Below are 57,671 nucleotides of genomic sequence, written 5' to 3'. Positions count from 1 at the left end.
GAACCGACGATCATGCTGACGGCCCCTGCGGAGGTCTCGCGCAAGGCTTTGCGGGCCGGAGGAATGATGCCCAAGGACATCGACCTCTGGGAACTCAACGAGGCCTTCGCCAGCGTAGTTATGCGCTTCCAGCGCGACATGGACATTCCCGACGACCGGATCAACGTGAACGGCGGCGCGATCGCCATGGGACATCCGCTCGGCGCCACCGGCGCGATGATCCTCGGCACCGTGCTCGACGAATTGGAACGCCGCGACGCCGAAACCGGCCTCATCACGCTGTGCGCGGCCAATGGTCTTGGGACCGCCGCTATCATCGAGCGCGTCTGAACGCTGCTCCATTCCTAGAAAAAGATCGGGACACACCCATGAAGACAATGCGACTGGAGAAGGCCGAAGACGGCTTCGCGATCCTGACTCTCGATGCCGAAGGTCCGATGAACGTCGTCAACGACGGCTTCATTGCGGACATGACGCAGGCCACCAGGCAGATCGCGCAGGACGACGCCATCAAGGGCGTTATCCTGACCTCGGGCAAGAAGTCGTTCATGGCCGGCGCGGATCTCAAGCAGCTGGTCAATGGCTTCGATACGCTCACACCGCTCGAGGCCTATGCGTTCTCGAAGCGGGCGACCGACATGCACCGCGCGATCGAGCAGTCGGGTAAGCCGTGGGTTGCAGTGATCAATGGTTTGGCGCTGGGCGGAGGTTTCGAACTTGCGCTGGCCTGCCATCATCGCATCCTCGTCGATGATGCAAAGGCCACTGTCGGCCTCCCCGAAGTTACTGTCGGTCTCCTTCCCGGATCTGGAGGCACGGTTCGGCTCGGTATCATCGCCGGCATGAAAACGGCGCTCGACCTGCTTCTGACCGGCCGCGCCGTCGCGCCTGCCGAAGCGCTCAAACTGGGCATCGTGGATCAGGTGGTTCCCGAAGCGGAACTTCTCGATACCGCCCGGACGTGGCTGGCGAGCGGGCCCGACTCTGTCAAGCCGTGGGACGTCAAGGGCTGGGTTCCGCCTCAGAAGAAAGGGCTCACGGTACCGGAAGATTCCGCCGCGTACATGATGGCGACGGGAGGCCTTGCGAAGAGCGGCTATAATCAGCCGGCTCCGCTCGCAATTCTCAATTCGCTGTTTCAGGCATTGCAGTTGCCGTTCGACAAGGCGCTCGCAGTAGAGGGCAAATACTTTGCTAAGCTGCTAACCGATCCGGTCGCCCGCAACATCATTCGCACGACCTTCATCTCGAAGCTGGCAGCAGAAAAGGGCGCTCGCCGCCCCGCAGGCTATCCCAGGTTCGAAGCGCGAAAGGTCGGCGTGCTGGGCGCGGGGATGATGGGTGCAGGAATTGCCTACGTTGCGGCCAATGCCGGCATCGACGTCGTCTTGATCGACCGCGATGTGCCGACGGCGCAAAAGGGCAAGGACTATTCAGCCAAGGTACTCGGCAAGCTGGTCGAAAAAGGCAAGGTGACGCGGGACAAGGCCGATGCGGTTCTTGCCCGCATTGTCCCGACCGACGATTTCGGCATGCTCCAGGGCTGCGATCTGATCGTCGAGGCCGTGTTCGAGGATACCGCGATCAAGGCGGAGACCACGAAGAAGGCAGAGGCAGTGCTGCCGCCCGAAGCCATTTTTGCTTCTAACACCTCGACCCTTCCGATTTCGCAGTTGGCGCTGGCTTCGAGAAGCCCGGATCAGTTCATCGGTCTGCATTTCTTCTCGCCGGTCGATCGCATGGGTCTGGTCGAGGTCATCATGGGCAAGCAGACCAGCAAGGAAACGCTGGCCAAGGGTCTCGATTTCATCGCGCAGCTCCGCAAGACGCCGATTGTCGTCAATGACAGCCGCGGCTTTTATACCAGCCGCGTGTTCCAGATGCTGATCCACGAAGGTGCGGCCATGCTGGCGGAAGGCGTGCCACCGGCAGTGATCGAGAATGCCGCCAAGGCAGTTGGCATGCCGGTCGGTCCGCTCGCGCTGCTGGACGAACTCACGCTGGATCTGCCGCTCAAGATCGTCGACCAGGCGATCGTGGAAGAGGGCGAGGCCTATACTCCGCCGGCCGGCGTTGCCGTTATGCGCAAGATGAAGGACGAAATCGGACGCTCCAGCCGCAAGACCGGAGGAGCCTTCTACGACTACCCTGAAGGCGGCAAGAAGCACTTGTGGAAGGGGCTCGCCGAGCACTTCCCTGTCAATGACAGTTGGGACATCGAGGAACTCAAGAAGCGCTTCCTATTTGCCCAGGCGATGGAGACTGCGCGCTGCCTGGAAGAGGGCGTGTTGGAAACACCGCAGGACGCTGATCTCGGCGCGATCTATGGGTGGGGTTTCCCGACGTGGACCGGCGGAACGATCAGCTACATCGATACGATCGGCATCGGCTCGTTCGTCGGGGACGCGGATATCCTTGCCCAGCGATATGGGCCCCGTTTCCTGCCTTCCGCGTGGCTGCGTGAGAAGGCATCGCGCGGCGAGAGCTTCTACGCTGCCGAAAGCGCCGACGAGACCAAGGAGCCCATGCCAGCATGAAGCGCCTGATCTTCGAGCCGGAGCACGAGCAGTTTCGCGACAGCGTCGTCAAGTTCATGAGCGCCAATGTCGGCGCCCATGCCGAACGCTTTCGCGAACAGGGCATCGTCGATCGCGATCTTTACCTCAAGGCAGGCGAGCAGGGATTGCTCTGCACCTGGGCCGAGGAACGGTACGGGGGTGCGGGAATCGACGATTTTCGTTTCGAGCAGATCATCATCGAGGAGAATATGCGCCACGGCGACATAGGCTTCTACATCAATCTCCATAACGATTTGGTCGCGCCCTACATCGCCAAGCTCGGCACGCAGGAGCAAAAGGAGCGCTGGATGCCCGGCATCGTCAGCGGCGAGACTATTCTTGCCGTGGCGATGACCGAGCCATCTACGGGCAGCGACCTTGCAGGAATGCGCACGAGCGCGGTCGAGCATGACGATCACTGGGTGCTCAACGGCGCCAAGACATACATTTCCAACGGCATTTTGGGCGATCTGGTTGTTGTCGCGGCACGGACCGATCCGGCCAGCCGCCATGGGCTTGGCCTGTTTGTGGTGGAGCGCGGCTTCGAAGGCTTCGAGCGCGGGCGCAAGCTCGCCAAGATGGGTATGAAGGCGCAGGATACCGCCGAGCTGTTCTTCAGCGATGTCAAAGTGCCCAAGCAAAACGTGCTGGGCGATCCGACGCAGGGCTTCAAGTATCTTGCGCGCTTCCTGGCACAGGAGCGCCTTGTGGCAGCGATCGGTTTCATGGCCACTGCCCAGACTGCCTTCGACCTTACGCTGGACTACGTGAAAGAGCGCAAGGCCTTCGGAAAGCCGATCGGCGCGTTTCAGAATACGCGCTTCAAGATGGCTTCCATGCGCGCGGAGCTCGATGCGATCCAGACGTACGTGGATCAGTGCGTGATCCTGCTCAACGCAGGCGAACTCACTGCCGAAGATGCCTCCGCTGCCAAGTTGCTCACGAGCGAACTGGAGGGCCGCGTGATGGACGAATGCGTCCAGCTCCACGGCGGGGCCGGGTACATGGACGAGTACCGGATCAGCCGGATGTACACCGATGCCCGTGTCAGCCGCATATTCGCCGGCACCAGCGAGATCATGCGCGAGATAATCGGGCGCGGGCTCGGGCTCGACGAGCGCAAGCTGACCTGACCGAAGGGAAACTCGCTATGCTGAACCTTGAGCGCATGCGCGGTTACCAGATCCCGACCGCGCAGGACGTTTGCGATGCGCGTTCCGCCATCCTCTACGCCCTGGGCGTGGGAGCGGGGCTCGCCGCCATCGATGAGAGCCGCTTCCTCTTTGAGCGTGACCTCACCGTTTTGCCGACCATGGCGCTTGTGCTTGGCACGCCGGGGTTCTGGCCGATGGCAGCGGAACTCGGGTGGGACTGGCCGCGAATTCTGCACGGCGAGCAGAGCTTGCGTCTTCATCGACCGCTGCAACTGGGCCAGGTCATTCATGGCCGGATCGAGATCGGAGAGGTCGCCGACAAGGGACCGGGCAAGCCCGCTCTCGTTCGGGCGAAGCGGATACTGACGACGCCGACAGACCAGCTGATTGCGGAGGCAGAGGAAATCTGGGTCCTACGGGGCGAAGGTGGTTTCGGGGGAGACCGATCTCTCGTTCCGCTTGCGGAAGGACAATGTCCCGATTTTCCGCCGGATGCAGTGCTTGACCTGCCTACGGCGGCTAACCAGGCGATGCTCTACCGGCTGACCGGCGACCGCAATCCGTTGCACATCGATGCCGGAACGGCGGCGGCGGCGGGGTTCGAGCGCCCGATCCTCCACGGACTGGCGACGATGGGCCTCGTTGGCCGCGCATTGATCCATTTGTGCTGCGGCGGAGACGCGTCGTTGCTGACGCGCATGCATGTCCGTTTCACCGCGCCTGTGTTCCCAGGCGAAACCATTCGGACCGAGATCTGGCGCGATGGAGATGCCATTCGCTTTCGCGCGTCTGCGAGAGAACGCGGCGTGGTGGTGATCGACGGGGGCAGTGCCTGCGTTCAAGGATTTGTGAAAGAACAGGAAGAGGTCACGTGAAAATACTGGATGGAAAGGTCGCGCTCGTTTCGGGATCGGGGCGGGGCATCGGCAAGGCGATCGCGCTCAAATTGGCTAGCGCGGGCGCAAATGTCGTGGTCAATGACCTTGACGAAGACGTGGCCCGCGCCACCGCGGCCGAGATCGAAGGACTTGGCGTTCGCGCCGTCGTTTGCGTCGGCGACGTTACTGACCCGACTTTTGGCGATACCTTCGTGTCCGCAGCAGTCGCGGCTTTCGGCACGATCGATATCATCATCAATAATGCCGGCTATGCCTGGGATTCGGTGCTTCAAAAGACCAGCGACGAACAGTGGATCGCGATGCTCGATGTACACCTGAGCGCGCCTTTCCGGATTCTCCGCGCCGCGCAGCCGATCATTTCGTCCGCAGCCAAGGCCGAGATCGAACAGTACGGGCGTGCCAAGCGACGGACAGTCGTAAACATTTCCTCGGTTTCGGGGCTTGGCGGAAACCCGGGGCAGGCCGGTTATGCTGCCGGCAAGGCAGGGATTGTCGGCCTCACCAAGACTGTGATGAAAGAGTGGGGGAGATACAACACCACGGTCAATGCCGTCGCCTTCGGCGCGATCATGACGCGGATGACGGCTGGCGAGGCTGGCAGTTCAACCATCGATATCAAGGGCAAGAAGATCAAGGCCGGGGTCAGCGACGAGATCCTTGAGGCCATGGAGAAAGGAATTCCCCTCGGGCGCGCAGGCACTCCGGAAGAAGCAGCAGGAGCCGTCTATCTCCTTTGCATGCCGGAGGCCGATTACATCACAGGTCAGGTCATAGTCGCGGGGGGCGGCTGGCAGCTCTGACCTGTGGAGCGAGGGAGGAACTATGTCCTCCCTCGCTCAAGTCTTTCCGCTGCCGGAGGAATGCGGCCCTCGGAGGATACGGCATCAGGGATGAGCCTGGCTGGACGCTCGTCCCTCTGCCGGCATCAAGATCACCCGCAGCCGACTACGCCGCCATCGACCGGAATTTGGGCGCCGGTGACATAGGCTCCTGCTCGCGAGCAAAGGAAGACGACAATTCCGGCGATGTCATCGGCGCGGCCCAGCCTGCGCAGCGGAATATGGCTGAGCAATTTCGGGTCGACTGCATCCTCGTCGCGCATGTGAGCGGTCATTTTGGTAGGGAAGAAGCCCGGTATCACGGCATTGACCGTGATGTTCCGGTCGGCAAGGTCGCCGGCGAGATCCCGCGTCATCATGTGGACCGCCGCCTTGCTGGCAGCGTAACTGTAGGCATTGAGCCGTTCGGCCTTCATGCCCGCCACCGAACCGATGTTGATGACCCGCGATGGATCATCGGCCGTGCCCGCCGCGACCAGTTCGGGAAGGAGTTCGCGCACAAGAGTGAAAGGCGTCTGGACATTGACTGCCATCACGCTTGGCCAGGCCTTGTCGGGAAAGGTATCGATAGGGCCGCCCCAGGTCTTGCCGGCGTTGTTGACCAGGATGTCGCATTGGCCCAGCGCGCTGCGATACAGTGCGGCAAGCTCCACCGCGGCTTCCGGAGTAGACAGGTCCGCGGCAAGCGGCAGGCATGGCCCGAGACCCGACATTTCCGCCGCGGCGGTCTCACACACATCGGCCTTGCGCGATGTGACTGCCACGCTAGCGCCTGCGCGCAGAAGACCTTCAGCGATCATCCGCCCCAACCCCTGTGCGCCGCCGGTGACGAGGGCTTTCTTGCCGTGCAGGCTGAACAGGTCGCTCACATCGTCACCACGACTTTGCCGAACTTGTGCTGGTCGCGAAGGTGAAGAAGAGCTTCCTTTGCCTTCGCCAGAGGGTAAGTAGCCTCGATGACCGGCTTGATCCGATGCTCGCCGGCGAACGCTAGCATTTCCCGGAAGTCCTGCGGATCGCCGACCTGACTGCCGACGATGCTGGCGCTCTTGAGGAAAATATCCGTCGCATTGAACTTGACCTCGTTCCCGGCGGTCGACCCGTAGATGACTATGCGCGCACCCGGGTTGATGGCGCGGACATAGTTGGCAAAGCTGGGTGACGGTGCACCATCCAGGACTACGTCAATCCCGCCGGTCAGCTTGCCAACCTGCTTTCGCCAATCCGGGTCGGTATAGAGCAGGCCGCCCTTGGCACCCATCTCGATCGCCCGGTCGAGGACTTCCTGACTCTCACCGGTCACATAGACGTTCGCGCCCTTGGCGACGGCGAATGCGAGGCCGAACGTGGCGACTCCGCCGCCGACCCCGCTGATCAGCACAGTTTCTCCGGCCTGAAGCCGGCCCTTGAACATCAGCGCCCGCCACGATGTCAGCGCTGTGAGCGGCATTGCGCCGGCTTCCTCAAAGCTCATGAAGGAAGGTTTGGGAGCCAGGTTCTCGGCAGGGATACAGATGTATTCGGCGATCGTCCCGGCAAATGGCATGCCCAGCAAACCGAAGTCGGCAGCGGGCGCATGGCGATTGGGGCCCCAATTGCGGGCCGGATAGAGAACGACTTCTGAGCCCACATCCACGCCGCTAACGTTGGTGCCGACCTTATCGACAATGCCTGCGCCGTCGCAACCCAGCGTTACCGGCACCACCATGCCGGGATATTGTCCATGAGAAATGAACAGTTCTCGGTGGTTGATCGAGGCGGCTTTGAGTGCGACTCGCACTTCACCGGGACCGGGTTCCGGCGTTTCGACGTCGGCAACGCGGGTGGATTCAGGTCCCTCGGCGTTTTCGAGATACAGGGCCTTCATGGTCAACCTTTCCTAGCTTTTGGCCCCGGCAGCTTCGGGCGGCCTGCTTGTTTCGGGCGTAAAGACGGCAATTTACGAAAATTCCCGGCCATCCGGAGCAGGACAATATCTCCGGCTCGCGAGGACCTATCTGCGGATAGGAAAAAGGATTGCGTTTAGGATTTCACACGTCAGAATATATTTCGGATCAAAAAACAAATTGCCACAAGGCATGTCCAGGAGAGAGCCATGAAAGTCATTCCGACGAGCGCTTTGCCGCATCGGATAACGCCGACATTGATTGAGCGCGCTGCCATGAAAGACCTGACGGCCAAGGTCCGCGATTCCCGATTGACGATGGTGTCAGCGCCCGCTGGAAGCGGAAAGACCACCTCGATGCTCTACTGGGCGGACCTGCTACGCGCGCAAGGCCACCCGCTCCTCTGGGTGGCGACACGTGCGGGGATCTTCAACAAGGCATCTTTCCTCTCTGCCCTCAAGGCAGCAGGCGTTGCGGCCGGCCTTCCTTGGGAGCAACTTTCCCTGGATGGCGACGATGCGCCCTGGCTCGAAGCGTTGTCGGTAACGATCGACCCGCGGCCCGTCCTTGTCATCGACGATGCCCATCTGCTCGATCAAGCCGCTCTCGATTTTATCGCACAGCTATCGGCGACAGCTCGGGATGCCCTGTGCATGATCGTTTCTGCCCGCGGCGCGATTGGGCTTCCGCTGGCGCGTATGCGCGCATTGGGTTTCCTCAATGAAGTGGGAAATGCCGATCTCTCACTCACGATCGCGGAAGCGGCTCAGCTGGTAACCCAGAGCATCGGAACGCCTATCGACTCCAAGGATCTTCAGGATATCGTGCGGGACACGCAAGGTTGGGTATCCGGCGTTGTGATCGCTTGCGACTTGTACCGCCGCGGCAAACAGGGGGCCGGCAGTCCCAGGTTGACGGGCTTGCGCCCGGAATTTGCAGAATACTTCCATGAAGAGGTGCTCAGCCGTCAGCCGGAGGACGTTCGCCGCTTCCTTGTCGATACGTCGATCCTGGATGAACTGACCCCTTCTGCCTGCGCGGCGGTCACCGGCGACGAAGATTCTCGCGCGATGCTTGACCACGTGTTCCGCCAGGGGCTCTTCCTGAACGCGATCGATCAGGAACACAGTCGATACGCGTATCACCGCCTGTTTCGTGAGATGGTCCTTGGACGCCTGATGGACAGGGCGCCCGCACGGGCGGGCCTGATGCATTGCCGTGCCAGCGACTACTTCGCCGCCAACGATCAGGCAGTCCTGGCCATCGAGCATGCCCGACTGAGCGGCGATCAAGCATTTCTGGCCCGCCAGCTCGACCAATTGGCGGAACAGCTGACCTATACCGGCTATCTCTATCGCATCGACGAGTTGGGCTCCGCCTTGCCCTGGGCGGAACTGGCCCAGCACCCTTATCTGTTGTTGGCTCTGGCATGGCGGCGCATTCGCCAATTGTCTTTCACCGCCGCCCAGCGCTTTATCGACGCAGCGCGCGCTATCCTCGAGACCAAGGTCTCCGAAGGAAGGGTCGCTGCGCACGATGCGGATCAGATCGATCTGATGATCCGTCATCGCCTGGTCATGCTGGCCGCCGCGCGCGACGACATGGTTAAGGTTGAAGCGGACGCGGAGCCGCTTTTGGTCGAGATGGCCGAAAGCCATGCCTATCTCAGCTGTACGTTGCTTGCCCAGCTCATGTCGGCGCGGCGCGAACTCTACCACTTTCAGGACATGCTCAAGCTGGAAGCGGAAACGCGGCGGGCGCTTTCCCGACCGGGTTCGGATTTTGCCTCGATCGCGCTCAAGGCCTCCGTTGCCCCGACATTGATGGCACAAGGCAAGACGCCCCTAGCCCAGCGCTTCCTCGAAGAAGCATTTACGCTTGCGAAAGGGTTACATGGCGAGGGCTCGGGGCTGGCTGCCTTGCCAGCACTCCCCCTCGCGGAGCTTCTTTACGACGCCGGCGATTTGGATCGTGCGGCTGACTTGGTTGAACGGCACTTGCCCGTCGTGCGACAGTGGGGGTTCGCCGACCAGATGGCATCCGGTTACCTCGTCGATGCTCGCCTTCGCGCGGCGCGCGGCGACCTTCCCGGCGCGCTTGTCACTCTCAATGACGCGCATCTCGTTGCGATAGAATGCGGTCTTGATCGCATGCGCGCCTTCATTGTTGCCGAAGAGGTTCGTCTGCTCGTCAAGGCGGGCCAAATCGAGGAGGCCGAGCGGCACTTCCTGGCCGGCGATCCGCAGATCGACGGCGAGCCCATACCGACGCTGCGGCCGACGCGTCGTAACGAGTGCAATGCGATCGCCTGGTTGCGCATCGAAATGCAGCATCACCGATTGACCCGGGCGCGCAAGGTGGCCCATCGCTGGCTGGAGTTCGTAAAGCGCGCCGGGGCCATTCGCTCGGCCGTAACCTTCGAATTGCTCCTTGCCGAAATCGCGGTGCTTCAGGGCAACCGCTCCGAGGCTCGCCGCGCTGTGCGCGCGGCGGTGGAGATGGCGGAACCTGCCGGCTGGGTGCGCACGTTTATCGACGAGGGCGAAGTCATTTCGGCTCTTCTTACGGAGGCCTATTCCCACGGCCCCGAACTCGAAACTCCTGCCGACCGGTTTGCGGTCCACTTGGTCTCCCTGATGCGAAATGGCCCGCAGATCGAGACTGACGAGGACGAGGACGACGATTTCGGGCTGACCGGTCGCCTTGCCAACCGGGAGGTGGACATTCTTACCATGGTGAGCGGCGGTCTGCGCAACCGGGAAATCGGCGATCGGCTGGGACTGACCGAGGGAACGGTCAAGTGGTACATGCAGCAGATCTACGACAAGCTCGGTGTTCGCCGTCGCCCTCAGGCGGTTCTGCGCGCCCGCCAACTCGGAATCCTTCCCTGACGAGCCACCTCACTGCCTATCGAAGGATAGATTGCGGGCGGCGAGCCGGCTGCCATCGAGCGGCTGCGGGAAAGGAAACATCATGGCCAAACGAAAAGTCATCATCAGTTGCGCAATCACCGGAGCGATCCACACACCCTCGATGTCACCCCATCTTCCGGTGACAGCTGACGAGATCGCGGAATCTGCGATTGGCGCGGCCGAAGCGGGCGCAGCCATCATCCACCTTCACGCCCGCAACCCCACTGACGGCCGGCCCGACCAGGATCCCAAGCTTTTCGAACCGTTCCTCAAGGTCATCCGCCAGCGCAGCGATGCTGTGCTGAACCTGACGACCGGGGGACACCCCTCGATGACCGTGCAGGAGCGCATCCGTCCTGCCCAGACTTTCGCGCCGGAAGTCGCCAGTCTCAACATGGGCACGATGGGTTTTGGATTGTTCCCGATGCTGGACCGCTTCAAGGAATTCAAACACGCCTGGGAGCCGGCGGCGCTGGAAGCATCGCGGGACTTGGTATTCAAGAATACCTACGCGGATATCGAGCATCTGCTCGGCACGCTTTCGCCTCTTGGCACGCGTTTCGAGTTCGAGTGCTACGACACCAGTCACCTCTATAACCTGAAGTACTTCCTGGATCGGGGCCTGGTGAAGGCACCGCTCTTCATACAGACATGCTTCGGCATTCTGGGCGGGATCGGCAGCCATCCCGATGATATCATGCACATGAAACGCACAGCAGATCGGCTGTTCGGCGATCAGTATCAGTGGTCGGTGCTCGGCGCGGGTGCCCGCCAGATGAGTGTCGTCGCGATGGCTGCGTCCATGGGAGGAAACGTGCGCGTCGGACTGGAAGATTCTTTGTGGGGCGGCCCCGGGCGTCTGGCAGAGACCAACGCCGAGCAGGTGCGCAATGCGCGCCAGATCATCGAGGGCATGGGGCTGGAAGTGGCAAGTCCGGACGAAGCTCGTGCCATTCTCGACCTGAAGGGCGCGGACCGGACAAACATCTGATGCCGGAACGGTCAGGGCCGCTGGTCGGCGTGCGTATCATCGAGATCGATGCGATCGGCCCGGTGCCGCTGGCAGCGATGCTGCTGGCGGACATGGGGGCGGACATCGTTCGGGTCGCGCGGCCTCCCTCCGCTGGATCCGGTGACTGGGAGGACGTGGGCGGTGATATCCTTCATCGCAGCCGAACCGTCACTTATCTCGATCTCAAAAACGAGAGGGATCGCAGCAGTCTGCTCGACCTGATCGAGCATGCAGACGGCCTGATCGAAGGCTATCGGCCAGGAGTGATGGAGCGGCTGGGTGTCGGTCCGGATGTCTGTCTTGCCCGTAATCCCAGCCTGGTGTTCGGGAGAATGACCGGCTGGGGGCAGGGCGGGCCCATGGCCATGCGCGCGGGACATGACATCAACTATCTCGCCATCACAGGGGCGCTGCATGCCATGGGCAAGACCGGCGAGCCGCCGCCAGTCCCTCTCAATCTCGTCGGTGATTACGGCGGCGGCGCTATGTTCCTCATATTCGGAATTTTGAGCGCCTTGCTGTCGGCACGGCGGACGGGGACGGGCCAAGTGGTTGATGCCTGCATCACGGACGGCGTCGCGTCGCTCATGAGCCTGTTCTACGCTTGGCAGCCGAAGGGCCTTTGGCATGATGCACCCGCATCCAATCTTCTTGACGGCGGTGCGCCGTTTTATCGATGCTACGCCTGTGCCGACGGCAAATTCGTGGCCGTGGGCTGTCTGGAACCCAAGTTCTTTGCGCAAATGCTCGAAGGTCTGGGCCTTGCAGGACGCGGTTACAATCAACATGAGCGGGCGGGGTGGCCTGGGATGGAGGCCGATTTCGAAGCGGTCTTCCGGACGCGTACGCGCGACGAATGGGGCGAGACCTTTGCGTCGACCGATGCCTGCGTGACGCCGGTCCTAAGCATGGCCGAGGCTCCGGCGAGCCCTCACAACAACGCCCGAAATACATTCGTCACCCTGGCCGGTGTAACGCAGCCAGCGCCATCGCCCCGTCTCACGGGGACTGTCCCGGCAATCACCGCCGGGACTTATGCCACCATCGCGGACCTCATCCGGGCTTGGGCGTAGCCGCGTTATTGAAACTCGCAGTGACCAAACGCCTCGCAGGTGGCGGTGCTGCGTATCGGCGGAGCCCGGGCTGGCCAGTTCATAAAACTGAACAGTTTTGCCCTCTTTTGTATCATTTCCTCTCCGAAGATAGGTGGTGAAAGACCGTGAATTGCGGCCATTCAGAGTGCTTTGAAAAGCCTGCGAAGAGACAGGCGGCGGGAGAGAGTGTTGATGAAATCGCGTTTGCTGAGACTTGCGCTGTTGTCGGCAGGAACGACCTTGGCCGTCCCGGCGTGGGCGCAGGATGAGAACGCTTCTGCCCCTCAGATGGAAAGCGCGGCGACGGGTGACATTATTGTCACCGCTCGCCGGCGCGAGGAGCGACTGCAGGATGTTTCCGTCTCCATTTCAGCGTTTTCCGCTGAAGCGCTCGAGCGCAGCACGGTCCAGACAGTGAGCGATGTGAGGACAATTACGCCAGGGTTCACGTTCTCGGCTGAAGGCGGTAAGGACAACGTGGCGCTGACGCTTCGCGGCATTGGCCAGCTCCCACTGGGTGAAGTAACCCCGGGCGTCGTGATCTACGTAAACGATACGCCGCTCCCCGCTGTGGGATCGAACGTACCGACTTACGATATAAGCAGCATTCAGGTTCTGAAAGGACCCCAAGGCACGCTGTTCGGGCGCAATACGCTCGGCGGTGCGGTAGTGATCGGCACGCAAAAGCCGACATACCGTTTCGAGGGCTTTGGCGAAGGCACATACGGCCGCTTCGACTATCGGGAGCTGCAAGGCGCGATCAACATCCCCATCGTCGAGGACAAGGTCGCGTTTCGCGCCGCGGGTCAGATTCGCCGTCAGGACCCGCGAACTATCGCATTTGACGAGGGCCCCGGGTTCGACAATATCCATCAGGACGCCTTCCGGCTTTCGCTGCTGATTGAACCCTTCGATGGGTTCACCAGCACCACCGTATATGAGTATTTCAAAGGCGACGAGCTGGCTGGCGGGCTCTATCTTTTGCGTCAGAATTTTCCTTTCGCGGCGCTGGGCCTCGCGGCCCTCGATCCTCAAGTCGAAGCCGCGTTGGCAACCCAGGCTTCCAATCGGCGCGGATCGTTTGACGGGGGAATCGACGGAGGTGCCTCGTATCGCAAGGCGACTGCGATCACCAACGACACGTCTTACAGTTTCGGCGACCTGACGGTTCGGAACATCTTTGGTTATCGGAAGAACTACAGTTACCAGCTGATCAATACGGGCGGCCTGCCGATACTCCAGATTCCCACCGGCCTGTCCGCCCCGCTGCCGGCATCGGTGCCATTCACGCTGTTTACGGCGTCGTCGGTAATCGACCGCCAATATCTCACCAACGAGACACAGCTGCTCGGCAACTTCGGCGCGTTCAATTTTATAGCGGGCGTCTTCTACAACAACGACAAGCCCCACGGGCCCACCGGATCGCAGTTCACCGCGTTCTCGGTGGGCGGGGTTCCCGCTCCTGCGGTCACGTCCCATGTCCGTAACCGAAACTGGGCTGTTTATGGGCAGATCGGGTACGAAATAACCGACAAGCTGAAATTGAACCTGGGGGGACGCTACAGCTGGGACAAGGTTTCAGCGTGCGGCGGCACTATCGGGACCAGCTATGTGGACGAAGCGACCTGCCTGGAAACCGCGAACACCGGGGCAATTGATGGCGTGGGCACAGTTTCGAACAAGGGGCAGGAGCCCAGTTGGACGGTCGGCCTCGACTACAAGGCGACGCCCGATTGGCTGCTCTATATCGTATCGCGTCGCGGCTATCGTGGTGCCAACGTCAACACGCCGAAATTCGAAACCGTCTATACGACTGGTGGAACCGATCCTGCTTGTGTCGCAACCGGAGGTGTTTGCCCCGATCTCCGGCCATTCCAGAAGACCAACGAAGAGACGATTACCGATCTCGAAGTCGGTTCCAAGTATGACTATCGCGTGGGAACCGCGCGGGGCCACCTCAATATTGCAGCTTACTATAGCAAATACAAGAATGCCCTGCAGTTCCTGAATACGCAGACGACCGTTCCCAACGGAACGCCGGATTCTCCTTCGAATGGTTCGCTCGCGGTCAATGCGGCGAACTTGCGGATCTGGGGCGTCGAACTCGAGGCCTCGATAAGCCCGGCACGCAGTGTAACCGTCGGCTTTAACGCGGCCTATACGAACGTGACGGTCGAAAGCCTTACCCTTCCCGCTGATTTGCCGCCGACGATCGTGCTCGGAAAGGATCAGATTAACAAGTATTCACCGAGCTTTTCCGGTACGGCCAGCTTCAACTGGATCCTCCCGGTACGGCCCGCGAATGGCGAAGTCAGCTTCAATGCCGACGTATTCATGACCGCCGATTACGGTGGCCAGAACGGCGAGAAGCTGCCCGGCTACGAATTGGCGAATGCGCGCCTGGACTGGCGGGGAATTGCGGATACCGGGATCGATCTCGGAATCTTTGTGAAGAACGTTTTCAACGAAAAGTATTTCTCGGCCGCGAGCGTGCTTCTCCCGTCCTTCCCGACGAGTTCCGTTTATGCCGGCGACCCCAGGATTTGGGGCGTGTCGGCAAAGTACACGTTCTAGAGCGGCCGGAGCGACCGGTATGAAAATCGGCCTCGAACTATCACGGAGAATGTTGTGATGCTCGACCAACTGCACCTGAGCCACGATGATGCAAATTGCATTTACAGCGCTCTCAGTACGACTTCCCTCAAAGAAATGATGGCCACGGCAGAGGCGATGACACTCGCCGCCCATGGTCCGCGCATGACATATTCGCGCAAGGTCTTCATCCCGCTGACCAAGCTGTGCCGCGACGTGTGCCACTATTGCACTTTCGCCACCACGCCCGGTCGGATCGACAAAGCCTACCTGGCGGCGGAGGATGTACTGGCGATAGCGCGCGCCGGTGTGGCGGCAGGATGCCGCGAGGCGCTTTTCACGCTCGGGGATCGACCTGAACTTCGCTACGGAGCAGCACGCGACGCCTTGGCCAGATTGGGGCACGAAACGACCCTTTCCTATCTCGGCGAAATGGCAGCGCTCGTCTTGAACGAAACCGGGCTGCTTCCGCACCTCAATCCGGGGCTGATGGGTGCTGCCGACTATGCCTCACTGCGTCCGCATGCGGCCTCGATGGGCCTGATGCTTGAAAGTAGCTCGCAGCGCCTGTGCGAGAGAGGAGGGCCGCACTTTGGATCGCCCGACAAGGAGCCGGCGCGGCGGCTTGAGTCGATTGCTCAGGCAGGGCTTGCCAAGGTTCCTTTCACTACCGGCCTGCTGATCGGCATCGGCGAAACGCGCCGCGAGCAGGTTGATGCACTTGTCGCCATCCGCGACCTGCATCGCCAATACGGGCACATACAGGAAGTCATAATCCAGAACTTCCGCGCCAAGCCCGGCACGCAGATGGTCGATTTCCCGGAGCCGGCATTGGATGACCATCTCTGGGCCATCGCGGCTGCTCGTATCGTCCTCGGCCCCGAGATGACGATCCAGGCTCCGCCAAATCTTCAGGAGAGCCATAATCTCGCTCCGCTGGTCCGTGCTGGCGTCAATGACTGGGGAGGAGTTTCCCCGGTGACGCCTGACCATGTCAATCCGGAAGCTCCTTGGCCGCACCTCGACATGCTCGAACGCGCCACCAATGCCGCCGGGCGCACATTGCACCAGCGCCTTGCGATCGGCCCCCGCTATGCAACGGCCGCAAGGCAATGGGCCGCGCCGCCTGTCGCGGCAACTGTTCTTCGGGCAATCGATGCTCGCGGACTGCCAAAAATCGACGATTGGGCTGCGGGCCGAGGCGATGCTGCGCCGCAGCAGATCTCGGCGGGCGGGTTTGCCGTATCCCCGCGCGTATCGTCGATACTTGACAGCGTGAAAGCCGGCCACGTGCCGGACGAAGCCGATATCGTGTCGATGTTCGATGCGGAAGGAGCCGACTTTACAGCGATCCTGAACTTCGCCGATCACCTTCGCAGGGACGTAGTAGGCGAAACGCTGACTTTTGCGGTCAACCGAAACATCAACTACACCAATATCTGCCTCTACAAATGCGGCTTCTGCGCGTTTTCCAAAGGTAGTACCAAGGCCATGCGCGGGCCGGCATATCGGCTCGATTTCGCCGAGATTGGCCGCCGGTCCGCCGAAGCCTGGGATCGCGGGGCCACCGAAGTCTGCCTGCAAGGCGGTATCCACCCCGATTACGACGGTAATACCTATCTGGATGTACTTCGCGCAGTGCGTCAGGCGGCGCCGGATATCCATATCCATGCTTTCTCCCCGCTTGAGGTGACGCATGGCGCGAGAACGTTGGGGCTGCCACTCGAAGACTTTCTGGCGCGGCTGAAAGCAGCCGGGTTGTCGACGCTGCCCGGCACGGCCGCCGAAATCCTCGATCCCGAAATCCGCGACATCATCTGCCCGGACAAGGTTACAGCGGATGAGTGGATCGAGGTCATGCGTGTCGCCCATGGCGTTGGACTGCGTAGCACCGCCACGATCATGTTCGGCCACGTCGAGGGATATCGTCACTGGGCACGTCATCTCCTGTCGATCCGATTGCTTCAGGACGAGACAGGTGGGTTTACCGAATTCGTCCCGCTGCCTTTCGTCCATATGGAAGCGCCGATCTGGCAAAAAGGCCTGGCACGGTCGGGTCCGAGCTACCGCGAGGCGGTGCTGATGCATGCCGTCGCCCGTATCGTGCTGCATCCCGTGATCGCCAATATCCAGGTCTCGTGGGTCAAGATGGGGCCTGAGGGCGCAGCGGCGATCCTGCAGGCAGGTGCAAACGACATGGGCGGCACCCTGATGGACGAGTCGATCACCCGTGCCGCCGGCGGCGTCAACGGGCAGGAATTTGGGCCGACGCAAATGCGGGCGCTCGCCGCTTCCGTCAACCGGCCCGTGCGCCAGCGCACCACCTTGTATGAAGATCCGCCGGTTCGTCACGGCCATTGCATGGAGACGTTATGATCGATCTTTCCTTTCCGTTGCGCGACAAGGTGGCTCTCGTCACCGGAGGCGGCAGCGGCATCGGGCGCGCTACCGCCCGCATGTTCGCCCAGCGCGGCGCCATGGTCGCCGTCGCCGGCCTCGACGAGGCGCCGCTGCTTCTGGTTGCCGAGGAAATTGTCGCCGCTGGCGGGCAGGCATTGCCGATTGTCATGGACGTGACGAGCGAAGACGCGATCGCAGGGGGCGTTGCGCGCCTCGCGGATCGCTTCGGCAGGCTGGATATTCTTCACAGTAATGCGGCGCAGACCGGCGAACTGCAGGAGGATGGCCTCATCGATGCAATGGACGCGGACTTTTGGGACCGCACGTTCTCGATCAACCTGCGCGGATCCATGCTTTGCGCCAAGCACGCCATTCCGCTCTTGCTGACGAGCGGGGGGGGCACGATCATTTTCACCGGCTCCGGCAAGGGTCTCGCCGGCGATCTTGATTACCCGGCATACGGCACGTCAAAGGCGGCCTTGCTGGGACTTTCGCGCTACATCGCGACCCAGTACGGGAAGCAGGGCATTCGCTCCAATGTCGTTGTCGTGGGCTTAGCCATGACCGAGGCGCTTGACAGGAACATGCCCGAGGCGGCGCAGAAGCTGATGACCGAGCACAATCTGGTCGACCACCTCGGCAGGCCCGAGGACATTGCCGAGGTCGTCGCATTTCTAGCTTCCGAGCAATCCCGCTACATCACGGGAGCAGCGATCGTCGCTGACGGCGGCTTCACTTCGCACTCGGCCGTCTATGCGGACATGCTGCGCTTTGCAGCGATGGATACCGGAGCCAAGGCATGACGCAACCTTCTATTGCCGTCGTTGGCGGCACGGGAAACCTTGGTGCGGCTATTGCCTGGCGGCTTGCCCGAGCAGGTTATGAGGTCGTAATCGGATCGCGAAATGCCCAAAGTGCGCAGGACGCGGCATCGGGGTTGGGGCACGGACTTCGCGGCGCGAGTAACGTCGACGCGGTGGCAGGAGCCGATATCGTGATCGTCACGGTTCCCTTCGCCGCGCAGCAAGCGACGCTTGCTGATATTGCGCCGCATGTCGCAGGAAAGCTGGTGGTGGATACTACCGTTCCCCTAGTTCCTCCCAAGGTCATGCGCGTGCAACTGCCCGACGAGGGATCGGCAGCCATGAGAGCGCAAGCGGCTCTTGGCCCCAGTGCCGTGGTCGTGTCGGCGTTCCATAACGTCGCTGCCCACAAGCTCGCTCAGGACGTCGATGTCGGCTGCGATGTCCTCGTATTCGGAGACGACAAGGAAGCGCGCGGACGGATTGTGGACCTTGCCGATGCCATGGGGCTTCGGGGTCTTCACGGCGGCGCGCTTGTCAATTCCGCCGCAGCCGAGGCGCTGACCTCCATCCTCATTTTCATGAACAAGACGTACCGTGTCGACGGCGCCGGCATTCGGATCACGGGCGAGCTTATCCCGCCAGATCAGCAATAGGCAGCGGCGATGATCGAAATAGTCGAACTGAGCGGCATCGGCGAAATCGCGCCCGGCGACGACCTCGCTGGGATACTTGGAGATGCCCTCCAACGGTGTGGATCGCCGCTGCGCGATGGGGATGTACTCGTGGTAACCCAGAAGATTGTCTCGAAGGCCGAGGGACGGCAGGTCGATCTTGAGCAAGTCGAACCGGGTGAGCCGGCCCGCGAACTGTCCCAATTGACGCGCAAGGATCCGCGCATGGTTCAACTGGTGCTCGACGAATCGAGTGAGATTGTGCGAGCGGTTCCCGAAGTGCTGATCACCCGGCACAAATTGGGTCACGTCATGGCCAACGCGGGGATCGATCGTTCCAACATCGGTCCATCACTGGGCGCTCGTGCACTGCTGCTCCCCCTGGACCCTGACGCAACAGCGGCGAATTTGCATAGCGCGCTTGGAGTGCCGGTAGTGATCTCGGACAGCTTTGGAAGGCCCTGGCGCCTTGGCGTGGTCTGTGTTGCCATCGGCGCAGCGGGCCTGCCGGCTCTCCACGATCGCCGCGGCGAACTCGATCGCGACGATCGCCCTCTGGAAGTCACTCAGGTGGCGCTGGCCGACATGATAGCCAGCGCGGCAGGGTTGGTGACGGGTGAAGGGGCAGAAGGCATACCGGCCGTTCTCGTCCGCGGATGCCGCCTTGAGGGGATGCCGCGCAAAGCCGCCGAACTGGTACGCCCGAGGCGCGAAGACCTGTTTGCATGAACGGGGCGCCTGCGCGCGCCTTCGTATTTGCAATTAGCTCCGCCGCAGGACTTGCACGATGAGAAACTGGATCGCTGTGGTTCCCTGGAAACAGGGGAGGGAAACGAAGTCGCGACTGGCCCCGAGCCTGAGTGCGAGAAAGCGGCAGGCGTTGGCCTGCACGATGGCGGCGCACGTCGTGGGCTGCCTTTCCGGGATCGAGGCAATCGAATCGACTTTCGTCCTGGCGCCTGCCAGCGTGGAAGGTTGGCCGGTGCAATGGCTGCGCGACAGCGGCTTTGGTCTCAACGGCGAACTGAACAGGATCCGCGAACATTTCGGCAGCCGACCGCTCCTTGTTATCCATGCCGACCTGCCTGCGTTGGTCGGTGAAGACGTGGAGGCCCTGCTTGCCGCGGCGCTGGCGACGGGACGCGCATTCGCCCCCGACCGGCATGGCAAAGGCACCAATGCAATCGCTCTTGGGGACTCGGGCTCGTTCACCTTCGCATTCGGTCCTGGCAGTCTAGCACATCACCGGGGGCAGTCGCCCGGTGCCGCCATAGTCGAAAGGGCTGGCCTGGGTTTCGATCTCGATACTCCGGCCGATCTCGAACACGCAGTTTCCCGACGCCTGATCAGGCAAGCCGCATGAGCATTCGCCGCTCGCGCCCCTTCCTAAGGAAAGGTGCGAGCACGCCGCCGCGCTTCACTATCCGCCCGACATCGTGAGAGGACAGCAGATGAAACTGAACGTCAGTGTGCCCAACAGCATGCACGTGGCTGCGATGACCCAGCCCTGGGAGCATGCCCTGACGGGCGACGATATTGGGCATGCGCTGAAAATTGCGGACGATCTCGGCTTCAACAAGTGCATGCTGGGCGAGCATTTCATAATTCCCCGTGAGCACATCGAACTGTCAGGCGACCATTACGTTCATGGAACAGTGGCTCTCGCATTCCTTGCCGGTCGAACCTCCAGGATGAAAGTCAGCTCTTCGGTCACGATCCTGCCCCTCCAAAACCCGATCGTCCAGGCCAAGGCATGGTCTACGCTCGACTGGTTGAGCGGTGGGCGGGCGACCGCGCTGTTCGGCGTGGGATGGCTCAAGGAAGAGTTCGACATGCTGGGAGTGGATTTCCATAACCGGGGACGAATGGCCGACGAGTACGTGGCTGCGATCATCGAGCTGTGGACCGCTGACAATCCGGAATTCGACGGCGAGTTCGTGAAATTCAGCAATGTCGGGTTCGCACCGAAGCCGGTCCAAAAGCCGGGCCTGCCGATCTGGTTCGGCGGCGACGCGGAAGCTGTTCTCAAGCGCGTGGCAAAGTTTGGCGACGGTTGGTCTCCGTTCAGGACACCGCCCGAAAAATTCCCGGAGTGCCTGGATTTCATCCGGTCCCAGCCCGAATATGACGGGCGCCCCATCGACTTGTTCTTCGCGCTCGAAATGCTCAATGTCGGTGCGCATCACGAAATCATGGACGACCCGCGCGCGCCAGGAACTCGCGACGCGCAGAAGATCATCGACCAGATCGGATGGCTTCGCGACCTGGGTGTCAACGAGACGATCGTCCCTCTGCCGCCAGGGATTGGTGGAATGGATGAATACGTCGAGCGGCTGCAGTGGGTCGCGCAAGAGATCATGCCGAAAATCTGAACTGGGCCGTCGGAACGACGGGTTTGGTGAGCGCCGTTCCATCCAAATCGAAAAACGGGAGGTAGCAATGACCCAGTATGATGTGGTCGTGGTGGGTTCGGGCGCGGCAGGCATGACTGCCGCGCTTCGCGCGGCGGCGGCGGGGAAGTCGGTGATCGTTCTCGAGAAGGCATCGCATTTTGGGGGAACGACCTCGATCTCGGGCGGCGGTATCTGGGTTCCGGTAAGCCCGCAGGCGCGGGCCGCCGGGGTCGACGACAGCAAGGACAGGGCGCGGCAATACGTCCTGGATGTCATAGGTCCCTCGGCCGAGCCGGCGCTCATTGATGCCTACCTCGATGCAGGGCCCCGGATGGTGGAGTGGCTGGAAAAAAACAGCCGGGTCGAATTCCTGCTCTCGCCGCCGAGCAGCGATTGGTATCCCGAAGTTGACGGCGCAGCCGATCACGGTCGTTTGCTCGCCCCTAAGGAGTACGATGGCAAGAAGCTGGGGGAACACTTCGCGCAGCTGAGGCCCGCGCGGGAAGAGTTCAACGCGCCAGGAGGCTTCATGATCGACCTGTTCGATCTGCCGTATCTTGCGCAAATGCCCTCGGCAAAATCGCTCGTGCACTTCGGCAAGCTGGCTGCCAAATTCGGGTTCGACAAGCTTCGCCGCTATCCTCGCGGCACGCGTCTCACGATGGGAAATGCACTGGCGGCCCGTCTCCTTCGCTCCGCGCTCGACGCGGGGATTACGCTGCGCACCAATGCGCCGGTCGATCATTTGCTGGTGCAGTCCGGCCGGGTGACCGGCGTTCGGGTAGGTGGCGAAGAGATCGGTGCAAGGCTGGGCGTCCTGCTGGCATCGGGTGGATTTTCCGCCAGCGAGCAGCTTCGCAAGGCTTATATCCCTTTTGCCGAAAACCATGTCTCGATCCTCCCCTACGAAAACACGGGCGACGGCATGAACATGGGATTGGAGGCAGGCGGCGCGCTTGCCGAGGAAAATCTGGTCAACGCGGTATGGGCGGTGGTCTCCAAGCTCACGCGGCCCGACGGATACGTGGCACGCTATGCCCATCTCATCGATATGTCGAAGCCCGGATGCATAGCGGTCAACGCCAAGGGCGAGCGCTTCGGTAATGAAGCATCTGTGCATTTCGTTGAAGCGATGCACCGTGACGGAGCTGTTCCGGCCCACATCATCTGCGATGCCGATTTCATCAAGAAGTACGGCATGGGCATGGTCTATCCCGGCGGCGGCGGTCTCAAGAAGCTTATCGCAGCAGGCTATGTGACCGAGGGGCGCAGTCTTCGCGAACTCGCAGAGAAAATCGGCGTAGAACCGGACGGCCTTGTCGCCAGCGTGGCCAAGATCAACCGCTATGCGGAGATCGGGCATGACGCCGACTTCGGAAAGGGAGAGACACAGATCGACATCGAGATCGGCGATCCCCGGAACAAGCCCAATCCCTGCCTGGGGCGCGTCGAGCGGGCTCCATTCTATGCGATCAAGATCTACCCCGGCGATGGCTCGACGACCGTGGGCCTCAAGGTCGACGCGCAGTTTCGCGTGGTAGGGGGAGACGGCACACCTGTTCCCGGTCTTTATGCTGCCGGGTTGGATGCCAATTCGATCTGGCGAGGCAAATCGCCTGCGCATGGGTGCAACGTAGGTCCTGCCATGGTCACCGGCTTTATTGCGGGCAATTCGATGGCGCAGGCCCTGACACTCGCAAACTAGCTCTCAAGTCACATACACGGCGCTTCTCGTCCCGGCGGGAAGCGCCCTGTGCTGTGCATTGCCGGAGGGCAGCGGCAATAAGGCTGCCGAGGCGGCCCCCGCGACGCATCGGTTGATTGACCATAATCGCCGCCATCAGGGGCGGAGCGCGCAGCAAGGAACGTGACGAAGGTCGACGGCTAGCGCGCTACGCGGCAACGCCGGTTCATTCGGTACAGAATTTGGGCCGCATCGCCGCACCGTGAACGCTCCCCAGCCTCGTGCCGTCGGACGCGTCCCAATACCCACGCCAGAACCAGACCCGCCCATCGAAGTCGAGATCGAACACCGCCGCGACGAGCGTTGTTGCGAGCCGTCAATCCCAAAGCCGGCGCGCTGTGCCTAACCATTCCGTAGAGACGGGGCCGGCGTCGTGATTTCCCGGACCACGCAGTAACACTCATCGTACAGCTCACTTCGTCGCGCCAGCTCTCGGCAGATCGGATCGGCACCCTGGCGCAGCGGGGCGACTGGAAGGGCCGATTGATAGTTGGCCCTCGGTGGCAAGCGCCACGCGCAATTGGCTTAGGTCGAGATGGGAACCATGGATGAGCGCCAAAACCTGCAAAAAGCCGTATCCCAGGTCTCCGTCGAAGGTCGGGGTGGTCCCTCTCTTCGGGCAGGTTGCGCTTCGGTTGCGCCTGCGATGCTCGGTATCCCGGATGCAGCGTAAAATCGGTCCGCAAAGCCGGCAAGCTCCCTCGGCCCAGGTTCGAGGGCCTTCGCCGGGACGGACGACGCTGTAACACAAGAACACATCAGGAGAGTTCGATGGACCCACAAGCCCAACCGCAATACCGCAATGCGACGGTCGATCCTGATTGTGTGCCTCGTCCTTATCCCACCCGAACTGGTCATCTGCCGACCTCGATGGAGGGGATCGATGCCGCGTGGTTGGGATCGATTATGGCCCACAAGTATCCCGGCGTCGCGGCACGCAGCATGGAAACGGTCCAGCTGCTGAACAGCCACACGACCAAGTGGCGCGTCAAAGTGGATTGGAACGAAGCGGGGCTTGCCGCCGGGCTCCCCGCGAACCTGTGCCTGAAGGCCAACTGGTCGGGCAGCTTCGACAATGTCGATATCCATGCCGTCGAGGCCCGGTTCTATCATTTCCTCGCCAAGGAAATGAAGGTTCCCACCGCGCAGTGCTATTACGCCGACTGGGACGACGATGGCAGCGCTCACGGCCTGCTCGTGCTGGAAGACCTCAATGATCGCGGTGGACACTTTGGTCACAGTACGCAGCACTCCGGCATCGACATGATCGCCTCCAACCTCGAGGGACTGGCTGGTCTTCACGCCAGTCTCTGGGGAAGCGAAAAAATCTCCAAGGCCAATGCCCCGTGGCTGCAGACGCAGATGGATACTCCGGTCGACAGCGACCAGGTCCGCATCATGTGGCAGTGGATCGACGACAATCTGAAGGATCCGAATTTCCGCGCGATCGCGCCAAAGCACTATCTTGACGATCCGCGCCGCGTCGAGCGCGCATTCGACCGGCTGGGCGAACTTGAGCGTGCCTATGACGCGCCCTATTGCATCGCACTGGGTGATTGCCACCAGGGGAACACCTATATCCTGCCTGGCGGGGAAAGGCTTTGGTTGGATTGGCAACTGGTGCGACGTGGACGTCCGTGGCGTGATCTTACTTATTTCCTAGTCGGATCGCTGACCATCGAAGAGCGGCGCGCCCATCACAAGGATCTGCTCGAGCAGTATCTGTCTTACCTGACCGCGACGGGCGTTCCCGGAATTCCCAGTTTCGAGGAGGTCTGGGAGCAGACGCGCTTGTGGGTGATGTACGGAATTCAGGCGTGGGTCGCCAACCACGACTCCTGGGGGCAGAACGGGTTGCCTATGAACGAGCGGTTCTTCGTCGCGGGCGAGGAACTGGGGACCTGGAAGATACTGCTGGGAGAGTGAGGATGGGACTGGTTCAGGGAAAAATCGCCGTCGTCACGGGATCGGGATCCAACATCGGGGAAGCATGCGCTCGCAAGCTCGCCTGCGAGGGCGCTAAAGTGGTTCTGGCAGACATTAATCTGGCGGGAGCAGAGCGCGTGGCGAAGAGCATCCGCGCCGCCGGTGGGGAGGCGATGGCATGTCCGCTCGATCTTGCAGAAGAGGCGAGTATCGCTGCATTGGTCTACGCAGTGATCACGGCTCATGGCCGGATTGATGTCCTGCACAACAATGCCGCCAACACCGCCGTCAACCAAATGGCCGCTGACGGTGCTCTGGTCGATATGGACGCAGCGGTTTGGGATGCAGCGTTTCGTATCAACACGCGCGGCACGATGCTGATGATCAAACACGTCGCTCCCCACATGATCGCCGCGGGCGGTGGGTCGATCATCAATACAAGCACGGGCGTTTCGATCCTCGGGGATGTCTTCAACCCGGCCTATTCTTCCTCGAAAGGAGCGGTGAACAGTCTTACGCGCAACACTGCCGCCCAGTTGGGCCGCCAGAACATCCGCTGCAACGCAGTGATGCCCGGTTTGGTTCTTACACCGCAGGCGCGCGAGATGATGCCTGCGGAACAACTGCGCATGATACAGCGGCATGTCCTGTTGCCACGAGAAAGCGTGCCTGACGATATCGCCGGGGCCGTGCTGTTCCTTGCCTCGGATCTTTCGGCATTCGTCACGGGCCAAGTCTTCTCGGTCGATGGCGGTATTTGCCACCACACTCCATATTTCGGCGATGTCATGGATATGCAAGCGGCCGCACACTAATGAAAACGGAGCGGTCAGTCGCAGACTGAACGCTCCGCACAAGATTACCTGATCGGCTCCGCGGATAACGCGGAGCCGAATTGATTTCAGAATTGGACCTTGGCAACGACCCCGTAAGTGCGCGGATCGCCTACAGCTACCGAATTGACCGGGAAGCTCTTGAGCAGGACATCCGCAGCCGCGAAATATCGCTCCTTGGTCAGATTGCGGACGAAGAAGCTGAGATCGACGCCAGTATGAGCGATGTTCTCCCAGTCCAGGCGCATGTTGACGAGATTGTAGCCTGGCAGCTTTTCACCATATTGACCACCGAAGTCCGCAGTCATGAACAGGTCACCGCTCAGCACCAGATCACCGTCCGCCGGACGGACAGGTAAAGTCCAGTTCGCGCTGAAAGTGCCGGAAAAGGTCGGCGCGTATTTGTTTACGTCGGAAGAGGTGAAGGAAATTCCTTCCACGTCGGGCAGCGTGAGCTTGTCTACCCTCATGTGCGTATAAGCGCCGTTGAAGGAGACCGTCAGGTTTCTGCTGGGGCTGACGGCGGCATCCAGTTCCACGCCATAGATCGACAGGTCTGCGGCGTTCACGCCGAACGAACCGTTGGTGGGACTGTCCGGGGCGGAAGCGGGAATCAATGTTTGCGCGTTCAGAAATTGCAACGCGTTTTTATACTTGCTGTAATAGGCTGCTGTGTTGATGTGACCGTGGGCACCGGCGATGTTGAACGTCCATTTCTCGCCGATCTCGATATCGGTAAGCGTCTCTTTCCCGGTTTTCTGGAATGGCCGCAAATCAACGCATTGACCGGAGCCGGATCCGCAGGCGGGGTCGGTTCCCCCGGTCGTAAAGCGCGTTTCGAACAGCGGCGTGTTTACATTGACACCGCGGTAGCCGCGACGGCTTACCACATAGAGCAGGAGGTCAGGCGCGGCCTTCCAATCCGCACCAATCGTCCAACTGGGCGCGGAGCCGCGATTGGATACCACGCCGATGCCGTCGGGAAGATCGAGCTCTGCAAGCGACCGGCAGGTCGAATCCTCGGCATAGGAAGTTCCGATGGCACCGCCGCAAGCCGACACACGGTCCCAGCTGTAGCGCAGGCCGGCGTTGAGCGTGACGGCGTCCGTCACCTTGTAGGAGATCTGTCCGAACGCAGCGTAGTTGGTGTTCCTGACATTGGCGGTGACGACTGCGGCAGGTGTTCCGGGCGTGGTGAATGCGGAGAATGTCGAACCGGAGGGACCATCGGGTGTGTCATGGCTATAGAAGCCGCCGACAATGAAATTGAATCGATCGAAGCTGCCAAGGAACTGCACTTCGTCGGTCAGATACTGGCGCTGAATCAGCGCAGCCGCATGGAATACCGTGAAGGGAACATCCACCGGACTGCCCAGTGCGGCGCCCGGCAGGTACATTGGGCCGAGAGCAGAAGTGTTGATCAATTGGTCGCTGCGATTCTTGCGATAACCGAAAATGTTTCGCAGCGTGAATTGGCCGAAACTTGCGGATGTGTCGTTCGAAATGCCCCAGTTGCGACGATTGGCACGGCCGGATCCCGAATCGTCCGTGAAAGCACCGTAGAAATTCTGCTTCTGCAACGCGAGATACTGCGCCGTCTGAGCATCAAGGGAACCGCCGATCAGTGCACCTGCAGCCGCGCCGACGGATGGGGCGAACAGGTCCGTAAAGCTGAAGTTCTGGCGAAGCAGATAATACCCTGAGGCAGATTCTCTGGCTTTGAAGTAGTCGAAAATGGTCGTGCTCTTCAGCCAATCGGCGGGCGTGAAGAGTAACGAGGCTCGTGCGCTGTCCTGATGGACGTCATTGAACCCATCGCCGCCGTTGATCGAATATGTCATCGGATCGCGCCGTCTGATCTGTCCTGCAACGCGGATGGCCAGAACGTCCGCGATGACCGGGACATTGAGGGCGCCTTGAACTTCGCGATAGTCGTAATTGCCGTACGTCCCCTGCAGGTAACCGCCAAAGTCCTGGCCAGGTGATTGCGGGGATATCAGAACTGCACCGCCAAGGGTGTTGCGGCCGAACAAAGTGCCCTGCGGGCCCTTGAGGACCTGGATGTTGCCGATATCGAACGTCGGCACGTTCGAGCCGAGCGAGGCAAGGGGCACGTTCGCGAAATAGGTAACTACACCGGGCGTGACTTCGCCAGTCGGTATCTGCCCGATCCCGCGAAGTGAAACCGAGGTGTTGTCCTTGCCGCCTTCCGAACTGAATGTGAGACCGGGCGAGATAGTCCGAATATCGGCAATCGTCTGGACGCTGCTACGCTCAAGGGCGGTATCGGAGAATGCTACGACCGATACAGGCACGTCCTGAAGCCGCTCCTCACGCCGCCGCGCCGTGACGACGATCTCGCCGGTCAGGGACGGGGCGGCGGAGGACTGCGCTTCAGCGGTCTGGTCGGGCGTGGGCGGGCCATCGGCGGCCCATGCCTGAACAGGAAGCACGCTCATTGCACAGAGCCCTGTCCCCGCTACGATGCGGACGAATTTAGTTTTCATGTATCGCCTCCCACTTGCGTCCGGCTTCTTGCGCCGCGCGTGATATTCCCCGCTGCTAAAGAACGGGCAGACGGCGGGAGCTATAGAGATCTATCTCGTTTCGATTCCTATCTTCGGAGGGGGCGAGGCCCAAATTGGTTTCGGTTTTTCTGGCGCAAGGATCTGCCTTCGAAACAAGCAGATTCTGGTCGGTGACGAACATTGAGCAGAACGTCGCTTTGCTGGCTTTCGATCAGTCTCGGCACTTCGCGCTTCACGGAATATCGGCATTATCCCACCTCGAGGTCATGCGCGGCGAGAATTCTTAGCCCTTTCTTTGACAACGCAGTTTGCAAATCCCCTGAAATCGAATAATGACGAAATTGTCATTATAGGAGTTAGGGATGCAAATCGGCACGTTTCACACTGGCAAATTGACTGTCGCCTGCGTCGAGAATCCTGTAAACGCCGCTCGCGCATTACGCCCTTTGCTCGCGGCAAATGCCGACAGATGCGAAAAGGAACGCCGCATCGTCGCGCCGGTGATGGAGGCTTTGCGCAACTCCGGCTTGTTTCACATTACTGCACCCCGACGCGCTGGAGGGCCGGGGCATAAACTGATCACCCATATTGAAACGGTGGCGGAACTCGCTCGTGCCTGCCCGGGCACCGGCTGGGCCTACGGTTTGCTGAGCGGAATAACCGGTACTGCTCTTGGATTAGGGCCGTCGATGACAGAGCTGCTTTTTCGTCATGGGGGTGAACTGTTCTGCAGCGCATCGGCGCCCAGCGGCAACGCGACGGGAGTACCCGGCGGTTACCTCGTCTCGGGACGGTGGGGATATGGTTCCGGATGCCTTCATGCCGATTGGGCACTGAACGGCATCATGCTTGATACAGGGGTTGGCGCGCAGCCAGCCATGGCATTCTTGGACCTTCATGATCCGGCATGTTCCATCGAGGACAACTGGCATGTTGCAGGTATGGCCGGCTCGGGGAGCAACATGATCGTTGCCGAAAACCTGTTCGTGCCGGAAGAGTTGATCCTGAAACCCAGTGATACACCTCCACCAGAAGTGCTCCTCGAGATGGAAGGTCTTGAGGCGCGGGACCGCTGGCCGATGGAGCCGTTGTTCCCGCTGGGCGTGTTGGCGCCGATGCTCGGCGCAGCAATGGCGATGCTGGAGCACGTAGTAGACGTGATGGACCGGCGGCCGGTCGTCGGCTGGACTTTTACCACTCAGACTGCCTCCGAAGCCCTGATCGGAATGACAGGACGCGCGGCAATGGAAATCGACTCGGCCTGGCTGCACGTCCGTCAAGCTGCCGCGATGCTGGACGAGGCGGCACAGCAACGGGTCTTGACTGGATACGACAAGGCGCGGATCCAGGCGGACTGTGGTTATGCCATGGAACTACTGCGTGGGGCAGGCGAGCGGCTGATGGACGTGGCCGGACCTGGTGCCTTCGCGTTGTCCAATCCCTTGCAGCGCTTCTGGCGCGACCTCAGCGTGGGCACGCGCCACAACGCGCTCAATAGCCATTTGTCCCTCGAGCTTTACGGGCGGGCAATCACGGGCCGTGCATCGAACATCCGCCTCATTCCCGACATCGGGCCGGTGCCTGTCCTTTCAAACGACCGATAACCCTTTCACCACAGGAGAGAAAACGATGCCCATTCCAACACCTCAGGCAATCGCGACCTTCCTCAAAGAGCAAGCCGAGATGTTCACCGCCGGGCGGCTCGACGATTTTTTGGCGGCGTTCAGGGCTATCGCGCCTGGAGGGTTCAGGGTGCAGGATCCAGCAACAGGTCCGATCCAGGAAGGGTGGGACAAGCTGGAGGCGCTATGCCGTGAATATGCGGGCTGGAAGCTTTTCGTGGAAGATGTGAAAGTCAGCGGCAACGAAGCCGTAATCTACGTCCGCAACGAAGGGGAATATCAGGGGCAAGCCATCACTGCATATAGCATCGAACAGTATGTGTTCAGCGATGATGGCAGCCTGCTTGCGCGCTATTTCCATCCCATGCAATAGGACAGCATGTCCTCGGTTGCCTCCCACCTTCAAGAGCCGGATCCGCGCAGCAAGGCAGCAGCGCTGCGGCGCGAGCGGATGCGGCAGAGGCTGATTGAGGCGGTACTTGAACTCTACCAGCCAGGCCAGGCCGCGCAGCATGTCCTCATCGACGACGTGATCAAGCTGGCGGAGGTCTCGCGTGGGAGTTTCTACAAGTATTTCGATTCCATCGATGCGGTAGTCGAGGAGTTGGCAGAGGCGATGACGGTGGGCATGATCGCCGATTATCGCCGCTTGTTCGAGGATATTTCTGATCCACTGGTGCGGGCCGTGGGCGGTGCGATGATGGTGATGCTGCGCGCGCTACACGATCCGCGGTGGGGAGGCTTTACCTGCCGCATCGACTTTGTGGATTATTTTGCGCGCGAGCGAGCGTTTGACCTCATGGTTCGCGATGCTCTGGAGGGTGCTAGGGATGGTGGTCAGATAATGTTCACATCGGCGGACGCCGCCGTAGACCTCATCGTGGGAATGACTGTCGAAGCTCGGCGGCGCCTCGTTCGCGGAATAAGCGATCCGCATGACTATATGGACGAGATGATCCGATGCACATTCTGCGGGCTGGCGGCAGCCCGCGACGTAGTGGCTCTCGCATGCGAGCAAGTACGGTTTCGCATCTCCCAGGAGGCAACCGAGTTGGACTGGTGGTCAAGTTCGATCGCACATGGGTGATCTGCCTTATTCGATCGCCGTCGGCCGTTGTTGAACGAGGCGTTGGCGAGCCGCACATCCATTCAGTATTTTCGCGTTGAGAGTACGCTTTGCGTCGCCAAAATCCGGTCGCTCCGTCGCCGCCAGCAAACCGCAATCGAGGCTTCATCGCACCAAAGCGGCCAATCTGATGGTCCGGATTCCGCAGCAGGCAGCGATGACAAGGTGGGCAGCGCACAAATCCGCTGCGTACCATGGCCCGGGGGCACCAATTTCGCGTTTCGCCTGCACGGGCATGCGCGGGGGCAATCTTAATCCCCGACGCCGGCCCGTGGCATTCTTTCTCGGCAAATGGTGCAATAGGCTACGCTGATCAGGCCGGCGCCGGAATTGCCGTGCCTGCTCGTGTCTTAGCGGCAGCGACCAATTGGAAGAGGCCTGAATTGTACTGGGTCAACTGTTCCAGCGTTAGATCGCGGTAAGGCGTCATCGGGCAAAGCGAATCGACCACCTCCCAGAAGGGTTCGATCTTCTCAAGTACCTCATCGACGGGTCCGCAGGTGACGAAGGCCTCCACCATCTCGTCGGAGACATTGCCGATCACTTTTGCAATGTCTCCATGTTCGCCGAGGCTCAGTTGGCAGGCCCGTGCCTGATCTCCAAAGCCGATCGCCTCGAAGAATGGCTCATATTCCTTGTAGCCGGAATAGGCGGCAACCGTAGCACGGCTGTCGTTGATCGCCTGCTGTTTGTCGTCGTTGACCGCAATCCAGGGCCACGCATTAATCTCGATATCCTGACGGCTGCGGCCGTGCTTTGCCAGTGTCTCATTTATGAAGGGCAATTTGCTCCTGGTGTAGGCCGCAGACCAAAGGGCGTGCACCATGAGCCCGTCGCCGATTTCGAGCGCCAGCGCGGTCATCTTGTCCTGGAGCGCCGCAATCCAGATCGGAATGCGCTCGCGAACCGGCGGCGGGGTCAGCATCATTTCCTCGAAATCGGCGGTGAAGTATTCGCCCTTGATCGGATCGAGGCCCTTGTGCGCATTGGCGATCACGTAACGGATGACGCCGACGCTCTCCCGCAGGTGCGTCAACAGCTTGCGTTCCGGCTCTCCGTACATGCCGGTCACGCAGCTCTTGATGCTGGAGCCAAGGCCCAGCACGAAGCGCCCTTCGGAGATTCGGTCAACTTCTATCGCCGCATAGGCCGTTTCGAGAGGACTGCGCGTGCCGACGATAGCCACGCCAGTGCCGACCTTGAGGCTACGGGTCAGTGCGGCAGTCGCCGTCATCGGAATGAACGGAGGGCCGTAAATCTGCAGAGAGAAGCAGCCTTCGAATCCGACCTGCTCCATTTGCTGGCCAATGCCGGCCATGATCGGGGCGGAAAGAGTGGGCATGACGCCCCACCAGCGGCGCTCCGCGCCGACGGCATTGACAAGCTCGGGCATGAGTACTCCGAAGATAAAAAAAGGGCGGACATTAATGTCCGCCCAAGGGGAGAGGTCAGGTCAGAACCGGAAGAGTTCCTTGCGAAGTCCGATGATCTCGCTGCAATCTGCGCTGACGTTGTCGCGATAGGCGAAATCGCCGTTGGCTTGCCGATCGGCCAACTCCATCATCGCCATGCGGTAACGCTGACCGGCCTGGTCGAACTTGCTGTGGAGGTCCTTGCGGTCAGTATGACGCATGTAGCGCGGGCTCTGCGGGGAGGTCATGTAGCTGTCCTGGCGCGAAACCTTGTAGCCAGCTTTAGGCATGACATGACGGAACATGAGCCCGGCATTGGTCGTGTTCATCACCATTTCCATGCGCGTGCGATCCCGCGTTTCGGGTGTACACGGATGGAAAAGAGGGACGTCGTCGCCTGGGCTGAACCGGCCATAGGCGATCGCGCAGTGCGAGCGGAGGTAGATGCGAATGACCTGGCGCACGTTTTGCGTGGGCTGCCTGATGCCGCTGAAAAACTTCATCACCGGCGCGACCGACTTGTTCACGCAGGTGCGAACCATGGTGACCGTTTCGCTGTCGTAGAAAGTTTCCACCGTCTCGCTGTCCGATCGCTCATCCCCCACGACATCGGCATGAAGGAAATCGGCGTGCGTAAGGTCGATTAGGTTTTCGAGGCTGATCGGTGCAGCGCTCTCAAAGCGTACCGTCGCGGTCATGTGCCGCGGAAGTCCGCCGTCCGGCGGCAGGAACGGCAGGCTCGGAAGGTGTACCGGATCTGCTGCGAGCGGATTGCCGAACCAGACCCACACGACGCCGTAGTGCTCCATCACCGGATAGCACCCGCGGGCGTCGGTATATTCGCTCTTGTCGCGCGCTATCCGCTCGTTCGGATGGAATTCACTGGCGATCACGGTGCCATTCTCGCGCCAGAGAAACACCGGATGGGAATAGACCGCACGTCGGACGGGCTTGGCCGTCACGGAATAATTGTGCGCGACTGGAAACCACGTATCGCGCATGACGATATTGTGCGGCACCCAGCGATTGATGGCATTCAGCGCAATCTGGCCGGTGCCGGTGCCGGTGCCGGAAGGGGGACTTCCGTCGTGTTCGGCGGAACGATCAGCGACTTCAAGCATCTCTAGTTTCTCCTTCAGGCCGCTTCGGTCTTGTCGCGCACGAGCGGTGTCTGTTCGAGCATTGCGCTGCGCAGGTCCTCGCCGTGCAGTGAGACGGTGGGTTTCGTGGCACGCAGCCTGGATCCGTCTACCGATGACAGTACCGAAAGCGGATTGATTCCCCGCAGAATTGCGCCGTGCAGGCCGGGTTGGCGCACACCCAGTGCAGATCTCCAACGCACAGCCGTGACGCCCCGCGCCGAGGGAACGGGACACAGCATCGCTCGCATTAGCTCGTTGAATTGATCGTCCCGCAGGATGAGCGTGGTTTGACCGGTCTGCGGGTGCGTTCGTGTCAGCAACGTCAGCGGAAAGTCCGACACAAAGTGCGATGGCCAGTGCGGCGTGCTCCATTGACAATTGCGCTCCATCACCAGCATGCCATCTTCTTCATGAAGTTCAGACATGAGATAAGGCGTGAAGCGGACTCCCCTGATCTTGAGGATCAGGCTGGGATCGTCATAGAGCGCATTGAGATACTCCTGATGGCTGCAACTCACGTTTGCAGTGCCGCAGTAGTTATACTTGTCCTCGGCTATTAGTGGAACTTTCGCCTTCGGGTCCAGGCACACACGTACAAAGCCGCCTTGTTCGAACACGCCGAACGCGTTGGCCTTGTAGACCGGCGGAAATTTCTGCTGGTCCTTCATGTTCGGGATTTCCTTCAGGCGCCCGGTCTCGCCGTCATAGCTCCATCCGTGATAGCCGCACTGAATCCAGCCATTGTCGCGGATGCAGCCGAGCGAGAGAGGAGCCCTGCGGTGCGGGCAGCGATCCTCGAGCGCACGCGCAATGCCCTGGTTATCCCGCCACAGCACGAGCGGCTGATCGCCAATATCGACCGACAGGGGCTTCTGGGAGGTCACTTCCTCGGAACGGGCTACCGCCCACCAGAGATCATTCTCGAGACTCATAACGTCTATCCACTCTCCCTTTTGATTAAATTGACGCGTGACAATTTATAAGTCAATGACTTTTGAATATGCCCTTCCAGATGCTCGATAGACCTCAGCGCGCCCGCGGCCGTCCTGCCCAGAATGCCGACCTGGCGCTGGATGAGGACAAGCTTCTGGGCCTTGCGTTCGCCACATTTGCAGAGCGCGGATACGAGGCCACGACCTTGCGCGACCTCTCGAAGCGGCTGGGCGTCAGCCACAATCTCCTGAATGTACGTTTCGGACGAAAGGAGGATCTGTGGGTCCGTGCGGTCGATTGGCGGATGGCCCAGGCCTCTCCCTTCGTTGAAATTGCTTTCGACGAGCAGGCTGACGCCGAAGTGCGTCTGCGGCATCTGGTGGAGCGGTTCTGTCTGTGGGCGGCGAGAAACGGTGACATAGTCGCGCTTACCAACGTCGAAGGTTGCCGCTCGACCTGGCGACTGGATCACATCGTCGAGCACTTCGTGCGGCCATTCCAGCGAAGGCTGGACGATCTTCTCGATGCGGTTAGGCGCCAGCGGCCCGTCCACGGCCTTTCGACGGCTGCCCTGATGGCCCTGCTTGTGCAGGGCGTTGGATACTATTTCTGCGCGGTCCCGATGCAGCAACGACTGGGCGCCGGGCATGAGGTCGACGCGGACCACGCCGACCAGCAGGCAGCCCATTTGGCCACTTTTCTGCTGGCGGCCTTGCTCCCGCCTGTCGCGTGAACAACGCGGCGGGAGCAAGTGCAAATCACTTGTAGGGGTCGACGGGCTGCGGCACGTCGATCACACCGATGTCCTTGAGCATCGAGAGAACGTCCGAAATGCTGAAGATGCTGACGATCTTTTCGTCCTTGAACTTGACGATCGAGAACCAGTTCACCTGGAACTCGTTGCCGGTCGGTTGCACGCCCATGTACGGGCCGCCTACGTGCTTGCAGTAGTGGGTCGCATAGATCCAGATCTCGTCGTCGCCCTTGCCTACCGCGTCGATGGTCTTGTAGGCGGCGGGGAAGAAGGTCTTGTACAGCGCAACCGGCGAGGTCTTCCACTGATCGTAAGTGCCAAGATCCGGCCGGTTGGGGTTTCCATACCGAAAGTCGGAATGGAAAAAGCGGTCCATGCCATCGAAGTCACCCGCGTTCAGGGTTTCCTGAAGGTCGGTCCAGTGCTTGACCATCTTCTTCTGGGCATCGGTGAGCAACGGGGAAGCGGACACGTCCAGTTGTTCGCGAATTGATTCTTTCCAGGCCACGTTTGTCCTCTCTCTCTTTCTCTGTTCAGTCTATTGGTATTATCAATCCTCGGGCGCGATAGTCACGGTAAGACCGGACAACGCATCCGTCATCATCAGCTGACACGACAGTCGTGACCTGTCGCCGCGGTGAGGCGACCCATCCAGCAAGTCGCTTTCATCCTCCGTCACCGGAGGCAGCGTCGTTGCAAACGAGGGATCGACGTAGACATGGCATGTCGCACAGGAGCAGCAGCCGCCGCAAAGAGCCAGAAGTTCGTCGAGGCCGGAATCGCGAATGGCTTCCATTACCGATGCATTCGCGGAAGCCGCGATCGTTTGCTGCGAGCCGTCACGGGTAATGACATTCAATTCAGGCATGGCATTCCTCTGCTGGAGTCTGGTCGATGCATGGCTGTTAGCGAGCGCGCCTCGGCTCACGACCTGCCGAAAGACAGGTCGCGGAAGGAAGTTACGTCACTTCAACCTCGACATCGAAGCGGTCGAAATAGAACCCGAACGGCCGGCGCAGCTCTTCCGCTGTGACAAGGAAATCTCGTTCCAGGTCGTAGACGATCTTTCCTTTCGATTGTTCGCCGTGCTCGGCGAGATAGCGATGGAGTTCAGCCAACGCTTCGTCCGTCAGCTCAACGCCTGCGATGCGATAAATCTCTCTCAGTATCCGGTCCGGGGCTTGCGTCCATTCATCGAAATAGACATCGATTGTCTGGTCCGCTGGCAGGACATCGCGGTCCCTGACGCAGGCACGCAGCAACCTCTGATACCGATCGGGCCAGTAGCCGAGCGGTTCCGCGATATCGACGGTCTTGCGCAGCATCCGGGCAGCGTAAGTGTACATCGTAAGCTGCGAGCGGATTGAGCCGACGGGATCGCGATGGGTCAGCACGAAAGTCGCATCCGGGAATGTCTTGTAGAGGGCCGGTAGCTGTTCCATGTGCTGCGGGCACTTGATGACCCACCGATTAGGGCCGTTAAGAAACGTCAGGATTTGCATGCATTTGCGCAAATAGGCGTAAGTTCCGGACTGATCGTGGCTGAGATAATAGTCCCGCCAGCGCGGCACGAGGGCAAGCCATTCTATGAGATAGGAGGAGAAATCGACTGCCTGCAGCTCGATGTCCTCGCTGATGTGGTCGGGCGAGAATTCGTGCATGATCGCCATGTAGGGCAGTATCGATTCCATTATGCGCCAACCTTGTTCGGCCTTTGTCCAGCGCGGGTTGGAATCTTGGGGTGTGGGCGTTTCATCGGGCGCTGCTACCGGCGCGATTGCCTCCCACCAAGGCAGGGAACGGAACCGGCGGTCTGCCGCAAGCAGCCCCAGCAAGTGCGTCGTACCGGACCTTGGAAGGCCGGCAACAATGATCGGCCTCTCGATCGGTATTTCGAGAATCTCGGGGTGTCGCTTCACGATATCCTCGACGCGCAGACGTGTTGCTGCATAGCGGATCATCATCTGGAACAGATTTGCCCGTGTCACGGCAGAGGCGTTTTCGTCCTCGTCGATGGACTGACACCAGACCGCCAGACGTTCCTGAAAGTCCTGGGCGCCGAAATCCGAAAGGCCCGTCTGCGCCATGGCGGCTGCCAGAATGACCTGCGGCTCGAACACAATATGCGCAGCGGCAGCTTCGGCGCCGGCGAGCACCTGCTTCTGGATTTCGTCGAGCACGGGGTGATGAAGGTCGGTGATATCTATAACGTTGGGGTGCGTTGCCCCCTTCTGAGCGGAATCGACCATGTCACTCTCCCTTGGCCTTTACCGCATTTAAGGAGATGGACCCTGTCCTAGGCAAGGTGATCGGGCATCGCAGCTCTGCCAAATCCTGCTTCATAACGCCAGTCGCCGTGCGCGGCGGATTTCGGGAAAGGGCGCCTGGGAGAGTTTGATGGACACTGTTTCACAAATCTACGACCTGCCAGCCACTCCGGAGATGGAGTGCAGGGTCGAAGGGCGCATCGAACTTCCTGGCGTGGTGATGGAACTCCATCGCTACCGTTTTTTCGGGCGGCAGGAAGGCATCTTCACTTCGCATCGCGGGTTTCTGGATCTTGCCTTGTCGCCGCGGCCAGGCCGTCCGCGTGGCGGCTTTGAAAGCGGCGGGGAGGGAGCGCTGGGCGAAATTATCTTCGTTCCAGAGGGAAGCAGGTTGCATACGCGCTGGGGTGACGGTGAGCAGAAATCCATCTGTTGCGGATTTGACGGAGCCGGTTTCGATCTCGCGGACGCGCGCCGTCCAACCGCCGATTTGGGTTTGGCATTGCTCGACGTTCGCAGCGCGGCGGTGCGCGCAGCTCTGAGGCGTATTGCGGGCGAAATTGCACAGCCCGGGTTTTGCAGCGAATTGCTGGTGCAGGCAATGTGGCTCGAGGCGGCTATAGAGTTGCAGCGGTATTTGCGGCTGAATACGGGGGATCGAAGCGCGCGCAGCGCACTCTCGCGCCGTCAAATGGAGCGAATTAACGAGCGGATCGAAATGCCTGGAAAGCCGCCCTCAATTGCCGAAATGGCAAAAGAGTGCGGTCTTTCCACGCGTCATTTCTTCCGATCGTTCCGAGCTGCCACCGGCGAAACGCTCACCAGCTACGTCACCGAGCGCAAAATCTTCAGAGCCAAGGAGAGGCTCAGCCAGACCGAGATGGCTATCAAGGTCATCGCGTGGGAATGCGGTTTCGATAGTCCCGCGGCGTTCTCCGCCGCATTTCGCAAGGCGACCGGAGTGACCCCGCGGCAGTTCCGGGATGCCCTGATGCACTAAGGCCGTTTGGCGATGGCTTTGGCAGGGCCGCGAAAGTTCCGATTGTTGATGTGAAGACCGCAACGGGCAATCTTTCGCCGAGCGGGCCAGACTTCAAAGCGGTCACTGGGAGATAGAGCGTGCCGGAGAACCTGTTCGACCTCAGCGGCAAAGTGGCACTGGTCACAGGGGCAAATTCCGGGCTTGGCTTCGGCTTCGCGCGGGGGCTTGCCCGTGCAGGCAGCGACATCGTGATCTGGGGACGCCGGCGGGAGAAGAACGAGGAGGCGGCTGCGGCCCTGCGCGCCTATGGAGTCCGGGTCTTTGCTGACAGTGTGGATGTGGCCAGTGAGCCGGCCATCGTCGCCGGGTTCTCACGCGCGCTCGAAGCGATGGGACGGATCGACACGCTTGTTGCCAACGCAGGCATCGCAAGCCAGGTGCCGTTCACCGAAATGGACGTCACACGGTATCGCCAGCTGATCGACGTCAATCTCGACGGTGCGGTCTTCACGCTGCGCGAAGGTGCACGCCACATGAAGGCCCGCGCCGAGGCTGGCGATCCGGGGGGCTCCCTGATCATCTGCGGCAGCGGCTCGATCTTCCAGGGTGTGCCGACTATGGCGCATTACGGTATCGCCAAAGGGGCGCTCAATGCGCTTGCCAAGGCGCTGGCAGCGGAGCTCGGCCACTTCGGTGTGCGCTGCAATGTCATAGCGCCCGGCTTCATCGAGACGGAAATGACGTTCGCGGACCCGGAGATCGGCCGAAAGATCGCCGATATCGTCGCATCGAAAGCGCCGCTGGGAAGGGCAGGAACCCCGGCCGACCTGGAAGGCGCTGTGGTCTATCTGGCGAGCGACATGGCAGCATACCACACCGGTGACACGCTCGTCGTCGATGGCGGGAAGATGTCGGCCAACTGACCGGACGGCAGGTGCGAGAGGGTATTTCGCCGCCAGTCTGGAGCCTAACATCAGGAGGATTGCATGTTCGCCCGGCCAAACAGCCTGCACAGTCAGGTCGCCTACGTCACCAATGACCTGCCCGCTGCCATGGCGAGGCTCAAGCAGGAATACGGTACGCCCGGCTTCTTCGAGATGTGCAACATCCAGCCAGGGGAAGATCCCACAGGCAAGCCGGTGCTCAAGATCGCCATTGCGGTCGTGGGGGGCGTCGAAATCGAACTGATCGAGCCGGTGGGCGACACTGCGCCGCTGTTCAAGGATTTCCTGCCGCAAGGGGATGAGCTTGCTATCCGCTTCCATCATATCGCGACCCGGATCGGCGGGCCGATGGCGAATTGGGAAGCGCATCTGGGCTCGATCGATCAGGATCGCCACCCGGTGGTGTTCGAAGGCGCGGTCGGAGACATGCTGCGCTATGTCTATACCGACGAGCGCCCAACGCTCGGGCATTTCGTTGAACATGTCTGGATGTCTCCAGAATTGCTTGCACAAATGCGAACGCTGATCCCGAGCTTCCCCCCGGTGGAGGGCTGAGACGATGACCCTCGCGCTATCCCGCCTGAACTTTCGCGATATCGGCGGAACGCCTACCTTAGACGGCCGAAGGGTTCGGCACGGCATTCTTTTTCGGTCCGAGGGGCCGGCCAGTTTCGTGGAAGATCACCGCGAAGAACTGGTGAGGCTTGGTTTTCGCAGCGTTGCGGATCTGCGCTCGGACATTGAACGTCAATCGGCACCCCACGATTGGTGCGGACCGGATTGCAGGCTTCTCAATCTCGACATGAATACCGACCTGCGCGCGCAAGGGGAGGATATGTGGGCATCGCTCGGGCAGGAGCCGAGTGCCTCGCGCGCGTCGGAAGTCATGGCGCATAACTATGGCCTGATGCCCCAGGCTTTCCGGCGCCATTTGCCGACAATGGTTGAGGCGCTTCTTTCCCGCGAAACACCGATGCTGGTTCATTGCACGGCCGGCAAGGACCGGACCGGGGTCGTCGTGGGACTACTCCTGGAACTGCTGGGCGTTCCGCGGGCGGTGATTGCCGAAGATTACCGCAAGTCCGATGTTTTCGGGGAAAATCTGCGCATGTCGGATCATCTCAAGCGTGACCTTGAAAAGACGTTCGGCTTCGTGCCGCCCGACGAAATGGTCGCAGTGCTGATCGGCGTTCAGGACAGCTTCCTCGCGCGCGCCTTTGACGAGATGGAGAGCCGGTGGGGCGGCGTCGACGGTTATTTTGCCGCTGCCGGAATCGATGAGGAACAGCGCGCGGCGCTGCGCACGCTTCTCGTCACCGACTAGGCGCAAGGTTTGTGCGGGCATGACGACAATCGCGGCCTTGACGACGATGCCGGGAAGCGGAGCGCACCCAAGGTGCAGCATGGATCGGTCGCAGAAAGGTGGAGAGCGATATGAGCGATAACGGCGTATTCGAATGGGAAGACCTTCTCGACCAGCTTCGTCCGCTGGGTCAGCAGATGCGCGATCGCATTCCCGAGCGTCTCCGCAGCGATCCGCATGTCATGCAGGAATCGATGCGGCTCTTGCTCTCCGGAGTGCTCAGGACCGCGAACGATGCGATCATGCACGATCGTAGTCATCCGATCTTCGTCCCCGAACTCAATATCTGCCAGAACATCTTCCAGCCCAACGCAGACACCATTTACAAGGCGGCGCTGATCGAGAAGGGCGGCACTTACCGCATTCGCGGCGATCGCGGCACCACGCGAATGATGATCCTGGCCCAGCTCGGTCCCGACACGCTCCGCACGGGGAAGCATCATCCCGCCCAGGATGCGAATGATTTCGATGACCTGCGGATTGCGCCTGACGGCAGTTTCGACGTTATCCTCTCGCCGCGGCGTCCCGCCGATTATGACGGCGACTGGTGGGAGCTCAAGCCCGAGGCGGAAAAGTTGATGGTGAGGATCGTGGCCTGCGACTGGGGTTGTGAGCGCGAGCCTCGCTTCGGCATCGTCCGCCTGGATGCCGAACATGCCGCCAAGGGAAGACCAAGCCTCGCCCAGCTCGCGCACCGGTTCGGGGAGATTCCCATGACGGCGGCGGTATGTGCGATGGCATTTCCCGACAAGGTCCAGAAACTGCGGGACGAAGGGCTGATCAACACTCTGAAAGTGGCTGATTTCTCGCAGATGACGGGTCTTGCTCGGCAGTCGTACTATGAAGGCGCCTACGAACTCGCGGAGGACGAGGCCCTCATAACAGAAGTGCGGATCCCGAAGGAGGTCGGGTACTGGTCTTTGATCCTGACCAACGAGCTCTACGAAACGACTGACTGGTATCACAATCAGTCCAGCCTCAATGCTGCGCAGGCCGTGGTCGACGTCGACGGCGTATTTCGGGCTGTTATTTCCGCGCGCGACCCGGGCGTGCACAACTGGCTCGATACCTCGGGCTATTCCAGCGGCGCGGTGCAGGGACGGTGGTTCAACACTGACGAGCGTCCAACCCCCAGCATGAAGAAAGTGAAATTGAACGAGGTCCGCCAGTATTTGCCGGCAGGCACCGTTTTGGTGGCACCGCACGAACGCGCCGAGGCAATCCGCGAGCGGGCGCTGCGAGCGCATACCCGCATCATCTGGTGAAGGACGGATGCGATGAACGATGCACTCTCGATGCTGCTTGATTACGAGGCGATCCGCAACGTCAAGGCGCGCTACTGCCGCATGCTCGATACCAAGGACTGGGAGGGGTTCATCGACCTTTTCACCAGCGACGCGGTGTTGGACGTACAGGAGGATACCGGACACGCGCCGGTCACCGGCCATGAGGCGATACTCGACCAGGTGCGGTTTGCAGTGGCGGATGCCCGGTCGGCCCATCAGGTTCATTCCTCGGAGATCGATCTCAAAGGGGATGAGGCGAACGTCGTGACTGCTATGCAGGACCGCGTTATCTGGGCGCCGGGCAAGAGCCCAATACCCGGTGCGCAATCCATCACCGGATTTGGTCATTACACGGAGCGTTACGTCCGCCAGGCCGGGACATGGAGGATCGCCTCGCTCAAGCTGACGCGTCTTTATGTCGAGGTTCATCCCGAGCCTGTCTTTTGACAGGTTGCAATCGAAGTCGCGGCCGCAAACCTGCGGCGCATAACGAACTGAGAGGATTTCAATGACGCTGGCGGTGGAACCGGGAGCACAGGCGCTTTTCGACAGGTTCGGCACGTATATTCTGCCGGGGCGTGTCAACGACCCGCGGCGCGGCATCGAAGAAGCTCGGGAAGCGGAGCGGATCGGCCTGGGGTGCGTGTGGATCTCCGAACGCTATGCGCTCAAGGAACCGGCTGTGCTCGCGGGCGCTGTGGCTGAGGCCACATCGAAGATCCGCATAACGGGAACCATGTATGCGACGATGCGCCATCCGCTGGTGACTGCAAGCGTTGCGGACATGATGCAGGCGATGAGCGGGGAACGGTTCCGCCTCATGTTCGCCCGCGCGGTACCGGCCTATATGAAGATGCTCGGATCCCCGCCCATCACGATGGAGCGGCTTGCCGATCTGATCACGATCTGTCGCCGGCTCTGGGCCGGTGAAAAGGTCGATTACGACGGCATACTCGGCAAGTTTCCGGCCATCAACCTGACCGATCGCCACGGAGGAACGCCCCCGCCGATCATTTTCACGGCGATCGGGCCAAAAAGCCTCGAATTTGCAGGCGAGCACTGCGACGGCGTGCTGCTTCACCCCTTCGTTTCGGCGCAGGGCGTGAAGAACAGCGCCAGAATCGTCCGTGAGGCCGCGGAAAAGGCAGGGCGCGACCCGATGTCAGTGCGCATCTACCATAATATCATTGTCGCTCCCGATCTGCCCAAGGACGAGGAAGAGGCCGTCGTCGGCGGGCGCGCGATCACCTATTTCGAACTCCCCGGTTTTGGCGACCTGATCGTCGACATCAACGGCTGGGACAAGAAGGTGCTCGACGACATCCGTGCCCACCCCAAGATTGCAGGGCTCAACGGAAAGCCCGCCGACCAGGCCTATACGCGTCAGGAACTCGTCGATGTAAGCCGTCTCATACCCCAGCAGTGGCTGGACGAGGGGGCTGCAGTGGGAACGGCAGCGCAGTGCGCCGATCAGCTGATGTCCTTCCTTGATGCAGGCGCCGACGAAATCCTACTGCACGGCTCCTCCCCCAAGGACATGGGTCCTCTCACGAGCGAACTGAAGCGCGCATTGGCTGCAAAGGGACTGTGATCATGGACGTGCTGACCCCCGATCGCATTACCGTCCAGTTGCAGGATTGGCTGGCCGGGCAGAAACCGCAATGGCGCCAGATCCATGTTCGCCCCCTCGACGTGACATTGGGGGCGGGCTTCTCTGCCGACATCTTCTTCGTGGAGGTCGACTATGTCGACGAGGCAGGCCCCCAGGCGCAGACACTTGTGGTGCGCCGCCAGCCGATGGACCTGGAAGTCGTCTTCGGCAGCAGTCTGGCCCTTCAGGGGAAAATGATGGCCGCGCTCGATGCGCGCGGAGATCTCCCCGTTCCGCCATGGATCGGGATGCACCTCGATCCCGAGATTCTCGGCCTGCCTTTCCTCGTGATGGGCAAAGTGGCGGGTGAATGCGCCAAGCAGACCCCGAACTACAATCTTGAAGGCTGGCTGGTCGACATGGCGCCGGAGCAGCGGCGCGCGGCCTTTACCAATGCCATATCGGCGTTTGCCAGCCTGGCGAGTATTGACTGGCGCGACGGGTTCGAATTCCTCGCACAACCCGAAAACGGTGAGCCGGGCCTCGATCAATACGTCGGTGCATTGGAAGCGTGGCACAAGGCCGCAGGACGCGGGCGGGCAATGCCCATTGTCGATACGGCGATGGCTTATGTGCGCGCCAACATGCCGCAAGATGCGGCCGTCAACGTACTGTGGGGCGATCCCACACCGTCCAACGTCATGTTCGCGCCCGATGGCCGCGTCAACGCGCTGATCGACTGGGAACTGGCGGCGTTGGGACCGGCCGAGCTCGACCTTGCATGGTGGCTTTACTTCGACGACCTGTTCGGTCGCCGGTTCGGCATTACCCGGCTTGAAGGGCTGCCCAGCAAGCAAGAAACGATCGCGATCTGGGAGGAGACCACCCGGCAGACGGCGAGAAACCTTGAATACTACGATATCGTCGTCGCACTGCGCATGGCGCTGGTGGCGATCGGCGCGTTCGACCGCCAGGTTGGTATCGGCAATATCCCTGAGACCAACAAGTCGCTGAACGACAACTTCATGACGCTCTACCTCGCGGAACGTCTGGGTTTGCCAATCCCGGAATTGGGTCCGGATTTCGTTGCTTTCATGAAGAACCTGACACCGGTCGAAGACAAGGCCTGAGCGACCGGATTCCATACCGGATCGCGGCACCTGGGAGAAGTACGGCAATGGCGCAGCACCGTGAAAAGCGGCCTGCATGAACGCGGGCTCTTGTGAAGCGGCGGTTTTGGAACCGCAAACCCTGATCGCGCGCGCGCGCGATCTCACGGGCCTTACGGATTTCGGAAACGACCTTTCGTTCATGGCCGGCTTTCACCGTCTGGTCGAGGCGGTGGAGACGATGGATCCGCCGCCGCAACTGCGCCAGACAGCAAGTGAGAAGATTGTCGGCCTGCTGGCGACCCGGCTGCGCTACATCGAGGATGAGAAACGCCATCCGGAGATTACGCAGCAGGATCTCGGCGACCCTCTCATAGTCTGCGGTCTGCCGCGCACAGGGACAACGATCACCTACGATCTGCTCTGTCTCGATCCGTCCGCGAGGGCGCCGCGCGAGTGGGAATGGTATATTCCCTGGCCCGCTCCTGAAGAAGCAAATTTCGAGAGTGATCCGCGCATCGGCCAGGTCCAGGCGATCTACGAGAATTGGCTGAAGCATGCCCCGCAGCTAGCCGACATCCAACGCATGGATTGTACCCAGCCCGGCGAATGCAATCATGGGATGATGCTGCATTTCGCCAGCACCAATTTTCCGGCCGAGCTCGGTGTTCCCGATTTTGCGCGCTGGCTGCAGGAAACCGTGCCCGAGGGACAATATCGCACGCACCGGAGAATGCTGCAGCAATTCCAGTGGAAAGGCCCGAAGGGACGGTGGACGCTGAAGTCGCCACAGCATCTGATGGACCTGCCTGGCCTGCTGCAGGCCTATCCCGGTGCAATGCTGGTCTGGACCCACCGCGATCCGGTTCTCACCTTCTCCTCGCTCTCGAGCATGATTGCAGGTTTCCTTGCTGCTGTGGGCGGCGCGAACGACCTGGCGGCGATCGGGCGATCGGTCGTCGACACCTGGTGTGCGGCGATGGCGCGCGCGACCGAAGCGCGGTCGGGCGATCCGGCGTTGGAAGGGCGCATCCTTGACCTTGCTCACCGCGATGTCGTCAGCGATCCAATGGCTGCAATCGAACGCATCTACAGCCGGTTCGATCTGCCATTTTCGGTGCGGCACCGCGATCGCATCGCCCGCTTTCTTGCCGAAAATCCCGCTGCGAACCGCTTGGGGAGGCATCGGCACAGTCCGGAGCAGTTCGGGATTGATCCGGCCGAGGTACACGCGCGCCTTGCCGGATACTACGCGCGTTACGGCCATCTTTTCGACCATTCATAGGCCTGACCAGGGGAACGAGACCATGGGCATTCTCGACCGTTTCCGCCTTGACGGGCGCACTGCAATCCTGACGGGCGTTGGTCCGGGAGTGGGGGAACATGTTGCACGGGCTTACGCCGAACTGGGGGCGAATGTGGTGATCTCCGCCCGTTCGGGGGATCGTCTCGAACGGCTGGCAGGAGAGATAAATGCGGCCGGCGGCGGCCGCGCCGCCGCCATTGTCGCGGACGCCGGGAAAAGGAGCGATCTTGAGCGTCTCGTGGCATGCGGACGCGATGCCTTCGGTCCGATCCACATCATCTTCAACAATGCTGCAGCCGGGGTCGTATATGCCGCCGATGGCGGTCTTTGGGCGAACACCGACGAAGTGTGGCGCACCGCATTCGACGTCAACGTCATGGCGACCTGGTGGCTGGCCGAACTGACCGAAGCCGACATGAAGGCACATGGGAAGGGCAGTATCATCTCGGTGCAAAGCTGCGGCGGTTTCACGCCCATCCCGCCGGCTGTCGCCTATGGAGTATCGAAAGCAGCGCTCCACTTTCTGGTGAGGGAACTTGCCAAGTCGCAGGCCCCGCACACGCGCGTGAACTGTCTGTGCGTCGGTTCCATGAGCCCCGATGGGCAGGAAGCGGAAATCCACAAGGGTCTGGGGCTGGCAGAGCGGAACGCCATCAAGCGCTTCGGTGCCGCGGACGAAGCTGTCGGGGCGGCCATCCTGCTTGCTAGCGATGCCTCCAGCTACACTACGGGAAGCACGATCTTCGCTGAAGGCGGCAGGGTGGGGACGATATCATGACGGTCAATCCGCTATGGACGGAAGATCAGGCTTCAGCCGAGCGGCTGGCTCTGCGCCTCATCGAACGGCCTGACGTTCGCGCTGCGCGCGAAAGCGCACGGCAGATTCTGCTTGGCGATCCGCTATCAAAGACGCTCGATGGACGAATTGGCCTCGATCGTGCGCTGGATCAATGGGTCCTCGGCCTTGCTATGCGGGAAGCCAACGGCGATCCCGCCGATCCCAAGGTCGTGTGGAATATCAGCAATGCGCCTCGGGATTGGTTCGGTCACATATTTCCCGGCGCCGCCGTCGCGATCGATAATCCGGATAATATCAATCGCGAGATTCCGATCGACGGCGATGGCGGGTACGCGGTTCAAATCCGCTTCTCCGCCGATCCGCCCCAATTCAGCATCGTTGCGGAGGTCGAGCCCGAACACCATGCCGGCCTCGGTCGAAATCTCGGTGCGCTCACTCTTCAAGACCTGTTGCCGCTCTGCGATTCAAGTCGGCGCGTGACGGTCACGGTGGGCCCTGGGGACGGCGGGCCGGCCCATCTGAAAACCGAGAGTGGTGCGCGCATCCAGATCTACACGCGCGACAGCCAATGCCGCTGGGAACAGGTACCCGCCGAAGTCAGGGTCAGTCGTCTCGACCAATTGCATGCATCGATGCCACGGAGAGAGGAGGATATCGCCCGCGCCATCATTGCCGACATGCCAGCCTGGGTGACATTCTGGTCGCGCTTCAAGGACGACTTTCTCGGGTATCCGCAGCCCAATCGGCTAGTCGGACCTCAGGGGCGGGATGGTGGCTGGGGTTATCTTGCAGGAGGTCGTTTCGCGCTCCGGGACGGCGAGGGGCTGCTCATCACCATTGATCCGGCAGGAAGCCGTTACACGGGTATCCAGGTTGCCGACCCCTGGACAATATCGCCCGATCCAATGCTGCGCACGGTAAGTCTTGCTGGCTCACAGGTTGCGCCCTCCGCCGACGGCACGATCACTTATGTCCTCGCCGGCGTGGATGCCGGTATCGCCAACTGGATCGACACCGCAGGGCTTGGGGAAGGCTGGGTATTGCTGCGCTGGCAAGGCGTGCCGGAGGGAAGCGATCCTGCGGCATTCATCCGCGACGTGCGCGTCGTCGATCTTGCGACGCTTGGGGATGGTGAAGGACGGCTGCCGCCCTCGGATAGCGCGCTGCGGCGCAGGCAATTGGTTGACCGGGCCCGCAGTCACGGGCTGCGGACCGCCGCAGCGAAGTGGAGTAAGGGCTGATGCAACCCAATGGCTCGATTCTCGAACTATGCCAGGTCGTACGCGACATGGACCGTGCGCTCGACCACTGGACGAGGGTCATCAAGGCAGGACCTTTTTTTGTCTTCGACGTGCCGGTGTTACCGGGCCAGATCTATCGAGGCGAGCCAACGCAAGTTGCACTGAAGGTCGCCTTCGGATTTTCCGGCGGCCTGCTGATCGAACTTCTTCAGCAGACGAACGAGAGACCATCCGTCTTCACCGAGATGCTGGATCGCAGCGGAGAGGGCTACCATCACGTCATGCTGCGGATTCCCTACGAGGAGGGCGTTCAGCGGCTCTCGGCCGAAGGTCATGAAATCGCTTTCAGCGGCACGATGCCTTCGGGTGAGCGCTTTGCATTGTTCGATACCCTGGCCGCCAACGGGGGGTTCATCGAATTGATGGAACTGTCGGGAGCCATGGAAGCATCGCTTCAGAGGATGCATGCAGCCCATCTCGAATGGGACGGCATCAGCCGGCCCATTCGCGCCATCGCCGATCTTGCGTGAACCTGCTGGCAAGAGCCTCGGCCCGTTCGCCTCAAACAGTCATGGCTCGCGGCGAGACCGACCGGTAAATCCGCCTAGAGCTTCTTGATGTCGTCGGTCGACATGCTCGTTGTGACGCCCTTTTCACCGGCGGTCAGCGTGGCGACAGGGATCGTGATGAACTTGCCGCGGAAGATGATGCGCACAGCGGTCGCGGTACCGTCGCTATCCGTCAGGACCCGCTCAACTTTGCCGATCCGTGTGCCGTTCGCGGAATAGACCGCGTCGTTCCGCTTTACCGCTGCTCCGTCGGCAAGCGCAGGAACGGACAGGCCAAGTGCCATGAGTGCGATGATTATCTTCTTCATGCAATGAGATCCCCCCAATCAAGGTTGGCGGCGTGGTGGCGCAGGTCTTGCCGTCGATCAAGTGAAAAATGATACACTTGAGAGAAAAAGTGTTCTACCTGTCTCATGCGAGGCAAAAAGTCCGCCTAGGGAGAGCTGCCAAACCTATGCCCAGTTTCACGATGCGTGACCGTTGGTTTCTGCTGCTTCTGGGCGGAATCTACATGCTCAATTTCATCGATCGCACCATTATCGCGGTGGTTGGCGAGGCGATCCGCCGCGATCTCAAGCTCACCGATCTCCAGCTTGGAATGCTTGGAGGATTGGCCTTCTCGCTCTTCTACGCAGTCCTCGGAATTCCACTTGCCCGTCTTGCCGAGCGGTATAGCAGAGTGAAGATCATCGCGGCCGTCACTGTCATCTGGTCGCTGATGACGGCTCTTTCCGGCATGGCGGGGAGCTACGTTCAGCTCCTGATCTGCCGCATGGGAGTAGGGGTAGGAGAGGCAGGATTCACGCCGGCCCTCGTTTCCATGATTTCCGACAGGTTCGAGGCCAGCCGCAGGGCGGTCGTGTTCTCGCTCATTGCGCTGGGGGTCCCTATCGGCGGCGCGGTTGCCGCAATTGCGGGAGGGGCGGTCGCCCAGACATTTGGCTGGCGCCTTGCCCTGGTCTGCGTTGGATTGCCCGGGATTCTTCTGGCGGGCATGCTGATAACGACGATCCCTGAGCCCGCTCGGATTGATGCCGGCAAGAGCGCCGATACGCCAAAATTCGGCGCTGTACTGCGCAGGCTGGGCCGTTCGCCCGCTTTCCTCTTCCTTACCGCCGGGAGCGGATTTGTAGGAATGGTCGGCTTCGGTACCAACCTCTTCCTGATTCCGCTGCTTGTCCGGCGATATGAATTGTCCTTGTCGCAAGCCGGGCTCGTCTTTGCATTGTCGTTCAGCCTTGCCACGATGGTGGGACAGGCAAGCGGCGGATATGTCATCGCGAGCATTCTTCGCCGCGACCTGCGTTGGGGAGGCTGGGCACCGGCGGCGGCCGTTGCTCTAGCCTTTCCACTCTATCTGCTCGCTATCTACCAGGACGACTGGCGCTGGCTCGTGGGCTTCCTGTTTGGTGCGACGGCCCTGCTTTATGCCTTCACGCCCGCAATCATGACAATAACCCAATCCCTCGTCGAACCCAGGATGCGCGCTTCGGCAGCGGCACTTCATTCCTTCGGCCAGACCGTGGCGGGGCTTGGACTGGGGTCGGTGCTCCTGGGCTATCTCAGCGATCACCTTGCCGCCTGGCGCTATGGGGCCGGTTACGCGAGCGATTGCGTGGGCGCCGCGGGAGGTTCGATGACTCGAGCCTGCCTTCAGGCTGCGGCCGGCGGGTTGCAGCTCAGCATGGCGGCAACAGCATTTGTGCTGGTTTTGGCGGTCTTTCTATATTTGCGCGCCGCAACAAACCTCCCCGCCGAAGCAAATGCATCGTGAGAAGCTGTAAATTTGTCGCGTTTCGGCCAACGGGCAGCTGTCAGGATGACGTCGACGGCCCAGCTATGCCACGATTTGAAACATGTCGATCAAGTGGCCAAGGCGCCGCGCATGAGAGGTAGAAAATGGGACAAGCAGGAGTCATCGGGTTGGGTCAGATCGGTGCCGGCGTTGCCATATGCCTGGCACGATCTAACCAACTCGCGGCAGTCTACGACATCCGGCCGGATGCATCCGACACGCTGGACGGCGTGCCCGCGATAGAGAGCTCCCCTGCCGCTGTTGCCGAGCAGGCCGACGTGATCGTCATCGCTGTCGTCGATGCAAAGCAGACGATCAGCGTGCTCACCGGCCCCGATGGAGTGCTTGCGCGGGCGCGTCCGGGCATGACCGTCGTTCTCGTGGCGACCGTCTCGATCGAGGACTTGAACGCCATCCGCAGGCTTACGGAGCAAGCCGGAGTGGAGTTGGTGGATTGCGGCGTGACCGGCGGCCCGAAATCGCGCGAACACGGGCTCGTCTGTCTGGTGGGCGGCAGCGATCAAGTGATTGACCGGGTTCGGCCGGTGCTTGACGGCTTTGCCAAGCACGTTGCCCATATGGGCGGTCCAGGTTCCGGCATGGCTGCAAAGATTGCACGAAACGTCATTGTCTTTGGGGGACTTCGCGCAGGATACGAAGCGTCGATATTGTGCCGCAACGCCGGCGTCGACATCCGTCAGCTCAACGAGGTGATCGAGGCCAGTTCCGACAGTGTAGGGGGGCCGCTGATGCTGGCCATCCGCGACGACCCGTCGTCTAGCAAGAGCGAAGCGGCGGTACGCGAATATACCCGCTCACTGATGGTGAAGGATCTCGACGCCGCGATCGATCTTGCGCAGAGCTACGGGATTTCGCTTCCGCTTATCGAACTGACCCGCCGCACCGACCTGGCGGTTGTCGGCCTTGAAGCAGTATTGGGAGAAAAGGCATGAGTATCGACGAAACACAGTGGCAAAAGGGTCTCGAAACCTTTGATCAGGTTTATGGGCCGGGTTCCTCGGACATGGTGCTGCCATTCCGGAACTCATCGTTCAACCAGGAGATCGTCGGTAATCAGTTCGCCAACCTTTGGGCAAGCGATGTCCTGTCGATGCGCGAGAAGCGTCTGCTCGTGCTCGGTGCAACAGCCATGCTCGGCCGCACTGATCTCGTCGAAATTCAGATGAACGGCGCCTTGATCAACGGGGAGTTCACCGACGAAGAGCTCGATTTCATTCCCCTTTTCACGCTGTTCTATGCTGGCGCAGGCAATACCACGGCGCTCTTTAGGGGGATCGAGGCCGCCAAGGCCCGGCGCCGCGATCGCGTCGAAGCGGCCCAATAGGGAACAGAGATTTCAAGTTTTCGGGAATGGCCCGGCTCGCACGAGCCGGGCCATAATTCTTTAGGCGATTTGCTTCTCCTGCGCGCGGCGAATGGACCGCGATGCCAGCAACAGCACCAGTCCACCGGCAAACGTGAACAGCATAGCCGTCCCTATGCCCCATGCGACTCCCTCGGTCCCGCCCACGAAGTCGCTGACAGCTCCGATCAGATAGGTCCCGGCGCCAACACCGATCAGATTTGCGCCAAGTTGCACAAGCGATACGGCAAGACCGCGCAGGCGCGGGCCGGCTATCGTGACGATCACCGCATAGATCGGTCCGTTGTAGGAGGCGCTCAGGAAGCCGCAGGCCATGAGGAGCGCTTGCATGGGACCAGTTTGTGAAACGACCACCGTGCCGATCCCGGTCAGGGCAGTAAGAATGGGGATCACCGCGCCAAAGAGGGCGGTTCTCGCCGGATCGAAGCCGCCGCGCTGGCGATTTATCTGATCGATTGCCCACCCGGCAAGGAAACCGCCCACCGAGCCGAGGCCGCCGTAGGCAATGGCGATGGTGATGCCCGCGCGCGAGATCGGCATACCATGAACGCGAATGAGGAACGTCGTAAGCCAGGTGCTCATCCCGTAGATGCCGGCCGCGATCAGAATGATGGCGGCTATGCACAAGAACAGTCCCGGCCGCGCGGCGAGTTGAAGGATGCGTTCGGCAAGACCGGGCTGGCCCTCGGCTGGCCGTGCAGGCACCGGATCGTCGTAGGCGCCTCGCTGCGGCTCACGAACGGTTAGGAAAAGGATCGGCGCCAAAACAAGGCCGGGCAGTCCAGCTGCGGCAAAAGCCCATCGCCACCCACCGACCTGAACGATGGCCCCTCCAATCAGGAAGGCGAGGGCAAGACCGATGCCCGAACTCAGGTACCATATGCCGATAGCCGTCGCCCGCCGTTCCTCGCCGAAATAGTCGCTAAGGAGTGACATTCCGGTGGGAGAGCCGGCAGCTTCTGCGGTGCCGACCGCGGCCCTGCCGAGAAGGAGCGTCCAGAAACCGGATGCCAGACCGCATAGCGCTGTTGCGCCGCTCCAAAGCGCCAGTGCGATCGCCATCAGGTTGCGCCGGTTCAGGCTGTCCACCGCGATGCCGAAAGGCAGCGCGGCCAATGCGAAGAATATCCCGTATGCAAACCCGGCCAGAATGCCAAGCTGACCGTCGGTGAGTGAGAATTCCTTGCCTACCGGTGCGAGCACCAGACCGATGATCGCGCGATCGATCCCATGGCAAGTCTGCGATAGTGTCAAGATGCCAAGCACATACCAAGGGTAGCGATCGGCGGATTTGACTGGGTCCGGAGCTCTCATCGCACGGACCCGCTTTTGACCGAAAGGTTATGCATAGGTCTCCCCGTTGTGACGAGAACAGCCTAGCCCCCGGAAAACGTTCCGCCATCTACGGCCAATGCCGTCACTCGGCCAGATCGTGTCGCGCATGGGCCAACGGGATAAATTGCCGACAGCACTTTCGGGCATCTTGACGACCTACCCGAAGATAGAGGAACTGGAGGCGGCACAGGTATCTGATGCCCTCATAAAAAAAGAGAAGAGGCAGAGGTAACGATGTTTCGTCCGGAGAGCGATTGGACCGGCCAGGACAGGTTCGGCGTCGATGATTTCTACATCGAAGCGTTGGCATCGGTGAACGATGCCCGCGTCGATATCCGGCACTTCAATTGGGTGCGGCCCTGCAGCGGCGTGTTCAGCCCTGAAAAGCATTACCTCGACTATTCCCTCAATACCCAGCCTCGTCGCAGCATGCTTTCGATGGGGCGTTCGGACGGGTTCGTGGCGAGTGGCGACATGCTCTACATGCCGCCCCACCGTCAGTACGTGGGTGAACCGGCCCTGCAGGAACGTCATCTCGTTTGCGTCGCGCTCGGCGAGGCCTTCCTCGAAGAACTTTTCGATGGCGAACGCCCCTTCCACGGGCTGGAACCTTGTGCCGATGTTCAAAATATCGCGATGCGGCGCTTTTTCGAGGGGCTGGCGGCAGAGCTTCGTGTACCCGGATTCGCAAGCCAGGCCTTGATCGAATCCATGCTCATGGGACTTGCCGTGGAACTGGTTCGGCATGTGAGTACACAGGAATTCGGCGCCGGCAGCCCACGTAGTACACGGCAAGTGCGCCATATCGTCGACTATGTGATGGATAATCTGGCGGCGCCGCTCGGAGTTGCTGACATCGCTCGTGGTTGCAATATGAGCGTGCGGCACGTGGCGCGCGTGTTCAAGGACGGTACCGGCGTAAGTCTGGGGGAATTCGTTGCGCGCAGCCGGATTGCTCTCGCCAAGGAACTGCTGCGCGGCGACGGCACGCGGATCAAGGAGATCAGCTGGCGCTGCGGCTTCAACAGCACCTCGGCTTTTTCGGCCGCGTTCCGTGTGGCGACCGGCCAAACGCCCAAGGACTTTCGCTGCCAGCCGCGGCAGGTTCACTGACAGACGCCTGAACATATCGAGCGACGGCCAAAACATGTCGCGCCGCAGTCATTAACTCCGCAACCACTATGGAGGAAAATCCCCCGCGCTTAGGCTCCTCCCCGCGTCAACGTGCCGAAACAGGCACGGAGCAAAACAAAAACGACGTGGGAGGAACGGATGACCAAGGCTGTCATACTGGCGACTATAGCGACAGGCGCGTTGATTGCTGCGTGGGGGCAAGCCGCACACGCGCAGCAAACACAATCAAACGAAACTACCGGGATCCAGGACATCATCGTTACGGCTCGCCGGATCGAGGAGAGTCTTCAGACCACGCCGATTGCGGTAACGGCGCTCAGTTCCCAGGCACTGACGACTGCCAAAGTCGAAAACGTCGTGGATCTTCAACGTACGGCGCCCGGCCTGGTGATCGGCCGCGGTTCGGCGGGCGGCGATGGCATCGTGTTCGTGGCCATTCGCGGACAAGGAAACCTTCAACCGATCCTCGCCAACGATCCGGCAGTGGCGACATACGTCGACGGTGTCTACATTCCGCGCCCTTCCACCGGCATGACCGACATCCAGGATGTCGAGCGCCTTGAGGTGCTGCGTGGACCTCAGGGCACGCTCTTCGGGCGGAACACGACCGGCGGGGCTATCAACATCATAACCAAGGATCCAACCGACCAACGCGAAGGCAGATTCAAGGCGGAGTTTGGAAACTACAACAACCTCGGTGTTCAGTCCACGATCAACCTCCCCCTGGCCGAAGGGCTGGCGATCCGCGTCAGCGGCGCGATCAACGATCGCGATGGCTACGGGAACAATCCACTTACAGGAAGGGATTTTGCTGACAACAACAGCAAATTCCTGCGCGGTAAACTCAAGTACATTGGCAATGGCTGGGACGTCACTCTTTCCGGCGACTGGAACCGCCAGCGAAACAGCGGGCAGCAGATTGCTCTTTGGACCTTCAATCCCGCAATTGTCCCTGCTCCCTTTCAGCCGGGTCTCACCGCAGGTCTGCTGACCAAGGACAACTGGTGGGACAATACCGCTACCGGTACCTCGGTGCCGGCAGGTATTGGCAGACTCACGCCGCAGGCGCAGGCTCTCTATGGGGTGCAGCCGTTCAACACTCTGGAAGTATACGGTTTTTCCGGCACCGTTAATGTCGAACTGGGCCAACTCAATTTGAAGTCCATTACTGGCTATCGTCATTCGATGAACTACGGCTTGAGTGATACCGATGGTACCGCGGTTCCCTTGCTCGGGACCTTCGCTGGATCGGGGTCCTATTACCTTTCCCAGGAACTCCAGGTTTCGGGTAACGTAACGGACGGGCTCAGCTTCATCGCCGGTGCCTACGCCGGGAAAGAAAGCGGCTACGAGTTCAGTCGATCCCAGATCTTCGGCGGCCTCATTCGCGATTCCAATGCGGACGTTACCAACAAGACGTTCGGCTTGTTTGCGCAAGCCTACCTGGAGCTGACCTCGAGCCTGCGCGCCGTCGGTGGCTTCCGCTACACGTGGGACACCAGGGACAGTGTTTTGCACAATGCCCAGGTATATGGCCTGCCCTATGACGTGCCGGTCGCAGGCACGCCCACCGGCATCAATTGCACGGTCACTCCCACCGAACCGGTCACGGCCACGACCTGTAATCAGGACCAGAATGCCAAGTTCCACTATCCTGCATGGAACCTCGGTCTCGACTGGCAGGCAACGGACGATCTCTTCCTGTATGTCGCGACACGCGGGGCGGCGAAGGCTGGCGGCTGGAACCTGCGGGCAGGCGGGCTACCGGCATTCTCGCCGGAAAAAGTGAAGGATGTCGAAGGAGGTCTGAAGGTGGATCTCTTCGATCGGCATCTGCGCTTCAATACGGCGGTCTTCCATACTTGGAAGAGCGACAACCAGGCGATCGTCAACAGCTTCGTTCCCGGGATTGGCGTTACGCAGTATATCCAGAACAACGGCAAGGTGCGGATCTGGGGTGTCGAGGCCGAAGCAACTGCGGTTCCCTGGAAGGGTATGACCGTCAGCCTCAATGGGTCGCTTCAGGACGGCAAGTACGTCAAGGGCACATTTAACGAAATTCAGGTCGTCCCGGGCAGTGGCTGTACCAACGGATCGGGCGTGACGAACGGCTGTGTTGTCGACCTGAGCGGATTGCCGCTGCTGCAGCTGCCCAAGGAGCAGCTCAACGTCAGCGCGACCCAGAAGGTTCCGCTGGGTGCGGGCAGCTTCGCTGTTACGGGCGCCTATTCCTATATTGGGGCTCAGCATTTCGACGCGGTGAGGGCGGCCGATCAGGCATCCGCTGCGACCAAGGCCGCCTACGACACTGAGAACAGCCTCGGACGCGTGCCGGGATATGGTGTCTTCAACGGCCGGATCGCCTACCAGTTCGACAACCCAGACATCGAAATAGCCGTCTACGGACGGAACATCACCAACAACAAGTATCTGCTGCGAAGATTCCCGGATCTCTATCGGACCCTTGGAATTGTCGCAGCCTATGTCGGGCAACCGGCGACCTATGGGGTGGAATTGACGTTCAACTACTGATCGGCCGCGTCGAGGCGAACTATTGAGTAAGCGAGGGGACAACTTGGTCCCCTCGTACACGTCCGGGAGAATTGTGAGAGATGAAACGGCTAGAAAACAAAGTCGCAATTGTGACTGGCGGGGGCGGCGGCATCGGTACGGGTGTTGCGCGGCGGTTCGTTGAGGAAGGCGCGCTGGTCGTCGTCGCAGATGTTTCCGAAGAGGCCGCGGCGCGCACGGCTGCATCTTTGGGAGAAAGGGCGCTCGCGGTACAGTTCGACGCGGCCGAGCCGAAGTCGGTCAAGGCCATGGTCGACAAGACGGTCGCGCACTTCGGCAAGTTGGACATACTTCACAATAATGCGGCCATGACCGATCCGGTCAAAAGCCCTCAGGATACGACCGCAGTCGATATCCCGATCGAGATATGGCGCGAGATACTCGACATCAATCTCACGGGCTACCTGCTCGGATGCAAATACGCGATTCCGCACATGGTGGCCGGTGGCGGCGGCTCGATCATCAACACCGCCTCGAATTCAGGCTCGGCAGGAGACCTGGCCCGTATCGCCTACGGTTCATCCAAAGCCGGTATCATTGGGCTGACCCGGTACATCGCGACGCAGCACGGACGCGACAACATTCGCTGCAACAGCGTGGCCCCCGGTGTCGTGCTGACCGAGGCCCTGGAAAAGACGGTGCCGGGTCTCAAGGAGATCATCCAGCGGCATATATTGACGCCCAATTTCGGAACACCTGAAGACATCGCTGCGCTTGTGGCGTTCCTGGCGTCCGACGAGGCTCGCTACATTACCGGTG

The 57,671-nt window shown here is 60.8% G+C and carries 51 protein-coding genes (2 of these 51 running past the window's edge); 40 read left to right on the top strand and 11 right to left on the bottom strand.

The genetic code is table 11. The annotated features are described in order from the left end of the window. The 5 genes in view from AC1VVK_RS17665 to AC1VVK_RS17645 are tightly spaced (at most 38 nt apart) and all read left to right on the top strand, a layout consistent with a single transcriptional unit that may run on beyond the window. A protein-coding gene (locus AC1VVK_RS17665; protein ID WP_482906121.1) for an acetyl-CoA C-acetyltransferase crosses the window boundary here: on the top strand, positions 1 to 330 show its end. 873 nt of this gene lie to the left of the window's left edge; 330 of the gene's 1,203 nt are visible here — the last part of the coding sequence; its start codon lies beyond the left edge, outside the window; the stop codon is at positions 328 to 330. 38 nt (positions 331 to 368) lie between these two features. Continuing rightward, the gene (locus tag AC1VVK_RS17660) at positions 369 to 2,537 is read left to right on the top strand and encodes a 3-hydroxyacyl-CoA dehydrogenase NAD-binding domain-containing protein (protein ID WP_482906120.1); all 2,169 of its coding nucleotides are present in this window, start codon (positions 369 to 371) and stop codon (positions 2,535 to 2,537) included. Further along, on the top strand, positions 2,534 to 3,691 hold the full coding sequence (locus tag AC1VVK_RS17655; RefSeq protein WP_482906119.1) for an acyl-CoA dehydrogenase family protein: 1,158 nt from the start codon (positions 2,534 to 2,536) through the stop codon (positions 3,689 to 3,691). The genes AC1VVK_RS17660 and AC1VVK_RS17655 overlap by 4 nt, the downstream gene beginning before the upstream one ends. A gap of 17 nt (positions 3,692 to 3,708) precedes the next feature. Continuing rightward, complete coding sequence (locus AC1VVK_RS17650) at positions 3,709 to 4,587, top strand: MaoC family dehydratase (protein ID WP_482906118.1); 879 nt, start codon at positions 3,709 to 3,711, stop codon at positions 4,585 to 4,587. Next, positions 4,584 to 5,411 carry an SDR family NAD(P)-dependent oxidoreductase gene (locus tag AC1VVK_RS17645; RefSeq protein WP_133085051.1) on the top strand — a complete coding sequence of 276 codons (828 nt, stop codon included), beginning with the start codon at positions 4,584 to 4,586 and terminating at the stop codon, positions 5,409 to 5,411. Before AC1VVK_RS17650 ends, AC1VVK_RS17645 begins: the two co-directional genes overlap by 4 nt. Before the next feature lie 131 nt (positions 5,412 to 5,542). On the opposite strand, the gene AC1VVK_RS17640 is transcribed toward AC1VVK_RS17645, so the two are convergent. Continuing rightward, complete coding sequence (locus AC1VVK_RS17640) at positions 5,543 to 6,319, bottom strand: SDR family oxidoreductase (protein ID WP_482906117.1); 777 nt, start codon at positions 6,317 to 6,319, stop codon at positions 5,543 to 5,545. Further along, on the bottom strand, positions 6,316 to 7,317 hold the full coding sequence (locus AC1VVK_RS17635; protein ID WP_482906116.1) for a zinc-binding dehydrogenase: 1,002 nt from the start codon (positions 7,315 to 7,317) through the stop codon (positions 6,316 to 6,318). Before AC1VVK_RS17635 ends, AC1VVK_RS17640 begins: the two co-directional genes overlap by 4 nt. Positions 7,318 to 7,545: 228 nt before the next feature. Here AC1VVK_RS17635 and AC1VVK_RS17630 point away from each other — a divergent pair, with 228 nt between their 5' ends. From AC1VVK_RS17630 to AC1VVK_RS17570, 13 genes are all read left to right on the top strand, one after another. Next, complete coding sequence (locus tag AC1VVK_RS17630; RefSeq protein WP_482906115.1) at positions 7,546 to 10,227, top strand: winged helix-turn-helix domain-containing protein; 2,682 nt, start codon at positions 7,546 to 7,548, stop codon at positions 10,225 to 10,227. A gap of 82 nt (positions 10,228 to 10,309) precedes the next feature. After that, positions 10,310 to 11,239: a 3,5-dioxohexanoate:acetyl-CoA acetone transferase gene (gene kce / locus AC1VVK_RS17625; RefSeq protein ID WP_395335235.1), complete on the top strand. Its 930-nt coding sequence runs from the start codon at positions 10,310 to 10,312 to the stop codon at positions 11,237 to 11,239. Further along, positions 11,239 to 12,333, top strand: coding sequence for a CaiB/BaiF CoA transferase family protein (locus AC1VVK_RS17620; protein ID WP_482906114.1), 1,095 nt, complete (start codon positions 11,239 to 11,241; stop codon positions 12,331 to 12,333). The genes kce and AC1VVK_RS17620 overlap by 1 nt, the downstream gene beginning before the upstream one ends. Before the next feature lie 213 nt (positions 12,334 to 12,546). After that, entirely contained in the window at positions 12,547 to 14,928 is a 2,382-nt protein-coding gene (locus tag AC1VVK_RS17615) for a TonB-dependent receptor (protein WP_482906113.1), read from the top strand. Between the two features lie 54 nt (positions 14,929 to 14,982). Beyond that, entirely contained in the window at positions 14,983 to 17,322 is a 2,340-nt protein-coding gene (cofH, locus tag AC1VVK_RS17610) for a 5-amino-6-(D-ribitylamino)uracil--L-tyrosine 4-hydroxyphenyl transferase CofH (RefSeq protein ID WP_482906112.1), read from the top strand. After that, complete coding sequence (locus AC1VVK_RS17605; RefSeq protein ID WP_482906111.1) at positions 17,319 to 18,149, top strand: SDR family NAD(P)-dependent oxidoreductase; 831 nt, start codon at positions 17,319 to 17,321, stop codon at positions 18,147 to 18,149. The genes cofH and AC1VVK_RS17605 overlap by 4 nt, the downstream gene beginning before the upstream one ends. Beyond that, on the top strand, positions 18,146 to 18,805 hold the full coding sequence (gene npdG / locus AC1VVK_RS17600; RefSeq protein ID WP_482906110.1) for an NADPH-dependent F420 reductase: 660 nt from the start codon (positions 18,146 to 18,148) through the stop codon (positions 18,803 to 18,805). The genes AC1VVK_RS17605 and npdG overlap by 4 nt, the downstream gene beginning before the upstream one ends. A 9-nt stretch (positions 18,806 to 18,814) precedes the next feature. Further along, on the top strand, positions 18,815 to 19,552 hold the full coding sequence (gene cofE / locus AC1VVK_RS17595) for a coenzyme F420-0:L-glutamate ligase (protein WP_482906109.1): 738 nt from the start codon (positions 18,815 to 18,817) through the stop codon (positions 19,550 to 19,552). A 58-nt stretch (positions 19,553 to 19,610) separates the two neighbouring features. Further along, positions 19,611 to 20,186 carry a 2-phospho-L-lactate guanylyltransferase gene (gene cofC / locus AC1VVK_RS17590; protein WP_482906108.1) on the top strand — a complete coding sequence of 192 codons (576 nt, stop codon included), beginning with the start codon at positions 19,611 to 19,613 and terminating at the stop codon, positions 20,184 to 20,186. Positions 20,187 to 20,274: 88 nt separating this feature from the next. Further along, on the top strand, positions 20,275 to 21,195 hold the full coding sequence (locus AC1VVK_RS17585) for a TIGR03619 family F420-dependent LLM class oxidoreductase (protein WP_133085063.1): 921 nt from the start codon (positions 20,275 to 20,277) through the stop codon (positions 21,193 to 21,195). A 67-nt stretch (positions 21,196 to 21,262) separates the two neighbouring features. Beyond that, positions 21,263 to 22,921 (top strand): FAD-dependent oxidoreductase, encoded by a 1,659-nt coding sequence (locus tag AC1VVK_RS17580; RefSeq protein WP_482906107.1) that lies wholly within the window; start codon positions 21,263 to 21,265, stop codon positions 22,919 to 22,921. Between the two features lie 810 nt (positions 22,922 to 23,731). Next, positions 23,732 to 24,886 (top strand): oxidoreductase family protein, encoded by a 1,155-nt coding sequence (locus AC1VVK_RS17575; protein ID WP_482906106.1) that lies wholly within the window; start codon positions 23,732 to 23,734, stop codon positions 24,884 to 24,886. A 2-nt stretch (positions 24,887 to 24,888) separates the two neighbouring features. Beyond that, the gene (locus AC1VVK_RS17570) at positions 24,889 to 25,701 is read left to right on the top strand and encodes an SDR family NAD(P)-dependent oxidoreductase (protein WP_236549397.1); all 813 of its coding nucleotides are present in this window, start codon (positions 24,889 to 24,891) and stop codon (positions 25,699 to 25,701) included. Between the two features lie 86 nt (positions 25,702 to 25,787). Here AC1VVK_RS17570 and AC1VVK_RS17565 read toward each other — a convergent pair whose 3' ends face one another. Next, positions 25,788 to 28,034 carry a TonB-dependent receptor gene (locus AC1VVK_RS17565; RefSeq protein WP_482906105.1) on the bottom strand — a complete coding sequence of 749 codons (2,247 nt, stop codon included), beginning with the start codon at positions 28,032 to 28,034 and terminating at the stop codon, positions 25,788 to 25,790. Positions 28,035 to 28,609: 575 nt separating this feature from the next. Here AC1VVK_RS17565 and AC1VVK_RS17560 point away from each other — a divergent pair. From AC1VVK_RS17560 to AC1VVK_RS17550, 3 genes are read left to right on the top strand one after another with little or no spacing between them, the layout of a single operon-like run. Continuing rightward, complete coding sequence (locus AC1VVK_RS17560; protein WP_482906104.1) at positions 28,610 to 29,851, top strand: acyl-CoA dehydrogenase family protein; 1,242 nt, start codon at positions 28,610 to 28,612, stop codon at positions 29,849 to 29,851. A 25-nt stretch (positions 29,852 to 29,876) separates the two neighbouring features. Continuing rightward, positions 29,877 to 30,242, top strand: coding sequence for a hypothetical protein (locus AC1VVK_RS17555; protein ID WP_482906103.1), 366 nt, complete (start codon positions 29,877 to 29,879; stop codon positions 30,240 to 30,242). 6 nt (positions 30,243 to 30,248) lie between these two features. Further along, positions 30,249 to 30,956 carry a TetR/AcrR family transcriptional regulator gene (locus AC1VVK_RS17550; protein WP_482906102.1) on the top strand — a complete coding sequence of 236 codons (708 nt, stop codon included), beginning with the start codon at positions 30,249 to 30,251 and terminating at the stop codon, positions 30,954 to 30,956. A 352-nt stretch (positions 30,957 to 31,308) separates the two neighbouring features. On the opposite strand, the gene AC1VVK_RS17545 is transcribed toward AC1VVK_RS17550, so the two are convergent. The 3 genes from AC1VVK_RS17545 to AC1VVK_RS17535 are packed head-to-tail and all read right to left on the bottom strand — an operon-like array spanning position 31,309 to position 34,481. Beyond that, positions 31,309 to 32,388 carry an LLM class flavin-dependent oxidoreductase gene (locus AC1VVK_RS17545; RefSeq protein ID WP_482906101.1) on the bottom strand — a complete coding sequence of 360 codons (1,080 nt, stop codon included), beginning with the start codon at positions 32,386 to 32,388 and terminating at the stop codon, positions 31,309 to 31,311. Positions 32,389 to 32,448: 60 nt separating this feature from the next. Continuing rightward, on the bottom strand, positions 32,449 to 33,528 hold the full coding sequence (locus tag AC1VVK_RS17540; RefSeq protein ID WP_482906100.1) for an aromatic ring-hydroxylating oxygenase subunit alpha: 1,080 nt from the start codon (positions 33,526 to 33,528) through the stop codon (positions 32,449 to 32,451). A gap of 14 nt (positions 33,529 to 33,542) precedes the next feature. Then, positions 33,543 to 34,481, bottom strand: coding sequence for a Rieske 2Fe-2S domain-containing protein (locus AC1VVK_RS17535; protein ID WP_482906099.1), 939 nt, complete (start codon positions 34,479 to 34,481; stop codon positions 33,543 to 33,545). 68 nt (positions 34,482 to 34,549) lie between these two features. Between AC1VVK_RS17535 and AC1VVK_RS17530 the strand changes: the two genes are divergently transcribed. Further along, positions 34,550 to 35,215, top strand: a complete 666-nt coding sequence (locus AC1VVK_RS17530) for a TetR/AcrR family transcriptional regulator (RefSeq protein WP_482906098.1) — start codon at positions 34,550 to 34,552, stop codon at positions 35,213 to 35,215. Between the two features lie 25 nt (positions 35,216 to 35,240). Here the strand turns inward: AC1VVK_RS17530 and AC1VVK_RS17525 are convergent, their stop codons facing one another. The 3 genes from AC1VVK_RS17525 to AC1VVK_RS17515 all read right to left on the bottom strand — a co-directional run bounded on the left by AC1VVK_RS17525 (position 35,241) and on the right by AC1VVK_RS17515 (position 37,485). Further along, positions 35,241 to 35,744 carry an ester cyclase gene (locus AC1VVK_RS17525; RefSeq protein WP_133085070.1) on the bottom strand — a complete coding sequence of 168 codons (504 nt, stop codon included), beginning with the start codon at positions 35,742 to 35,744 and terminating at the stop codon, positions 35,241 to 35,243. Between the two features lie 42 nt (positions 35,745 to 35,786). Further along, positions 35,787 to 36,104: a 2Fe-2S iron-sulfur cluster-binding protein gene (locus AC1VVK_RS17520; RefSeq protein WP_482906097.1), complete on the bottom strand. Its 318-nt coding sequence runs from the start codon at positions 36,102 to 36,104 to the stop codon at positions 35,787 to 35,789. Positions 36,105 to 36,195: 91 nt separating this feature from the next. Next, a complete protein-coding gene (locus AC1VVK_RS17515; RefSeq protein WP_482906096.1) occupies positions 36,196 to 37,485 on the bottom strand; it encodes a sulfotransferase family protein in 1,290 nt (429 codons plus the stop codon). 148 nt (positions 37,486 to 37,633) lie between these two features. Here AC1VVK_RS17515 and AC1VVK_RS17510 point away from each other — a divergent pair, with 148 nt between their 5' ends. The 12 genes from AC1VVK_RS17510 (at position 37,634) to AC1VVK_RS17455 (ending at position 48,654) form a co-directional block, all read left to right on the top strand. Further along, complete coding sequence (locus AC1VVK_RS17510) at positions 37,634 to 38,503, top strand: helix-turn-helix transcriptional regulator (protein WP_482906095.1); 870 nt, start codon at positions 37,634 to 37,636, stop codon at positions 38,501 to 38,503. Between the two features lie 119 nt (positions 38,504 to 38,622). After that, complete coding sequence (locus AC1VVK_RS17505) at positions 38,623 to 39,408, top strand: SDR family NAD(P)-dependent oxidoreductase (protein ID WP_133085074.1); 786 nt, start codon at positions 38,623 to 38,625, stop codon at positions 39,406 to 39,408. 63 nt (positions 39,409 to 39,471) lie between these two features. Further along, the gene (locus AC1VVK_RS17500) at positions 39,472 to 39,984 is read left to right on the top strand and encodes a VOC family protein (protein WP_482906094.1); all 513 of its coding nucleotides are present in this window, start codon (positions 39,472 to 39,474) and stop codon (positions 39,982 to 39,984) included. A 4-nt stretch (positions 39,985 to 39,988) separates the two neighbouring features. Further along, positions 39,989 to 40,753, top strand: a complete 765-nt coding sequence (locus tag AC1VVK_RS17495; RefSeq protein ID WP_482906093.1) for a tyrosine-protein phosphatase — start codon at positions 39,989 to 39,991, stop codon at positions 40,751 to 40,753. Between the two features lie 110 nt (positions 40,754 to 40,863). Beyond that, a complete protein-coding gene (locus tag AC1VVK_RS17490; RefSeq protein WP_482906092.1) occupies positions 40,864 to 42,057 on the top strand; it encodes a DUF1214 domain-containing protein in 1,194 nt (397 codons plus the stop codon). A 12-nt stretch (positions 42,058 to 42,069) separates the two neighbouring features. Then, on the top strand, positions 42,070 to 42,525 hold the full coding sequence (locus AC1VVK_RS17485; RefSeq protein WP_482906091.1) for a nuclear transport factor 2 family protein: 456 nt from the start codon (positions 42,070 to 42,072) through the stop codon (positions 42,523 to 42,525). A gap of 61 nt (positions 42,526 to 42,586) precedes the next feature. Continuing rightward, positions 42,587 to 43,669 (top strand): TIGR03857 family LLM class F420-dependent oxidoreductase, encoded by a 1,083-nt coding sequence (locus AC1VVK_RS17480; RefSeq protein WP_443478727.1) that lies wholly within the window; start codon positions 42,587 to 42,589, stop codon positions 43,667 to 43,669. A 2-nt stretch (positions 43,670 to 43,671) separates the two neighbouring features. Next, complete coding sequence (locus AC1VVK_RS17475) at positions 43,672 to 44,799, top strand: phosphotransferase family protein (protein ID WP_133085080.1); 1,128 nt, start codon at positions 43,672 to 43,674, stop codon at positions 44,797 to 44,799. 76 nt (positions 44,800 to 44,875) lie between these two features. After that, complete coding sequence (locus tag AC1VVK_RS17470) at positions 44,876 to 46,063, top strand: sulfotransferase family protein (RefSeq protein ID WP_482906090.1); 1,188 nt, start codon at positions 44,876 to 44,878, stop codon at positions 46,061 to 46,063. Between the two features lie 22 nt (positions 46,064 to 46,085). Next, positions 46,086 to 46,862 carry an SDR family NAD(P)-dependent oxidoreductase gene (locus AC1VVK_RS17465; RefSeq protein ID WP_482906089.1) on the top strand — a complete coding sequence of 259 codons (777 nt, stop codon included), beginning with the start codon at positions 46,086 to 46,088 and terminating at the stop codon, positions 46,860 to 46,862. Further along, positions 46,859 to 48,124 carry a hypothetical protein gene (locus AC1VVK_RS17460; protein ID WP_482906088.1) on the top strand — a complete coding sequence of 422 codons (1,266 nt, stop codon included), beginning with the start codon at positions 46,859 to 46,861 and terminating at the stop codon, positions 48,122 to 48,124. Before AC1VVK_RS17465 ends, AC1VVK_RS17460 begins: the two co-directional genes overlap by 4 nt. Continuing rightward, the gene (locus AC1VVK_RS17455; RefSeq protein WP_255490519.1) at positions 48,124 to 48,654 is read left to right on the top strand and encodes a VOC family protein; all 531 of its coding nucleotides are present in this window, start codon (positions 48,124 to 48,126) and stop codon (positions 48,652 to 48,654) included. Before AC1VVK_RS17460 ends, AC1VVK_RS17455 begins: the two co-directional genes overlap by 1 nt. A 74-nt stretch (positions 48,655 to 48,728) precedes the next feature. On the opposite strand, the gene AC1VVK_RS17450 is transcribed toward AC1VVK_RS17455, so the two are convergent. Beyond that, on the bottom strand, positions 48,729 to 49,001 hold the full coding sequence (locus tag AC1VVK_RS17450) for a PRC-barrel domain-containing protein (protein WP_133085085.1): 273 nt from the start codon (positions 48,999 to 49,001) through the stop codon (positions 48,729 to 48,731). Positions 49,002 to 49,147: 146 nt separating this feature from the next. Between AC1VVK_RS17450 and AC1VVK_RS17445 the strand changes: the two genes are divergently transcribed. From AC1VVK_RS17445 to AC1VVK_RS17435, 3 genes are all read left to right on the top strand, one after another. Further along, positions 49,148 to 50,467, top strand: a complete 1,320-nt coding sequence (locus AC1VVK_RS17445; protein WP_482906087.1) for an MFS transporter — start codon at positions 49,148 to 49,150, stop codon at positions 50,465 to 50,467. 149 nt (positions 50,468 to 50,616) lie between these two features. Continuing rightward, on the top strand, positions 50,617 to 51,441 hold the full coding sequence (locus AC1VVK_RS17440; protein ID WP_482906086.1) for an NAD(P)-dependent oxidoreductase: 825 nt from the start codon (positions 50,617 to 50,619) through the stop codon (positions 51,439 to 51,441). Continuing rightward, positions 51,438 to 51,833: a carboxymuconolactone decarboxylase family protein gene (locus tag AC1VVK_RS17435; protein ID WP_133085088.1), complete on the top strand. Its 396-nt coding sequence runs from the start codon at positions 51,438 to 51,440 to the stop codon at positions 51,831 to 51,833. The genes AC1VVK_RS17440 and AC1VVK_RS17435 overlap by 4 nt, the downstream gene beginning before the upstream one ends. 60 nt (positions 51,834 to 51,893) lie before the next feature. Here the strand turns inward: AC1VVK_RS17435 and AC1VVK_RS17430 are convergent, their stop codons facing one another. After that, a complete protein-coding gene (locus AC1VVK_RS17430) occupies positions 51,894 to 53,126 on the bottom strand; it encodes a spinster family MFS transporter (protein WP_482906085.1) in 1,233 nt (410 codons plus the stop codon). A gap of 315 nt (positions 53,127 to 53,441) precedes the next feature. On the opposite strand from AC1VVK_RS17430, the gene AC1VVK_RS17425 reads away from it, so the two are divergent. From AC1VVK_RS17425 to AC1VVK_RS17415, 3 genes are all read left to right on the top strand, one after another. Continuing rightward, on the top strand, positions 53,442 to 54,320 hold the full coding sequence (locus AC1VVK_RS17425) for a helix-turn-helix domain-containing protein (RefSeq protein WP_482906084.1): 879 nt from the start codon (positions 53,442 to 53,444) through the stop codon (positions 54,318 to 54,320). Between the two features lie 159 nt (positions 54,321 to 54,479). Beyond that, on the top strand, positions 54,480 to 56,873 hold the full coding sequence (locus AC1VVK_RS17420) for a TonB-dependent receptor (RefSeq protein ID WP_482906083.1): 2,394 nt from the start codon (positions 54,480 to 54,482) through the stop codon (positions 56,871 to 56,873). A gap of 80 nt (positions 56,874 to 56,953) precedes the next feature. After that, positions 56,954 to 57,671, top strand: the 5' portion of a protein-coding gene (locus AC1VVK_RS17415; RefSeq protein WP_482906082.1) for an SDR family NAD(P)-dependent oxidoreductase. It continues 83 nt past the right edge of the window; the window shows 718 of its 801 coding nt (coding positions 1–718); the start codon lies at positions 56,954 to 56,956; its stop codon lies off the right edge, out of view.

This window comes from Novosphingobium sp. BL-S-32, assembly GCF_056857055.1.
The sequence above is the reverse complement of the archived record's forward strand: the minus strand, read 5'-3'. Positions and strand labels throughout refer to the sequence as shown.

Coding starts and splice junctions, on each gene's coding strand:
- AC1VVK_RS17470 (WP_482906090.1), top strand. CDS start 44,876: ATGAACGCGGGCTCTTGTGAAGCGGCGGTTTTGGAACCGCAAACCCTG.
- kce (WP_395335235.1), top strand. CDS start 10,310: ATGGCCAAACGAAAAGTCATCATCAGTTGCGCAATCACCGGAGCGATC.
- cofC (WP_482906108.1), top strand. CDS start 19,611: ATGAGAAACTGGATCGCTGTGGTTCCCTGGAAACAGGGGAGGGAAACG.
- AC1VVK_RS17560 (WP_482906104.1), top strand. CDS start 28,610: ATGCAAATCGGCACGTTTCACACTGGCAAATTGACTGTCGCCTGCGTC.
- AC1VVK_RS17455 (WP_255490519.1), top strand. CDS start 48,124: ATGCAACCCAATGGCTCGATTCTCGAACTATGCCAGGTCGTACGCGAC.
- AC1VVK_RS17545 (WP_482906101.1), bottom strand. CDS start 32,388: ATGCCCGAGCTTGTCAATGCCGTCGGCGCGGAGCGCCGCTGGTGGGGC.
- AC1VVK_RS17630 (WP_482906115.1), top strand. CDS start 7,546: ATGAAAGTCATTCCGACGAGCGCTTTGCCGCATCGGATAACGCCGACA.
- AC1VVK_RS17585 (WP_133085063.1), top strand. CDS start 20,275: ATGAAACTGAACGTCAGTGTGCCCAACAGCATGCACGTGGCTGCGATG.
- AC1VVK_RS17580 (WP_482906107.1), top strand. CDS start 21,263: ATGACCCAGTATGATGTGGTCGTGGTGGGTTCGGGCGCGGCAGGCATG.
- npdG (WP_482906110.1), top strand. CDS start 18,146: ATGACGCAACCTTCTATTGCCGTCGTTGGCGGCACGGGAAACCTTGGT.
- AC1VVK_RS17650 (WP_482906118.1), top strand. CDS start 3,709: ATGCTGAACCTTGAGCGCATGCGCGGTTACCAGATCCCGACCGCGCAG.
- AC1VVK_RS17465 (WP_482906089.1), top strand. CDS start 46,086: ATGGGCATTCTCGACCGTTTCCGCCTTGACGGGCGCACTGCAATCCTG.
- AC1VVK_RS17605 (WP_482906111.1), top strand. CDS start 17,319: ATGATCGATCTTTCCTTTCCGTTGCGCGACAAGGTGGCTCTCGTCACC.
- AC1VVK_RS17450 (WP_133085085.1), bottom strand. CDS start 49,001: ATGAAGAAGATAATCATCGCACTCATGGCACTTGGCCTGTCCGTTCCT.
- AC1VVK_RS17655 (WP_482906119.1), top strand. CDS start 2,534: ATGAAGCGCCTGATCTTCGAGCCGGAGCACGAGCAGTTTCGCGACAGC.
- AC1VVK_RS17615 (WP_482906113.1), top strand. CDS start 12,547: ATGAAATCGCGTTTGCTGAGACTTGCGCTGTTGTCGGCAGGAACGACC.
- AC1VVK_RS17635 (WP_482906116.1), bottom strand. CDS start 7,317: ATGAAGGCCCTGTATCTCGAAAACGCCGAGGGACCTGAATCCACCCGC.
- cofE (WP_482906109.1), top strand. CDS start 18,815: ATGATCGAAATAGTCGAACTGAGCGGCATCGGCGAAATCGCGCCCGGC.
- AC1VVK_RS17420 (WP_482906083.1), top strand. CDS start 54,480: ATGACCAAGGCTGTCATACTGGCGACTATAGCGACAGGCGCGTTGATT.
- AC1VVK_RS17575 (WP_482906106.1), top strand. CDS start 23,732: ATGGACCCACAAGCCCAACCGCAATACCGCAATGCGACGGTCGATCCT.
- AC1VVK_RS17495 (WP_482906093.1), top strand. CDS start 39,989: ATGACCCTCGCGCTATCCCGCCTGAACTTTCGCGATATCGGCGGAACG.
- AC1VVK_RS17570 (WP_236549397.1), top strand. CDS start 24,889: ATGGGACTGGTTCAGGGAAAAATCGCCGTCGTCACGGGATCGGGATCC.
- AC1VVK_RS17485 (WP_482906091.1), top strand. CDS start 42,070: ATGAACGATGCACTCTCGATGCTGCTTGATTACGAGGCGATCCGCAAC.
- AC1VVK_RS17435 (WP_133085088.1), top strand. CDS start 51,438: ATGAGTATCGACGAAACACAGTGGCAAAAGGGTCTCGAAACCTTTGAT.
- AC1VVK_RS17460 (WP_482906088.1), top strand. CDS start 46,859: ATGACGGTCAATCCGCTATGGACGGAAGATCAGGCTTCAGCCGAGCGG.
- AC1VVK_RS17500 (WP_482906094.1), top strand. CDS start 39,472: ATGTTCGCCCGGCCAAACAGCCTGCACAGTCAGGTCGCCTACGTCACC.
- AC1VVK_RS17550 (WP_482906102.1), top strand. CDS start 30,249: ATGTCCTCGGTTGCCTCCCACCTTCAAGAGCCGGATCCGCGCAGCAAG.
- AC1VVK_RS17620 (WP_482906114.1), top strand. CDS start 11,239: ATGCCGGAACGGTCAGGGCCGCTGGTCGGCGTGCGTATCATCGAGATC.
- AC1VVK_RS17480 (WP_443478727.1), top strand. CDS start 42,587: ATGACGCTGGCGGTGGAACCGGGAGCACAGGCGCTTTTCGACAGGTTC.
- AC1VVK_RS17660 (WP_482906120.1), top strand. CDS start 369: ATGAAGACAATGCGACTGGAGAAGGCCGAAGACGGCTTCGCGATCCTG.
- AC1VVK_RS17510 (WP_482906095.1), top strand. CDS start 37,634: ATGGACACTGTTTCACAAATCTACGACCTGCCAGCCACTCCGGAGATG.
- AC1VVK_RS17535 (WP_482906099.1), bottom strand. CDS start 34,481: ATGAGTCTCGAGAATGATCTCTGGTGGGCGGTAGCCCGTTCCGAGGAA.
- AC1VVK_RS17425 (WP_482906084.1), top strand. CDS start 53,442: ATGTTTCGTCCGGAGAGCGATTGGACCGGCCAGGACAGGTTCGGCGTC.
- AC1VVK_RS17475 (WP_133085080.1), top strand. CDS start 43,672: ATGGACGTGCTGACCCCCGATCGCATTACCGTCCAGTTGCAGGATTGG.
- AC1VVK_RS17490 (WP_482906092.1), top strand. CDS start 40,864: ATGAGCGATAACGGCGTATTCGAATGGGAAGACCTTCTCGACCAGCTT.
- AC1VVK_RS17540 (WP_482906100.1), bottom strand. CDS start 33,528: ATGCTTGAAGTCGCTGATCGTTCCGCCGAACACGACGGAAGTCCCCCT.
- AC1VVK_RS17445 (WP_482906087.1), top strand. CDS start 49,148: ATGCCCAGTTTCACGATGCGTGACCGTTGGTTTCTGCTGCTTCTGGGC.
- AC1VVK_RS17530 (WP_482906098.1), top strand. CDS start 34,550: ATGCCCTTCCAGATGCTCGATAGACCTCAGCGCGCCCGCGGCCGTCCT.
- AC1VVK_RS17555 (WP_482906103.1), top strand. CDS start 29,877: ATGCCCATTCCAACACCTCAGGCAATCGCGACCTTCCTCAAAGAGCAA.
- AC1VVK_RS17520 (WP_482906097.1), bottom strand. CDS start 36,104: ATGCCTGAATTGAATGTCATTACCCGTGACGGCTCGCAGCAAACGATC.
- AC1VVK_RS17515 (WP_482906096.1), bottom strand. CDS start 37,485: ATGGTCGATTCCGCTCAGAAGGGGGCAACGCACCCCAACGTTATAGAT.